General features: G+C 49.1%; 58 protein-coding genes and 1 pseudogene (1 of these 59 running past the window's edge). 45 read left to right on the top strand and 14 right to left on the bottom strand.

The window, feature by feature from the left end:
* The 3 genes in view from pepP to IDAT_RS08650 are tightly spaced (each overlapping or abutting the next) and all read left to right on the top strand, a layout consistent with a single transcriptional unit that may run on beyond the window.
* Positions 1-459 carry the 3' end of a Xaa-Pro aminopeptidase gene (pepP, locus tag IDAT_RS08660; RefSeq protein WP_034732865.1) on the top strand. The gene continues 849 nt to the left of window position 1, outside the view, so only the last 459 of its 1,308 coding nucleotides appear in the window; its start codon lies beyond the left edge, outside the window; it ends in the stop codon at positions 457-459.
* The gene (ubiH, locus tag IDAT_RS08655) at positions 441-1,643 is read left to right on the top strand and encodes a 2-octaprenyl-6-methoxyphenyl hydroxylase (protein WP_034732864.1); all 1,203 of its coding nucleotides are present in this window, start codon (positions 441-443) and stop codon (positions 1,641-1,643) included. The genes pepP and ubiH overlap by 19 nt, the downstream gene beginning before the upstream one ends.
* Positions 1,643-2,779 carry a UbiH/UbiF/VisC/COQ6 family ubiquinone biosynthesis hydroxylase gene (locus IDAT_RS08650; RefSeq protein ID WP_034732862.1) on the top strand — a complete coding sequence of 379 codons (1,137 nt, stop codon included), beginning with the start codon at positions 1,643-1,645 and terminating at the stop codon, positions 2,777-2,779. Before ubiH ends, IDAT_RS08650 begins: the two co-directional genes overlap by 1 nt.
* Here the strand turns inward: IDAT_RS08650 and IDAT_RS08645 are convergent.
* Positions 2,760-3,620, bottom strand: a complete 861-nt coding sequence (locus IDAT_RS08645; RefSeq protein ID WP_034732860.1) for a LysR family transcriptional regulator — start codon at positions 3,618-3,620, stop codon at positions 2,760-2,762. The genes IDAT_RS08650 and IDAT_RS08645 overlap by 20 nt on opposite strands.
* Positions 3,621-3,772: 152 nt before the next feature.
* Between IDAT_RS08645 and gcvT the strand changes: the two genes are divergently transcribed.
* From gcvT to gcvP, 3 genes are read left to right on the top strand one after another with little or no spacing between them, the layout of a single operon-like run.
* Positions 3,773-4,849, top strand: a complete 1,077-nt coding sequence (gene gcvT, locus IDAT_RS08640) for a glycine cleavage system aminomethyltransferase GcvT (RefSeq protein ID WP_034732858.1) — start codon at positions 3,773-3,775, stop codon at positions 4,847-4,849.
* Between the two features lie 30 nt (positions 4,850-4,879).
* Positions 4,880-5,269, top strand: a complete 390-nt coding sequence (gcvH, locus tag IDAT_RS08635; RefSeq protein ID WP_034732855.1) for a glycine cleavage system protein GcvH — start codon at positions 4,880-4,882, stop codon at positions 5,267-5,269.
* Between the two features lie 32 nt (positions 5,270-5,301).
* Positions 5,302-8,187 (top strand): aminomethyl-transferring glycine dehydrogenase, encoded by a 2,886-nt coding sequence (gene gcvP, locus IDAT_RS08630; protein WP_034732853.1) that lies wholly within the window; start codon positions 5,302-5,304, stop codon positions 8,185-8,187.
* A 134-nt stretch (positions 8,188-8,321) separates the two neighbouring features.
* On the opposite strand, the gene IDAT_RS13375 is transcribed toward gcvP, so the two are convergent.
* Positions 8,322-8,489: a hypothetical protein gene (locus IDAT_RS13375; protein WP_169740491.1), complete on the bottom strand. Its 168-nt coding sequence runs from the start codon at positions 8,487-8,489 to the stop codon at positions 8,322-8,324.
* 70 nt (positions 8,490-8,559) lie between these two features.
* Entirely contained in the window at positions 8,560-9,273 is a 714-nt protein-coding gene (locus IDAT_RS08625) for a zeta toxin family protein (RefSeq protein WP_034732851.1), read from the bottom strand.
* A 207-nt stretch (positions 9,274-9,480) separates the two neighbouring features.
* On the opposite strand from IDAT_RS08625, the gene IDAT_RS08620 reads away from it, so the two are divergent.
* The 4 genes from IDAT_RS08620 to IDAT_RS08605 all read left to right on the top strand — a co-directional run bounded on the left by IDAT_RS08620 (position 9,481) and on the right by IDAT_RS08605 (position 11,735).
* Positions 9,481-9,798, top strand: a complete 318-nt coding sequence (locus IDAT_RS08620) for a DUF2845 domain-containing protein (protein WP_034732849.1) — start codon at positions 9,481-9,483, stop codon at positions 9,796-9,798.
* A gap of 123 nt (positions 9,799-9,921) precedes the next feature.
* Positions 9,922-10,224, top strand: a complete 303-nt coding sequence (locus tag IDAT_RS08615) for a hypothetical protein (RefSeq protein WP_034732847.1) — start codon at positions 9,922-9,924, stop codon at positions 10,222-10,224.
* 100 nt (positions 10,225-10,324) lie between these two features.
* A complete protein-coding gene (locus tag IDAT_RS08610; protein WP_034732845.1) occupies positions 10,325-10,891 on the top strand; it encodes a hypothetical protein in 567 nt (188 codons plus the stop codon).
* An 88-nt stretch (positions 10,892-10,979) separates the two neighbouring features.
* Positions 10,980-11,735, top strand: a complete 756-nt coding sequence (locus tag IDAT_RS08605; protein ID WP_034732843.1) for an abortive infection family protein — start codon at positions 10,980-10,982, stop codon at positions 11,733-11,735.
* A gap of 193 nt (positions 11,736-11,928) precedes the next feature.
* Here the strand turns inward: IDAT_RS08605 and IDAT_RS08600 are convergent, their stop codons facing one another.
* The gene (locus IDAT_RS08600) at positions 11,929-12,345 is read right to left on the bottom strand and encodes a hypothetical protein (RefSeq protein ID WP_034732840.1); all 417 of its coding nucleotides are present in this window, start codon (positions 12,343-12,345) and stop codon (positions 11,929-11,931) included.
* Between the two features lie 148 nt (positions 12,346-12,493).
* Between IDAT_RS08600 and IDAT_RS08595 the strand changes: the two genes are divergently transcribed.
* The 10 genes from IDAT_RS08595 to IDAT_RS08550 all read left to right on the top strand — a co-directional run bounded on the left by IDAT_RS08595 (position 12,494) and on the right by IDAT_RS08550 (position 23,809).
* Positions 12,494-12,901, top strand: coding sequence for a type IV pilin protein (locus IDAT_RS08595; RefSeq protein WP_211250593.1), 408 nt, complete (start codon positions 12,494-12,496; stop codon positions 12,899-12,901).
* The gene (locus tag IDAT_RS08590; protein WP_034732837.1) at positions 12,895-13,377 is read left to right on the top strand and encodes a pilus assembly FimT family protein; all 483 of its coding nucleotides are present in this window, start codon (positions 12,895-12,897) and stop codon (positions 13,375-13,377) included. The genes IDAT_RS08595 and IDAT_RS08590 overlap by 7 nt, the downstream gene beginning before the upstream one ends.
* On the top strand, positions 13,364-13,795 hold the full coding sequence (locus IDAT_RS08585) for a prepilin-type N-terminal cleavage/methylation domain-containing protein (RefSeq protein ID WP_034732836.1): 432 nt from the start codon (positions 13,364-13,366) through the stop codon (positions 13,793-13,795). Before IDAT_RS08590 ends, IDAT_RS08585 begins: the two co-directional genes overlap by 14 nt.
* Positions 13,796-14,530: a hypothetical protein gene (locus IDAT_RS08580; protein ID WP_034732834.1), complete on the top strand. Its 735-nt coding sequence runs from the start codon at positions 13,796-13,798 to the stop codon at positions 14,528-14,530.
* Complete coding sequence (locus IDAT_RS08575) at positions 14,527-16,566, top strand: DUF4097 family beta strand repeat-containing protein (RefSeq protein ID WP_156099504.1); 2,040 nt, start codon at positions 14,527-14,529, stop codon at positions 16,564-16,566. Before IDAT_RS08580 ends, IDAT_RS08575 begins: the two co-directional genes overlap by 4 nt.
* The gene (locus IDAT_RS08570) at positions 16,567-17,772 is read left to right on the top strand and encodes an NRAMP family divalent metal transporter (RefSeq protein WP_034732831.1); all 1,206 of its coding nucleotides are present in this window, start codon (positions 16,567-16,569) and stop codon (positions 17,770-17,772) included.
* A 97-nt stretch (positions 17,773-17,869) separates the two neighbouring features.
* Positions 17,870-19,405, top strand: a complete 1,536-nt coding sequence (locus IDAT_RS08565) for a S10 family peptidase (protein WP_034732830.1) — start codon at positions 17,870-17,872, stop codon at positions 19,403-19,405.
* 18 nt (positions 19,406-19,423) lie between these two features.
* A complete protein-coding gene (locus IDAT_RS13165; protein WP_034732829.1) occupies positions 19,424-19,585 on the top strand; it encodes a YqaE/Pmp3 family membrane protein in 162 nt (53 codons plus the stop codon).
* Between the two features lie 16 nt (positions 19,586-19,601).
* A complete protein-coding gene (locus IDAT_RS08555) occupies positions 19,602-22,787 on the top strand; it encodes an amidohydrolase family protein (RefSeq protein ID WP_034732828.1) in 3,186 nt (1,061 codons plus the stop codon).
* 86 nt (positions 22,788-22,873) lie between these two features.
* The gene (locus IDAT_RS08550; RefSeq protein ID WP_034732826.1) at positions 22,874-23,809 is read left to right on the top strand and encodes a LysR family transcriptional regulator; all 936 of its coding nucleotides are present in this window, start codon (positions 22,874-22,876) and stop codon (positions 23,807-23,809) included.
* Between the two features lie 3 nt (positions 23,810-23,812).
* On the opposite strand, the gene nhaD is transcribed toward IDAT_RS08550, so the two are convergent.
* The 5 genes from nhaD to IDAT_RS08525 form a co-directional block, all read right to left on the bottom strand.
* A complete protein-coding gene (gene nhaD / locus IDAT_RS08545) occupies positions 23,813-25,252 on the bottom strand; it encodes a sodium:proton antiporter NhaD (RefSeq protein ID WP_051986671.1) in 1,440 nt (479 codons plus the stop codon).
* A gap of 144 nt (positions 25,253-25,396) precedes the next feature.
* Positions 25,397-26,203: an SDR family oxidoreductase gene (locus IDAT_RS08540; protein ID WP_034732823.1), complete on the bottom strand. Its 807-nt coding sequence runs from the start codon at positions 26,201-26,203 to the stop codon at positions 25,397-25,399.
* Between the two features lie 15 nt (positions 26,204-26,218).
* Entirely contained in the window at positions 26,219-28,357 is a 2,139-nt protein-coding gene (locus tag IDAT_RS08535) for a diguanylate cyclase (RefSeq protein WP_034732820.1), read from the bottom strand.
* A 67-nt stretch (positions 28,358-28,424) separates the two neighbouring features.
* On the bottom strand, positions 28,425-30,785 hold the full coding sequence (locus tag IDAT_RS08530; RefSeq protein ID WP_034732819.1) for a penicillin acylase family protein: 2,361 nt from the start codon (positions 30,783-30,785) through the stop codon (positions 28,425-28,427).
* A 17-nt stretch (positions 30,786-30,802) separates the two neighbouring features.
* Entirely contained in the window at positions 30,803-31,189 is a 387-nt protein-coding gene (locus IDAT_RS08525) for a hypothetical protein (RefSeq protein WP_034732817.1), read from the bottom strand.
* Between the two features lie 148 nt (positions 31,190-31,337).
* On the opposite strand from IDAT_RS08525, the gene IDAT_RS08520 reads away from it, so the two are divergent.
* Both IDAT_RS08520 and IDAT_RS08515 read left to right on the top strand, forming a co-directional pair.
* Complete coding sequence (locus IDAT_RS08520; protein ID WP_034732815.1) at positions 31,338-31,763, top strand: hypothetical protein; 426 nt, start codon at positions 31,338-31,340, stop codon at positions 31,761-31,763.
* A gap of 70 nt (positions 31,764-31,833) precedes the next feature.
* A complete protein-coding gene (locus tag IDAT_RS08515; RefSeq protein ID WP_034732814.1) occupies positions 31,834-32,487 on the top strand; it encodes a LiaF domain-containing protein in 654 nt (217 codons plus the stop codon).
* Positions 32,488-32,840: 353 nt separating this feature from the next.
* Here IDAT_RS08515 and IDAT_RS08510 read toward each other — a convergent pair whose 3' ends face one another.
* The gene (locus tag IDAT_RS08510) at positions 32,841-33,041 is read right to left on the bottom strand and encodes a hypothetical protein (protein ID WP_006956255.1); all 201 of its coding nucleotides are present in this window, start codon (positions 33,039-33,041) and stop codon (positions 32,841-32,843) included.
* A gap of 75 nt (positions 33,042-33,116) precedes the next feature.
* Here IDAT_RS08510 and IDAT_RS08505 point away from each other — a divergent pair, with 75 nt between their 5' ends.
* The 9 genes from IDAT_RS08505 to IDAT_RS08465 all read left to right on the top strand — a co-directional run bounded on the left by IDAT_RS08505 (position 33,117) and on the right by IDAT_RS08465 (position 39,748).
* Positions 33,117-33,461, top strand: coding sequence for a hypothetical protein (locus IDAT_RS08505; protein ID WP_034732811.1), 345 nt, complete (start codon positions 33,117-33,119; stop codon positions 33,459-33,461).
* A gap of 66 nt (positions 33,462-33,527) precedes the next feature.
* Complete coding sequence (locus tag IDAT_RS08500) at positions 33,528-34,019, top strand: DUF411 domain-containing protein (RefSeq protein WP_034732809.1); 492 nt, start codon at positions 33,528-33,530, stop codon at positions 34,017-34,019.
* 2 nt (positions 34,020-34,021) lie between these two features.
* Entirely contained in the window at positions 34,022-34,240 is a 219-nt protein-coding gene (tatA, locus tag IDAT_RS08495) for a twin-arginine translocase TatA/TatE family subunit (RefSeq protein WP_011234486.1), read from the top strand.
* Entirely contained in the window at positions 34,230-35,987 is a 1,758-nt protein-coding gene (locus IDAT_RS08490) for a copper resistance system multicopper oxidase (RefSeq protein WP_034732807.1), read from the top strand. The genes tatA and IDAT_RS08490 overlap by 11 nt, the downstream gene beginning before the upstream one ends.
* An 11-nt stretch (positions 35,988-35,998) precedes the next feature.
* Positions 35,999-36,742 carry a copper resistance protein B gene (locus IDAT_RS08485; protein ID WP_034732806.1) on the top strand — a complete coding sequence of 248 codons (744 nt, stop codon included), beginning with the start codon at positions 35,999-36,001 and terminating at the stop codon, positions 36,740-36,742.
* Between the two features lie 26 nt (positions 36,743-36,768).
* A complete protein-coding gene (locus tag IDAT_RS08480; RefSeq protein ID WP_011234483.1) occupies positions 36,769-37,119 on the top strand; it encodes a copper resistance CopC family protein in 351 nt (116 codons plus the stop codon).
* A complete protein-coding gene (locus IDAT_RS08475; RefSeq protein ID WP_034732803.1) occupies positions 37,119-37,964 on the top strand; it encodes a copper resistance D family protein in 846 nt (281 codons plus the stop codon). The genes IDAT_RS08480 and IDAT_RS08475 overlap by 1 nt, the downstream gene beginning before the upstream one ends.
* Before the next feature lie 17 nt (positions 37,965-37,981).
* Positions 37,982-38,416, top strand: coding sequence for a YybH family protein (locus tag IDAT_RS08470; protein ID WP_006956244.1), 435 nt, complete (start codon positions 37,982-37,984; stop codon positions 38,414-38,416).
* A gap of 21 nt (positions 38,417-38,437) precedes the next feature.
* A complete protein-coding gene (locus IDAT_RS08465; RefSeq protein WP_034732799.1) occupies positions 38,438-39,748 on the top strand; it encodes an APC family permease in 1,311 nt (436 codons plus the stop codon).
* A 26-nt stretch (positions 39,749-39,774) separates the two neighbouring features.
* On the opposite strand, the gene IDAT_RS08460 is transcribed toward IDAT_RS08465, so the two are convergent.
* From IDAT_RS08460 to IDAT_RS08445, 4 genes and pseudogenes are all read right to left on the bottom strand, one after another.
* Complete coding sequence (locus IDAT_RS08460; protein ID WP_034732797.1) at positions 39,775-40,521, bottom strand: MauE/DoxX family redox-associated membrane protein; 747 nt, start codon at positions 40,519-40,521, stop codon at positions 39,775-39,777.
* A 328-nt stretch (positions 40,522-40,849) separates the two neighbouring features.
* Positions 40,850-41,914: pseudogene (locus tag IDAT_RS08455) on the bottom strand (ISL3-like element ISPpu12 family transposase); the annotation flags it as partial.
* A 46-nt stretch (positions 41,915-41,960) separates the two neighbouring features.
* Positions 41,961-42,473, bottom strand: a complete 513-nt coding sequence (gene lspA, locus IDAT_RS08450) for a signal peptidase II (protein ID WP_003821921.1) — start codon at positions 42,471-42,473, stop codon at positions 41,961-41,963.
* Between the two features lie 3 nt (positions 42,474-42,476).
* The gene (locus IDAT_RS08445) at positions 42,477-43,373 is read right to left on the bottom strand and encodes a cation efflux transmembrane domain-containing protein (protein ID WP_004364974.1); all 897 of its coding nucleotides are present in this window, start codon (positions 43,371-43,373) and stop codon (positions 42,477-42,479) included.
* A 95-nt stretch (positions 43,374-43,468) separates the two neighbouring features.
* Between IDAT_RS08445 and cadR the strand changes: the two genes are divergently transcribed.
* The 14 genes from cadR (at position 43,469) to IDAT_RS13570 (ending at position 57,074) form a co-directional block, all read left to right on the top strand.
* On the top strand, positions 43,469-43,876 hold the full coding sequence (gene cadR, locus IDAT_RS08440) for a Cd(II)/Pb(II)-responsive transcriptional regulator (RefSeq protein ID WP_004364961.1): 408 nt from the start codon (positions 43,469-43,471) through the stop codon (positions 43,874-43,876).
* Positions 43,877-44,004: 128 nt separating this feature from the next.
* Positions 44,005-44,715 carry an FAD-binding oxidoreductase gene (locus IDAT_RS08435; protein ID WP_280113585.1) on the top strand — a complete coding sequence of 237 codons (711 nt, stop codon included), beginning with the start codon at positions 44,005-44,007 and terminating at the stop codon, positions 44,713-44,715.
* A 660-nt stretch (positions 44,716-45,375) separates the two neighbouring features.
* Entirely contained in the window at positions 45,376-46,665 is a 1,290-nt protein-coding gene (locus tag IDAT_RS08430) for a TolC family protein (RefSeq protein ID WP_244441625.1), read from the top strand.
* A gap of 1 nt (position 46,666) precedes the next feature.
* A complete protein-coding gene (locus IDAT_RS08425) occupies positions 46,667-48,193 on the top strand; it encodes an efflux RND transporter periplasmic adaptor subunit (RefSeq protein ID WP_034732789.1) in 1,527 nt (508 codons plus the stop codon).
* Positions 48,186-51,308 carry an efflux RND transporter permease subunit gene (locus tag IDAT_RS08420; RefSeq protein WP_034732788.1) on the top strand — a complete coding sequence of 1,041 codons (3,123 nt, stop codon included), beginning with the start codon at positions 48,186-48,188 and terminating at the stop codon, positions 51,306-51,308. Before IDAT_RS08425 ends, IDAT_RS08420 begins: the two co-directional genes overlap by 8 nt.
* A gap of 567 nt (positions 51,309-51,875) precedes the next feature.
* On the top strand, positions 51,876-52,121 hold the full coding sequence (locus IDAT_RS08410; protein WP_244441624.1) for a P-II family nitrogen regulator: 246 nt from the start codon (positions 51,876-51,878) through the stop codon (positions 52,119-52,121).
* A 151-nt stretch (positions 52,122-52,272) separates the two neighbouring features.
* Complete coding sequence (locus IDAT_RS08405; protein ID WP_034732784.1) at positions 52,273-52,644, top strand: cation transporter; 372 nt, start codon at positions 52,273-52,275, stop codon at positions 52,642-52,644.
* A 27-nt stretch (positions 52,645-52,671) separates the two neighbouring features.
* The gene (locus IDAT_RS08400) at positions 52,672-53,130 is read left to right on the top strand and encodes a hypothetical protein (RefSeq protein ID WP_011234470.1); all 459 of its coding nucleotides are present in this window, start codon (positions 52,672-52,674) and stop codon (positions 53,128-53,130) included.
* Between the two features lie 79 nt (positions 53,131-53,209).
* On the top strand, positions 53,210-55,471 hold the full coding sequence (locus IDAT_RS08395; protein ID WP_034732781.1) for a heavy metal translocating P-type ATPase: 2,262 nt from the start codon (positions 53,210-53,212) through the stop codon (positions 55,469-55,471).
* A gap of 37 nt (positions 55,472-55,508) precedes the next feature.
* Entirely contained in the window at positions 55,509-55,862 is a 354-nt protein-coding gene (locus IDAT_RS08390; protein ID WP_034732779.1) for a cupredoxin domain-containing protein, read from the top strand.
* A gap of 214 nt (positions 55,863-56,076) precedes the next feature.
* The gene (locus tag IDAT_RS13510; protein ID WP_244441623.1) at positions 56,077-56,265 is read left to right on the top strand and encodes a hypothetical protein; all 189 of its coding nucleotides are present in this window, start codon (positions 56,077-56,079) and stop codon (positions 56,263-56,265) included.
* Positions 56,246-56,518 carry a hypothetical protein gene (locus tag IDAT_RS13505; RefSeq protein ID WP_244441622.1) on the top strand — a complete coding sequence of 91 codons (273 nt, stop codon included), beginning with the start codon at positions 56,246-56,248 and terminating at the stop codon, positions 56,516-56,518. The genes IDAT_RS13510 and IDAT_RS13505 overlap by 20 nt, the downstream gene beginning before the upstream one ends.
* Before the next feature lie 103 nt (positions 56,519-56,621).
* Complete coding sequence (locus IDAT_RS08380; protein WP_034732776.1) at positions 56,622-56,888, top strand: DUF5676 family membrane protein; 267 nt, start codon at positions 56,622-56,624, stop codon at positions 56,886-56,888.
* Between the two features lie 45 nt (positions 56,889-56,933).
* On the top strand, positions 56,934-57,074 hold the full coding sequence (locus IDAT_RS13570; protein WP_153849795.1) for a cupredoxin domain-containing protein: 141 nt from the start codon (positions 56,934-56,936) through the stop codon (positions 57,072-57,074).
* Positions 57,075-57,233 lie beyond the last annotated feature (159 nt).

Here is a 57,233-nt window from a genome sequence, read left to right as displayed (position 1 = left end):
CAATTATATGAAGCAGTATTGCGTGCGCAACAGGCGGCATTTGCGGTCATTAAGCCCGGTGCGACCTTACAGCAAGCCCATGAAGCGGCGGCGCGCTCGATTACTGAAAGCTTAGTGGCGCTGGGTATTCTCAGCGGCGACGTTGAAGAGCATTGGCAAGCGCAAAGCTACCGCAGCTATTTTATTCATGGGCTGGGCCATTGGCTTGGTCTTGACGTACACGACGTAGCAGATGAGCTGCAAAATTATAAGGCGATTCCGTTTGCGCCAGGCATGGTCATCACTGTTGAACCGGGCATTTATATTCCCGCCGACGACCTTGAGGTGGCCGAACAGTGGCGCGGTATGGGCATTCGCATAGAAGATGACGTCATCATCACCGCTGATGGCTTTGAAAACATGACCGCAGCGGCACCGAAAACTGTAGAAGAGATCGAAGCGTGGATGCAACAGCAGTAACTCAGACCATTGTGATTGCTGGGGGTGGCCTGGTAGGCTCGCTGACGGCGTTATTGGTGGCTCGGCAACGTCCTGATTTACAGCTGATGGTGGTGGAACCGACACCAGCCGGTCCAGTGCCGGACAAGCGCACTATTGCTTTAGCGGCAGCCACCGTCGAATTGCTCGAGCGCGAAGGCTTGTGGTCGGCAGTGGCTGAAGCTGCCGAAGGCATTCAACACATTCATGTGAGTGACAAAGGCTATTGTGGTGTCACCCGCTTACACGCCGAACAAGAAGGGGTGCCGGCGCTTGGCCAAGTGGTACCAGCAGCGCAACTGAATCGGGCGTTGTTCGATGCGCTGGCGCAAATGCCGAACGTAGAATGGCGCGCAGAACATCAAGTCAGCGATTTTAGTTACAGCGCTGACCATGTCACTGTTGAGCTGCAAGGGCCGCAACACACCGAGTCGGTGAGCGCTTGCTTACTTATCGGTGCCGATGGCCAGCGCTCGCTTGTGCGCGAACGTGCAGGCATTGCGCAACAAACCACCGACTATGGCCAAAGCGGCATTATCGCCACCCTAGAGCTCGCCGAAGATCTCAACGGTTGGGCTTATGAACGTTTCACTGACACCGGCCCTGTTGCCTTGTTGCCGTTACCAAACCGCACTGCCTCGTTGGTATGGAGTGTCGAAACTGAACACGCTGACGCGATCATGGCCCTGCCAGAAGCCGAGTTTGTGCGCCGCGTGCAACAGGTGTTTGGCTATCGCGCCGGACGTTTTACTGGGGTTAGTGGCCGCATCGCCTATCCGTTACAGTTGCATTTAGCGGAGCGCAGCGTCGCCCATCGCACGGTGATTATCGGCAATGCGTCTCATACGTTGCACCCGATTGCGGGGCAGGGCTTTAACCTAGGCGTGCGCGATGCCATATGCTTAAGCCAGCAACTAGCACAGAGCACAGATCCCGGCAGTTACACCACGCTCGCTGACTATTGGCAGCTGCGTGCGGCGGACTATCAACAAATTATCGGATTGACCGATGGCCTGGTGCGCGGCTTCTCAAATCACTATTGGCCACTGACTAAATTCCGCAACTTAGCTTTGCTAGGTCTTGATGCTTTGCCGCCACTGCGCCATGCGTTTGCCGCGCGCACCATGGGCTTGGCGATGACTCGCAACTGGCAAGGAGGCAACTAATGCAGCATTTTATTGTGGTTGGCGGCGGTATGATCGGATTGACAGCGGCGCTTGGGTTACGTCAGCAAGGCCATCGCGTGACCCTGCTTGAGCAGGGCGCAGCACCGACCTACACCGACACTCTTGAGCTGCGCGTTAGCGCCATTGCGCATTCGAGCCGCCGCTTGTTGCAGCAGCTCGGGGTCTGGCAAACGCTACCGAGCCATCGTTTGGGGCCGTATCAGGCGATGGAAGTATGGGACCATGATAGTTTCGGTCGTATCGCCTTTCATGCCAGCGAAGCCAACGCCACCGACCTAGGGGCGATTGTCGAGAATCGCGTGTTGGAACAACATTTATGGCAGCGTGCGGCAGCCGCAGGCGTTGAGTTGCATGAAAACGCCAGCGTCAGTGCGCAGCAAGTAACCGCCGAGCGGGTTTGGGTCGAAGCCAACGGCCAACGCTTTGATGGCGATTATCTGCTGGCCGCCGACGGCGGTCGTTCGCCGTTGCGCCAAGCTGCTGGCTTACCGCTGACCTTTTGGGATTATCAACAACGCGGTTGTGTGGCGGTCATTGAGTGTAGCGAACCCCATGGCGGCTGTGCCCGTCAGGTGTTTCTACCCAGTGGGCCAGTGGCCTGGTTGCCGCTCGCAGATCCGCATCAGGTTTCGTTGGTGTGGTCGGCCGATACCGCCGTCGCCGCAGAACTTGAAGCCCTTGACGACAGCGCTTTCGCCAAGCAACTGCAACGCGTCAGCGACCAGTGCCTCGGGCAGCTAAAAGTGGTGTCCAAACGTGCATCTTTCCCGCTGCGCATGCAATACACCCAGCGTTGGCTGCAACACCGCTTGTTAGTGCTCGGCGACGCCGCCCACACCATTCATCCGCTGGCTGGGCAGGGCGCAAACTTGGGCTTTGGCGATGTCAGCGACTTGCTTAAAGTGACCGCCGAAGACTTTACCCAGCGCGAGCTCCGCGAGTGGGAACGCACGCGCAAATTGGCGGCGGTCGAAATGATTAGTGCCATGGAAGCCTTCAAACGCGGTTTTGGCACTGCACACCCATTGGCAAAACTCGTTCGCGGCATTGGCCTGAAATTCGCCAATAGCTTCGGCCCACTGAAACGCCAGCTGATTAAATCCGCTCTTGGATAAACTGCGCCAGTTGCTGGGCTGCTGAATTATCGGTGGCCCGCATCGCCAGCATTACGCCCACTTCGCCGAGTTCTGGTAGCGACACATTGTTAGGTCCGCGTTGTAAGCGCTCCAAATGATTCGGCACTGTGCTTTGCGCCAGTACCGTCAGACCCAAGCTACTCTCAATTGCTGCGGTTAAACCGCTAAAGTCGCTATTGGTGTAGGTAATGCGCGATGCAATGCCCGCATCACGCAACGCACGCAAGGCGCGGCGTCGATAAATGCAGCCGTCAGGTGCAACCACCAAAGGCAAGGGCTCAGGCAGTAAGTAACTCTCCTGATTGCCGACCCACACCAAAGGCTCTTGGCGCAGCTCTAACCATTGCTCGGCGGGCATGCGGGCGGCGTTCGCGGCCTCGGTCAAGGCAATAATAACGTCGAAGGCATCCGCTTGCTGAATCAGTTGCTTACTCAGCCCCGAGGTAACCTCGAGCGCGACATTGGGATAACTTTGCGCGAACTGCCCAAGTACTTGCGGCAGCAATTTACTGGCAAACTCACTGGTGATACCCAAGCGCACGCGACCACTGAGAGTTGGTTCGGTCAGCCTCGCAATAATTTGGTCGTTGAGACTAAGCATGGCGCGGGCGGTGTCGAGTAACTCGGTGCCTGCGGTCGTGAGCTGAATGCGGCCACCACTGCGGGCGTATAAACTGACGCCAAGCTGCTCTTCGAGGCGCTGCAGTTGCAGGCTGATCGCCGGTTGTGAACGACCTAGTTGTTGCCCTGCTGCAGTAAAGCTCTGCAGCTCGTAGACACTAACAAACGCCCGTAAGGCATCCAGAGGGAGCTGTTGCACCGGAATTCCTCGCAAAATTATTTGAATTTACAATAGCGCACGAAACTTTATTAACAATGCAAATAATAGCATAAGGAATATTAATTTGTTGCTAGCGCGTCGGGGCTTTATAATTGCGGGCACTTTTTACTCCGCAACAGGACGATGAAGCTATGGCAAATCGCACTCCTCTGTACGACGCGCACGTGAAAGCTGGCGCAAAAATGGTCGACTTTCATGGTTGGGACATGCCGCTCAACTACGGTTCGCAAATCGAAGAACACAACGCAGTACGCAATGACTCTGGCGTGTTCGACGTATCGCACATGACAATCGTTGATGTTGCGGGTCTTGATGCGAAAGCTTTCTTACGTAAGTTACTCGCCAATGACGTTGCGAAACTCAGCATTCCTGGCAAAGCACAATACAGCAGCATGTTGAACGAAAAGGGCGGCGTTATCGACGACCTGATCGTGTATTTCTTCAGCGACACATCGTATCGCTTAGTCGTTAACTCAGCGACGCGTGAACGTGACGTTGAATGGATCCAAAGCGTTGCACGTAACTTCCAAGTAGATATCACCGAGCAACCGACGCTTGCCATGGTTGCCCTGCAAGGTCCAAAAGCCGCAGCTAAGCTGAAACTTATTTTAGGCGACGACTTTGCCGCAGTAGATGGCATGAAGCCATTTATGTCAGCACAAGTCGGCGACTTATTTATCGCGACCACCGGTTACACCGGCGAAGCAGGTTACGAGATCGTATTGCCGGCTGCCAACGTAGAAAAACTTTGGGACGACCTCCTCAACGTGGGCGTCCAACCATGTGGCTTAGGCGCCCGTGATACCTTGCGCTTAGAAGCAGGTATGAACCTTTACGGACAAGACATGGACGAAGGCATTACGCCACTCGAAGCCAACATGGGCTGGAGTGTCGCGTTCGAACCCGAAGACCGTGCCTTTATTGGCCGTGAAGCACTCGAGAAGCAAAAAGCCGAAGGCCACGACAAGCTCGTCGGCTTAGTGATGCGCGAAAAAGGCGTCTTACGCCATGGACAAAAAGTCGTGGTTGAAGGCGGCGAAGGCGTCATCACTTCTGGTACTTTTTCGCCGACCCTTGGCTTCTCGATTGCTATGGCACGCGTGCCGTCGACCGTAGGCGAAACCGCCGAAGTGGAAATGCGCAAGAAATTCGTTACAGTTAGCGTGGTGAAGCCAAGCTTCGTCCGCAATGGCAAAGCACTCGTTTAATTACAGAACAACCTAGTTGAGGAACGCAAAATGAGCACTATTCCAAAGGAATTAAAGTACGCATCAACCCACGAGTGGGTGCGCAACGACGGTGACGGCGTATTTACCGTAGGTATTACTGAGCACGCGCAAGATTTGTTAGGCGACATGGTGTTCGTGGAATTGCCAGAAGTTGGCGATACCGTTGCTGCTGGCGACGACGTGGCGGTGTGTGAATCGGTAAAAGCAGCATCTGACATCTACGCGCCAATCGCTGGTGAAGTTTTGGAAGTCAACGAAGACCTCGAAGACGCTCCTGAAACGGTTAACAACGACCCGTACGGTGATGGTTGGTTGTTCAAAATTAAAGCTGAAGACCCAAGCGAAGTAGAAAGCCTACTCGACGCAGAAGGTTATCAAGCAGTTATCGACGAAGATTAATTTGGCCACCCGGATAAAGGGACACGAAGTAAATGACCACAGCTACGCTTAAGCAGTTAGAGAATCATGGTGAGTTCATCAGTCGTCACATCGGTCCAAGTGCCGATGAGCAAGCAGAAATGCTGGCGGAACTAGGTGTTGATTCACTAGAAGCATTGACCAAGGACACGGTACCGGGCGCGATCCGTCGCGACCCATTTTTGCAAGTTGGTGAACCGTTGTCAGAAGTCGAGGCGCTAGCCAAGCTGAAGACCATCGCCAGCAAGAACAAAGTACTGACCTCGTTCATTGGCATGGGCTACTACGACACGCTCGTACCGAACGTGATTTTACGCAACGTGCTCGAAAATCCGGGTTGGTATACGGCCTACACGCCGTATCAGCCAGAAATCGCCCAAGGTCGTTTGGAAGCCATTTTGAACTTCCAACAAATGACCATGGACTTAACGGGCCTCGATTTAGCCAGCGCTTCGTTACTCGACGAAGCCACCGCTGCAGCTGAAGCGATGGCGATGGCGAAGCGCGTCTCGAAGAGCAAATCGAACGCTTACTTCGTTGCCGATAACGTCTATCCGCAAACCTTAGACGTATTGCAAACCCGCGCCGAAATGTTTGGCTTTGAAGTGATCGTGGGCCCTGCGCACGAAGCCACCAACCACGACGTGTTCGGTGCCTTGCTGCAATACCCTGACCGTTACGGTCAATTGCACAACCTTGAGCAACTGATTGCTGACTTGCAAGCCGAGAAAGCAGTGGTTGCAGTGGCCGCTGACATCATGAGCTTAGTGCTGTTGAAAGCACCAGGCGAAATGGGTGCCGACATGGTGCTAGGTTCAGCGCAGCGCTTCGGCGTACCTATGGGTTACGGCGGTCCACACGCAGCATTTTTCGCTACCCGCGACAAATACAAGCGCTCACTGCCAGGTCGTATCATCGGTGTTTCCAAAGACAGCCGCGGCAACATGGCGTTGCGCATGGCCATGCAAACCCGCGAGCAGCATATCCGTCGTGAGAAAGCCAACTCGAACATCTGTACCGCACAGGTGTTGTTGGCCAACATGGCATCGTTCTACGCGGTGTACCACGGTCCACAGGGCTTGCGCACCATCGCTGAGCGCATCCACCGTTTGACCGACATCGTCGCTCTAGGCCTGCGCGACAAAGGCGTTGAAATCACCAATTCACAGTGGTTCGATACCTTAACCTTCAAACTCGACGGCAACGCAGAAAGCATTCTGGCCAGCGCAGTCGAGCAGGGCATGAACCTGCGTTACGACGGCGACAACCAGTTCGGCGTCAGTCTTGACGAAGCCAAAACCCGCGCGGACGTTGAGCGCCTGTTTGTGGCTTTGTTCGGTGCCGACCACGGGCTCGACGTTGACGCACTCGATGCGCGCGTCAATGGCGGCGAAGTGACCTCAATTCCAGCAGAATTGCAGCGTCAAAGCGCTATTTTGACCCACGAAGTGTTCAACACGCATCACTCAGAAACCGAGATGCTGCGTTACATCAAAAAGCTGGAGAACAAAGACCTCAGCTTGAACCACAGCATGATCTCGCTCGGCTCTTGTACCATGAAGCTGAACGCCACCGCAGAAATGATTCCGGTGACCTGGCCAGAGTTTGGTCAGCTGCACCCGTTCTGCCCGCAAGATCAAGCAGCCGGTTACTACGAACTGCTCAGCACCTTGTCAACTTGGTTGATTGACATCACTGGCTACGATGCCATGTCGATGCAGCCAAACTCAGGTGCACAAGGCGAATACGCAGGCTTGTTGGCGATTCAGAAGTATCACCACAGCCGTGGCGACACGCACCGTGATATCTGCTTGATCCCTAGCTCAGCGCACGGCACCAACCCAGCGTCAGCGCAAATGATGGGCATGAAAGTGGTGGTGGTCGACTGCGACAAAAACGGTAACGTCGACCTCGAAGACCTCAAAGCCAAAGCTGCAGAAGCAGGCGACAACTTGTCGTGCATCATGGTCACCTACCCGTCGACCCACGGCGTGTACGAAGAAGGCATCCGCACTATTTGTGACGTGGTGCACGAGCACGGCGGTCAGGTCTACCTTGACGGTGCCAACATGAACGCGCAGGTCGGCGTGACCTCACCAGGTTACGTAGGCGCAGACGTATCGCACTTGAACCTGCACAAAACCTTCTGCATTCCACACGGTGGTGGCGGTCCTGGTATGGGCCCAATCGGCGTGAAGAAACACTTGGCGCCATTCTTGCCAAACCACAAAGTCGTACCGATTCAGGGCACTGGCCTTGAGAACGGTGCGGTTTCAGCGGCACCTTTCGGTAGCGCAAGCATTTTGCCAATCTCGTGGATGTACATCGTGATGATGGGCTCACGTGGCCTCCGCGAAGCGACTGAAGTAGCGATTTTGAACGCCAACTACATCGCTAAGAAATTGAGCGGGCACTACCCGATCTTGTACAAAGGCCGCAACGACCGCGTCGCGCACGAGTGCATCATCGATTTGCGCCAGTTGAAAGACGCCGCTGACGTGGCCGAAATCGACATCGCCAAGCGCCTACAAGACTACGGCTTCCACTCACCGACCATGAGCTTCCCAGTTGCGGGCACCTTAATGGTCGAGCCAACCGAGTCAGAGTCGAAAGTCGAACTAGACCGCTTTATCGAAGCCATGATCTCGATTCGCGACGAAGTGAAGAAAGTCGAGCAGGGCGAATGGCCGCAAGACAACAACCCGTTGCACAACGCGCCACACACCTTGGCTGACATCACGGACGCTTCTTGGGATCGTCCATACGACCGCATGACCGCCGTCTACCCAGTGCCAGCCGTAGCCGCCAACAAGTTCTGGCCATCGGTCAACCGCATCGACGACGTGTACGGCGACCGTAACCTAATGTGCAGCTGCCCAGCGGTGGAAGATTATCGCTAACGGCTGCTGCTAGTTAGTTTCGTATGATGCCGAATGCCCTCCGCTTGGAGGGCATTTTTGTTTGTGGCAATAAAAAAGCCCCGAACTTTGAAAGGTTGGGGCTTTTTCGACAAATAGTTTACGAAGGATAGTGGCTAGCTGTTCGCCGCCTTTTTCTGACGCTCAACAACGGCATTTTGCTCTGCAATAGCACGGTCAATCACGCGTGCGTAAACGCGTTTTTTCTCACGCGATTTAGCGTTGTGCACGAAGTTCGATAGGTTCGAACTTTCTGTCGCTTTCTTTTTGAATAGTCCAAGCATTGTTGGTTACCTTACTATTTCTATGCTCTAACCCATCTTTGTACAGGTCTACTGTACCGTCAAGGGAGCGTTATTCTATCAGCTCTAAAAGCTGTTGGCGAGTGTACCGCTCTGTAATGTAGCGTTCTATCTCGTCAACGTTGTCATGGTAGAAGCGGGTGTGCCCCTTATTGTTTTTTACCAATAAATCTACCTGTATTCGACTGCCAAACTCACCTTTTAGTTCATTTACGACTGTTTGCGCACCTAAAAATTGGTCAACGAACACAGAAGGTTCAATTCTGCGACCTTCTTCTTTTTCACGTGCTTGAACAAACTCCCAAGCAAATTCAGGTTTCTGATAAACAAACATTATCAGGACATGCCTGCTTTTTTGCAACGAACGCTCGATGTTTCGATGCGCAATATCATAATTAGACAAGGTTCCATCTAGCAAAAACGACTGACCGTTTCTAAACGCGAAATCCAAGGTCCGTTCAACAATTAAAGAAACCGCCGACTGAAACAAATATGAATTACTACCTTGATACGCATCGAAATAGTGTCTGAGATCGTCAGGATCTAATCGTATGACGTTGCTCGCACCAATCTCTTCTAAAAATAGTTTGGACGCTTCGGTTTTTCCTGCTCCAGGAGAACCTGCCATAAAAACCGAAACAGGCTTTTTCTCAGCCGGAAACCGAAGCTTATCAGTGAGAGTTCGAGCAATTTGCGTTCGGTTCGTTTTCGCGAACATAACCGCCTGCGCAGCTATCTGTTCTTCATCTGGTGAGAGCTTTATCATCAGTTTGTCCTAAAAGATGTGCTTTGAGTGTGGCACTGACTTTTCTGCAGGTAAAGCCTTACTTCGTAGCATTCGACGTTGGACGCATTTTTGCCTGTGCTGCTTAGTCTGGTTTGCAGACAATGACTACTATGACTTTTGTGTAATTGCGCACATGTGATTCGGACGTTAACTTTATGTTTTTAAGTCTTGCATGGAGTGTTGGTTATGAAGTGGCTTTTAATCGTTGCTGTCAGCGTTCTGGTTCTTTATTCACCAACAGCAGAGAGCTGTTCATTTCGGATTAAAGGCGGCGACTTGATTCGCTGTGGCATGACCAAAATCGAAGTTATGGACAAAATCGGCAACCCCGATATGCGCGATCGCCAATCGATTGGCATCAACACCGGGTTTGGTCGTGGTGGCCGCACCGCCGAAGCATGGTCTTATGTTGTACGTGGTGACATCGGCGGCGAATATTACCTAACGGTGATTTTTTCCGGCAATAAAGTTGTGGAGATTGAGTCGCGGCAGGCACGGCGATAAGGGCTGCTTTGAGCGAAGAGCAGACATTGGACTTTCTGAACTGACAAGGTAATCTAGCTTCCAAGGAATCTGGCTTTGCACGGTAGATATAATAAGCTGTTATGTGTAAATTAGGAGAAAACTATGGATTGGGTTTGGACTTGGAGTGGTGAATCTTTTGGCTATTTTGATGGCGAAGATTTATGGACATATGATGGTCGCCACGTAGGAAAACGAAATGGCGATGAAATATATGGGAGCAAGGGACAATATCTAGGCGAGGTAATGAACGGGAATAGGCTAATCACCAACAATGCTAAGAGTTCATACCGAAGTTACTCATTCAGCCCATATGTTAATCGCGCAGGATACGCACGCTATGCAAATTATGCTGGTTATGCAATGTATGCAGGCCACAGTGATTTCCCGAACCCTGATGCATTGTAAACACACAGAAAGCGGCTTAAACATCCTAAACTACGTGTGCAGGCCCCAGCACTGAGTGCTTCGCTGTTTAGCCATGCCTTACAATCATTTAGGAGGGTAAGTGCTACCTGAAGATAAAATGCCAGAAGCTGAAGTTACTCTGCGTCTTGCTATTTCACTAATAGAAAGTGACCATGTCGTGGGTGACATCCAAGCGGCTATAGATGGGGCTCAGGTTAAGACAGGAAGCACCATTCACTTTCCGATTGTTGAATTTTTAAATGCACATGGATGGGAGAGTACAGAACAACGGGAGCAATGGCAGGCGAAATATTCCAATAAAAAATATTCTGCTTCAATTATTATTCACTCCAGCTCTGGCGAGGGTGATCTCGTTGCAGATCTTAAATCGGGTCAAAGGCTGCGGGTTGAATCGAAGAAAGGGCCACTTAAGCGCAGTAAGTCTTCCCAAGAATACCCTCTTATTAGGGAAGCAATTGGGCAGCTTATCACCGTCGAACATGCCGAAGAATCTGATGTCCTTGCTGTAGCGGTACCGAAATCCGAAAAATTTGATGCTCTTGCTGAACAGTGGCGAATCCGGCCTTTAATGAAAAGTACAGGGTTGCATATAATCACTGTTGGACGTGATAACTCTATATCTGGGTTAAGTGATGTCGGTATATAGCAAGGCACCCGTTCGGACGCGAACTACGCTAGGCTTCTTTTGCGCCGCACAGCTGAAACGTCATATATTTTCATAGGAATTTTTTACTTTGAATGGACTAGAGCATCTCGAAAATCAACTAGATAAAATTGAATATCTTCAGAATTTACTGGTTGCTAGAGCTACAGGCGGTGATGCAGATGACGGACACTATCAAATCATCAGACAGCAAATATTAACCTCCCCAGTTGTTTCGGAAATGATGCCTCGATGGTTAAAGACAAACAGAAATTTGTCCCAGTTCTGGGAGTTTATAAAAGCAAAATATCCTAGTTACGCAGAGCGTAGGCGCTTTATATGGGATGCTTTTAATCCTATATTAGAATTTGTCGAAAGTGGTCTAGAACACCCAGCAAAGAAGACAATTGATGAAGTTCTAAGTAATTTCGATTCTGAGAGTATTCATTTCGCATGGGCAAAGGCTCTTGAAAGAAGAGTTTCAGATCCTGAGGGTGCAATTACTATCTCAAGGTCAATGCTGGAAAGTGTTTGTAAGCACATTCTGGATGATAAAAGAGTCAGCTACAACTCTTCTTCAATTGAATTGTCAGAACTGTATAAACTGACGGCTAAAGAATTAAATCTTGCTCCCGAACAACATACTGAACAAGTATTCAAACAGATTCTTGGGGGATGCTCCGGTATTGTTAATGGTCTAGGAACACTTCGAAATAAACTAGGCGACGCTCACGGACAAGGTAAGTTGCCAGTAAAACCGCAAGCTCGACATGCAGAGTTGGCTGTGAATCTAGCCGGTTCAATGGCGTTATTCCTTATTTCGACGTATTCAAGTACCAAAATATAACAATATGCTGTAGCCGTTCGCTGGGACGCAAACATATGGGCTGCGTCACGTCGTTCTAAATTTTAGCTCATATGTTATCGCCCCTTATTGGAGTGTTATCACCGTCCGCAATTGGCACAAAGCAGCCAAAACCAACACGCGCCTGTAGCGACAACCTCACTAGCACCATCAACGACAAGAGGAGTCTGAAAGCTCAAACGTTCGTCAGTTTTACACCCAATGTCATGGGCGGAAAAACATGTCGTATGATAAGTTTGCGCCCATTCAGTAAAACGAGTTCAATTTGGTTAGTGGTGCCTTCTAGCAAATAATCAATCTGAGTCACTTGTTCGATTCGCGCGGGTAACTCGGGTATCTCGAACATCTCGGATAACGTTGTAGCTGTTGTTTCCGAGAGCATTAGCCCCAGCGCTGGGTAGCGTCTTGGTAACTCCACCTCGGTTGGCGTAATCGACAAAGTTGTGTTATCCGCGAATGCTAATTGCAACTCATAGCAAATTAGAAAGCCTTTGTTCGTATCATCCTGCCATGCGGGATGAATCTTCTCGTGACTTTCAGCAAGTCTCAGCGCTGTGAGATATTTTCCGCGTAAATGTGTTACATCAGTCATGGCTTCTCCTAACCACCGAAACATTATCTTACATCCCTGTGAGCATCGTTATATTGACAATGTGTTACATCTCGTCAAATATTGTAACAAATAAGAACGATTCTTATCTTTAAGCACTGCCTAAACAACTGACCTGCCGGAGGTCATTTTGCGCATACGTCATGGTTTTACGCTAGTTGAACTGATGATTGTATTGGTCATTGTCGCTATTTTGGCGGCGGTGGCGGTACCTAATTACAACGATTACGTTGAGCGTAGCTATGTAAATACCGCAAGCTCTGATTTGGTGACGCTGAGTTTGGCGTTGTCGAATCGTTTTCAGCGCGAGCTGACCTATCCTGCGGTGACCACGGATAGCACCAGCGAAACTGTAGCTGAGGTGAATGGCTGGGCGCCTGCTGAGAATGACTACTTTTCCTACACCATGACTTCGACGACTACAGGCTACACGCTGACGGCAACGGGCAGCGGCCGCTTAGATGGTTGTGTGTTGACGCTGCAAGACGATAACACGCGCACTATTGCTGGTGAGTGCGGAGGGATGGACGAATGGTAAGAGCGCGCCAACAAGGCCTGTCACTGGTCGAAATCCTCGTTGTGCTGGCGATTATTGCATTGCTGGGCTTGGTGGCGGTGCCCTTTACGTCAACGTGGATCGACGAGTCGCGGGTAGCCGAGGGCACCTCGATTGTGAAACGCGTGGTGAGTAAGGCGCAAGCGACGGCGCTGCGCAACCCTGAAGGCGTGATTGGTAGTGAGCCGGCGGCGGGTATAAAACGTGTTGGCGAGTTGCTGTTGGTGTGCAGTGGCGACCCTAGCTTGAGCGTGTGCAGCGACGGTGGTAGCGCTATGGTGTGGCGCGAAGAAATCCCCGATGGTGTCAGCATTACCTTAGCTGGCAATCCGATTACAACCCTCGATGTCAGTAATCAAGGGCGTTTACTTGATGGTTTTGGTCGTGTGCGTTCCTATGCATACGCGGTTTCTCGTGGTGGAGTGACAGATAATGATGCCGACAATGTCCTCTATTAAACCGATGCCGAAAACGCCAGCGGCGCGCATTCAACAGGGCTTGACCCTGATTGAGTCGCTTATTGCGGCGCTGCTACTGGCGATTTTATTTCTAGGGCTGGCGTATGTGTTGTCGCGTGGCATTGTCAGCCATCGCTACACTGTGGTGCAGAGTTTAGCGCTGCAAGAAGTGCGTGAGAACTTGCAACAGCAGGGCATTTACGACATCTGCGTTGATGGAGAAACAGCGGCCGCGCTGACCAGCTTGCCGAACAACGTGAACGTCGCAGTGAGCTGCACGACCAGCGATGTCACGGTGGATTTACCGGGGCTGGAACGTACGCTGGAAACGCATGAACTGAGCTTAGCGACTGCCGAAAACAGCACCACTGAGAGTTTGTTTGGTGGTAATGGCAGCGTCCTGTTTGCGGAGAATTAAATGATGAATCAGCAGCAGCGACAGTCAGGGGTTTCACTTATCAGTTTGCTGATCGGTTTGCTGATCGCCTCTATCGTGGTGGTCGCGATGATGACGGTGTATCAAACCAGTGTTCGCACCATGGTGAAATCTGCTGAGAGCGCGCGCTTACAAAGCGAGAGCTTATCGACGCTACTGACGTCGCATCTGAGCTTGCAGGGCGCGGGCTACGGCATGCCCATCGATGATTTGCTCGACAACCCGGACATGGCGATTGATTTCTCGGCGGCGCAGTTTAATGGCTCCGGCCGCTTAGTGACCGGCGGCCCCGGTATTGCTTTGGTGTGGCGCTATGGCGTCGATACCAATAACGATTTTGAGGTGGATAACTTTCGCTGCGAAGGTTTGTACGTAAGTGCCGACGTAGGTGTGGTACAGCTGGTTAGCAATAGTTCATGCAGCACTGCGCGGCGCGTTAGTTGGCCAAGTATTCCGTGGCTGCAAGTGCCGCTTGCTACGCCGTCACAGCTCACCAATTTAGACGGTGAAGACGCCGAAATTAATAACTTTTTTGTCAACCTCGAAGACCGCGATCCGCCGTGCTCACCCTTTGGCATGAGCGATAATGCATCGGTGCAGGGGGTGTTGGGTCGCCGTGCTGTTGAAGTGGGTTACCAACGCTTGGTAAATGGCAGCCCACAAACCGTATCAAGCACCACTTGTTTGGTGAATTTGGTGCCGGAGGGAGTGCTATGATGCAACGTCAACAGGGTGCCGCAACGGTACTCATCCTCTTGCTGGTAGGGCTAGCTGTGGTGGCCTCGGTGTTAATTGGCCTGCGCCAAATTTCAACGGCACAAGATAAAGCCGTAGCGCTGCATGCGCAAAGCCAAGCGCAAATGAAAGCCTGGCGCGGCGCAGAATTGCTTTATCGCTATTTTCAACAAATAGCGGTGACTGAAGGCGCCACTTGGGATGCCATCGAGGCCGATTTACTCAATGCGATTAGCACCACTAACGCCTCCGAAGGCGACATTCTCAATGGCGACCCGGCTGCCTTTATTCGCGCCGTAGCAACACCCGATCCGGCAATCGATGAGCATTATGTCACCGTCGATGTGGTCGCAACGTCAGGTGCCGGTGGTCCTGCGCAAGCGACCTCAACTTTACGCTTGGTCTATCTACTTGCTAGCGTCGGCGGCACACCGGGTGGGGCGCCAGCACTACCTGCGGTGATCAACTTCAATCGTAATCTCGAGTTGCGCGGCAATATCGACGTTATCGCACCAGAAGACGAACCCTATGTCATCAACGTGCGCGGCGACTTAACCACGCGCGGCAATAGTATTAGCGGTATTGATACCATTAATGCCGACGGCTCGATTGAAATTGGCAGTGGCTCGCGCTTTAACAAACTTAATGCCAACGGTGATATCAAGCTGACGGGCAGTGTCTCGGGTGAGCAAAATCTTTCGGCATTGGGCGATATCTGCTTAACGGGTGGCGCCTCGGCGAACGGCGAAGTCAAAGCCAACGGTAGTGTGACCGGCAGTGGTGGTGTGCAATTTGGTAATATCACCGCCTTGGGTGAAAGCGATAATCTATTGCACACCTTGCTGTGCTCACCGATTAACGTTGATTATCAGGGCGACAAGTACGCCGTTGATTTAATGGGCAACTCCTCGGCGCAGTCGGTCAAAGCGGGCGCCAGCGTCAAGCTGAACTCAGGCACTATTGGTAGCTTGCAAGCCGAGGGCGATTTGGTCACCACCAATTGGGGCGGCAACGTACAAGGCTCGATCGGTGGCACCTTCCACAATGGTGGCAATCCTGCCAACGATGCCCGCATCAACATTCAACCGGGGCTCGACATCGGCGTCGAGCCACTTGACCCCATTATCATCGAAACTGGGGCGTTTAACGCCTACCAATATGAATCCGAAGCGAACTACATCTTCCGCTATTTGAATAATCAGCTGCGGGTTGAAGTGAAAAACGTCAGCGGCATTCCTGATGGTCTCTATTATTTAGGCGACAATACCAGTGTCAACGGACCCAAGCGCGACCGCCTGTGTGTTCAGGGCAACTGTAACGGCGATTCTTACCCGTTCTGTGTCGGTTTCTCAGACTGGAACGGCTGCTTCAGCTACAACCGCCAACAAGAACGCCTCGACATTAATGGTCGCGGCATGGCGCCCGGTGTGGTCATGATTGAAGGTAACCTGAAGATTGGTAACGGCACCTACTTTAATACCTTTATCATTACCGGCAACGTCGAAACTGCGGGTCAGCATAAAAACTATGCACCAAACTACGCTGGTTACGATGGCGAAATTGACAACGTGACCTACGCGCCGCGCGGCATTTGCGCCAATGCTTATGTTGAGCATCACCCGCAGCAGTTCTGTAAAGCGGACGGCAGCTTTGATGCCGAAGCGTCGAACGGCATCGGCAATTACACCTACATGGTCGGCAGCGAGGTGAGTGGCAATTACAACGGCGGCAACATAGATTTTGGTGCATCAACCGAAAATTTTGGTAATGTACTGGCAGGTAACGAATTCAATAGCGCCGGCAGTTCCACCATTTACGGCTTTATCAGTGCGTTGGCACAAGGCGATGAAACGTTTAACCGCATGGGCGGCAGCACCACCATTGATGTTGAAGGGCTTCCACCTACCTTTGATCCGTTTGGCGGCGGTACGGGCCCGGGCAATGGTAATGGAGGCAACGGTTCAACCGGTGGCGCAGTGCTTGATCGCGTGGTTCTCCTTTGGTCAAGGTATCTCTAAGTGACATCCAGCAGTACCCGATTACAAACGCTTGGTCCCGGAATTATTCTTGCAGCGGCAGCAGTGGGCGCATCGCATCTCGTCGCTTCTACCCAAGCTGGGGCATTATTTGGCTGGCAATTGTGGTGGGTGATCCTGCTGGTCAATGTGCTCAAGTATCCGTTTTTTCGCTTCGGCGTCACCTACACGCTCACCCATAATGAAAGCTTAGTAAGTGGTTACTATCGTAAGCACAAGCTGTATTTGTGGGCGTTCACGCTGCTCAATCTGATTGCCGCGGTGGTGAATACCGCTGGGGTGCTATTGCTTACTGCAAGCCTGTTGCAACTGTTTGTGCCGCAACTGAGCTTGGCGCTGTTGTGTTGGCTGATTCTGTTCGCCTGTTTGTTGGTGTTGCTCGGCGGGCAATATCGCAGCTTAGATGCGATCTCGAAATGGATCATGGTGAGTCTCTCGCTCGCGACCGTAGTTGCCGTGGTTATCGCCTGGCAAAACCATGTGCCGCCGCCGGCAGAGTTTGTGCCACCGTCACCTTGGCAGTTGGCGTCGTTGGCGTTCTTGGTAGCGATGATGGGATGGATGCCGGTACCGATTGAGCTTTCCGCGATTAACTCGCTGTGGCTGCGCAGTAAACAAAAACTCACGGCGCTGACCCTGCGCGATGGCTTGTTCGATTTCAATTTAGGCTATTGGTCGACGGCGGTGCTAGCGCTATTGTTTTTAGCGCTCGGCGCACTGGTGCAATTTGGTGCGCCGCAACCGATAGCTATGGCCGGCACGCGTTTTGCCGAGCAGTTTGTGTCGATGTACGCCGCCACCATCGGCGAGTGGTCACAGTATTTGGTTGGTGCTATCGCCTTCTTATGTATGTTTGGCACCACCTTGGCCGTGCTCGACGGCTATGCGCGCACCTTGCGCGAAAGTCATCGGATTCTGGCAAAGCGCAAAACCAGCCTGCGCTGGTGGGTCATCGGCCAGTCCATTGCCGGTATGTTAGTGATCCTTTACTTTCAATCGGCGCTCGGGCCAATGCTCAGTTTTGCCATGACACTGGCTTTTATCACCACGCCCTTTTTTGCCTGGCTCAACTATATGTTGGTGCGGCGTCAAAACTTGAGTAAAGCCTTACATGCATGGGCGTGGCTGGGGCTACTTTACCTTGCCGGCTTCACCTTGGTTTACCTGTATTGGTTAGCCACGCGCTGATTATCTGCAATTCCATGACGTTGATCTCACTGCGCTTGTTCTTTGGGCTGACTTCCCCTTAAATGGAAGCACACTAAAAACAACGAGGTGAGATCCAATGAACTTCTTTTCCCAAGCACTTGGTGCAACTTGTGTTGCTGCCGCGCTGCTTATCGCACCAGCAAGCGTTGCGCTGGACGACCATGCGCTGCCGACGGCAACAATTGCTGCGGACGACGTGGTGGTAACTGAACATCGCGCCACCATTAATGGCGAGCGCTTCGAATACACCGCAACCACAGGCACGCAACCGGTCTTCAACGATGAAGGCGAGGCCACTGCGGCACTGTTTTTCACCTATTACGAACGCAAAGACGTGAAGAACCGTGAGAACCGCCCGTTGGTGATTTCGTTCAACGGCGGCCCAGGTTCAGCATCCGTGTGGATGCACATTGCCTACACCGGACCAAAGTCATTGCGCGTCGATGATGAAGGCTTCCCGATCATGCCTTATGGTGTGAAAGACAATCCGCATTCGATTCTCGATGTCGCTGATATCGTTTTCGTCAACCCGGTGAACACCGGTTATTCACGGGTACTGCCAAACGACAAAGGCGAAATGCCGTCGCGTGAGCAACAGCAAAAAATGTTCTTTGGCGTCAATGCGGACGTGCAATATCTGGCCGATTGGGTCAATACCTTTGTCACTCGCCACGAGCGCTGGCGATCACCGAAATACCTGATTGGCGAAAGCTACGGTACCACACGAGTCTCTGGCCTAGCACTAGAGCTACAGAACCGTCAGTGGATGTACCTAAATGGCGTGATTTTGGTTTCGCCAACCGACATCGGTATCGATCGCCAAGGCCCAGTAAAAGCGGCTAACCGCTTACCGTATTTCGCGGCGGCAGCTTGGTATCACGATGCGTTGCCTGCTGATCTGCAAGCAAAAGACTTGCTTGAAGTACTGGAAGAAGTCGAAGCTTACACCCTTGATACGTACCTTCCAGCCCTTGCCAAAGGGGCCATGTTACCAGACGACGAGCGTGACCAAGTAGCTGCACAAGTTGCACGTTACTCTGGACTGTCAGAGCAGGTGGTACAGCGCTCTAATCTTGACATCAGCACGTCGTTCTTCTGGAAAGAGTTGTTACGTGACCGTGGCCAAACCGTAGGTCGTTTGGATTCGCGTTATCTTGGGATTGACCGTAACGATGTGGGTGACAGCCCTGATTACAACTCTGAACTGACGTCGTGGTTGCACTCGTTCACGCCAGCCATTAACTACTACTTGCGTGAAGAGCTCGGTTACCAAACCGACGTTAAATACAACATGTTTGGCCCGGTGCATCCGTGGGACCGCAGTGGTGACAACACCGGTGAAAATTTACGCCAAGCCATGGCGCAAAATCCATACTTGAATGTGTTGATTCAATCGGGTTATTACGACGGTGCCACCAATTACTTTGACGCCAAATACACCGGCTGGCATATTGACCCAAGCAGAAAAATGGCTGACCGCATCGGTTTTAAAGGCTATCGTAGTGGTCACATGATGTATTTGCGTGCCGAAGATCTGAAATTAGCCAATGACGATTTGCGTGAATTCATCAAAGCAACTGTTCCAGCTGAAGGTGAAGCTGCGAAATACTAAACAACAAGGAGATAACCCATGGCTGATTTAATTCGTATTTTGATTGCGATTTTACTGCCGCCACTTGGTGTGTTTTTACAAGTGGGTATTGGTAAGCACTTTTGGATCAATATCATCCTGACCATTCTCGGCTATATTCCGGGTATTGTGCATGCAGTCTGGGTTATCGCTAAAAAATAATAATTAAGGTGTGATTATGAAACATCTCTCTACGCTGGCCCTTGCGGTCAGCGTCGCTCTCTCATTACCCGCGCATGCGCAAGACGCGGCACAAGATGACGTCAAATGGGACGTGCAAAATCCACAAGGTGAATTCAAGGACATTCAAATCAAGGTCAACGAAGGCACTTGGATGAATGTTGACTTGAGTCCTGACGGCAAAACTATCGTGTTTGATTTGCTCGGCGACATTTATCGTATGCCAGCCAGCGGCGGCGATGCTGAATTGATTGCCGGTGGCATTGCTTGGCAAATGCAGCCTGTGTTCTCACCCGACGGTAAGTACATCGCTTACACCTCAGACGTTGATGGCGGTGACAACATTTGGGTAATGGAAGCCGACGGTTCCAACAAACGCGCGGTCACCAATGAAACCTTCCGCTTGTTGAATAGCCCCGCGTGGAGTCCAGACGGTCAGTTCTTGGTGGCGCGTAAGCACTTTACTGCGCAGCGCTCACTCGGCGCCGGTGAAGTGTGGATGTATCATGTCAACGGCGGTACTGGTGTGCAGTTGACTGCGCGCCCGAACGACCAAAAAGATTTGGGTGAACCGGCCTTTTCACCAGACGGCCGTTATATCTATTTCTCACAAGACGATACCCCAGGTAAAACTTTCCACTACAGCAAAGACTCGCTGGAAGGCATCTACACTATCAAGCGCTATGACCGCGAAACGGGTGATATCGACGTGATCCTCAGTGGCGCAGGTGGTGCAATTCGCCCAACGCCATCACCGGACGGCAAATATCTGGCCTACATCAAGCGCGAAGACTTCAACAGCGTGTTGTACCTCTACGATTTGACCTCGGGCGAACAGACCCGCTTGTACAGCAAGCTCGATCGCGACATGCAAGAAACTTGGGCGATCCATGGCGTCTATCCGACTATGGATTGGACCCCTGATAGCAAGCAAATGGTGTTTTGGGCTGACGGTAAAATCATGAAGCTTGACGTTGCTTCGCGGGAAGTTCGCGTAGTGCCGTTTAGCGTTGAAACTACCAAGAAAGTACAAACTGCGTTGCACTTCAAACAAAACATTGAAGCCGATCAGTTCAAAGTACGCATGCTACGCGGTGTACAGGTTGCGCCGAATGGCGAGCAGGTGGTCTACGAAGCGCTAGGCAAGCTTTATCAGCGCAGCCTGCCGAATGGCACGCCGGAGCGCTTAACCGAACGTGACGGCGCCTGGGAGCTTTATGCGACCTATTCCCGTGATGGTCGTTACCTCGCGTACGTGACTTGGGATGACGTCGAGCAAGGTCAGTTGATTGTCCGTGATTTGCGCACTGGCAGCGAGCGTGTGTTGCCAACTGGCAAAGGTAAATTTATTGAGCCGGTCTTTAGCCCAGATGGCAAGTCAGTGGTGTATCGCAAGGTGCGTGGTGGTTATATCACGCCAGATACCTATGGCCTAAACCCAGGCGTGTATCACTTGAGCTTGAGTGACGGTGCCGAACCGCGCTTGATTAGCGAGAATGGCTATCAACCGCAGTTTGGCGCGCGCAACGATCGGGTGTACCTGATGGATTCGCGTGGCTCGCAGCAATTGTTGTCAGTTGATTTGACCACCAAAGAGCAGCGTACGCTATACACTTCAGAACACGCCACTGAGTACCGAGTGTCGCCTGACGGTAAACACTTAGCCTTTGCCGAGCGTTTCAAAGTATTCGTGACGCCACTGGTCGAGCGCGGTGCGGCGATTAACATCAGCCCCAGTGATAAGCAGTTCCCAGTCGAGCAATTGTCAGTGCGCGCCGGTGAAAATATTTCGTGGACAGCGGATGGTAAGAACCTTTATTGGTCGCTCGGTCCAGAACTTTATCATGCATCGGTCGCAGGTTTGTTTGCGATTGATAAGGGCGATGAAGCCTTTGCCAAAGTCGATAGCGGGCTGGATATCAGCTTCGACGCCGATGTTGCAAACCACCAGCAAACTGTTGCTTTTGTCGGCGCTAAAGTCATTACCATGAACGGCGATGAAGTGATTGAGAATGGCGTCGTGGTGGTCGAGGGCAACACCATTGTTGCGGTCGGTAGCGCTGACGAAGTGAGCGTGCCAGATGGTGCCTATGTGGTCGATGCCAGCGGCAAAACCGTAATGCCAGGTCTGTTTGACGGGCACGCGCATGGTCCTGCTGGTGAGTACGAGATCATTCCAGAACACAACTGGAAGGCTTATGCCAACCTTGCGTTTGGCGTGACCTCGATTCATGATCCATCGAACGACACCACCGAAATCTTCACTGCCAGCGAAATGCAAAAGGCCGGCTTGATCGATGCGCCACGGACCTTTTCAACCGGTACCATTTTGTACGGTGCCAATGGTCCAGGTTATACCTCGCACATTGATAACCTTGACGATGCCAAGTTCCACTTGGAGCGCTTGAAGAAAGTCGGTGCGTTCTCGGTGAAGAGTTACAACCAACCGCGTCGTAACCAGCGTCAGCAAGTCATCCAAGCAGGCCGTGAGCTGGAAATGATGGTGGTACCGGAAGGCGGCTCGCTGTTGCAGCATAACCTGACCATGGTCGCCGACGGGCATACTACAGTTGAACACTCGATTCCGGTGGCGGAAATCTACAACGATATCGAGCAGTTCTGGCAGCAAACCGACGTGTACTACACGCCAACACTGGGCGTCGCGTACGGCGGTATCTGGGGTGAGAACTATTGGTATGCCGAAACTGACGTATGGCAGCACCCGAAACTGAGTAAGTTTGTGCCGCAAGACGCCTTAGTCGGTAAGGCAATGCGTCGTGAAAAAGCACCGCATCACCACTACAACCACATTAATAACGCCTCGGTAGCAAAGCGTTTAACAGATGCTGGCGTTCATGTGGTGGCGGGTGCACACGGTCAGCGTGAAGGTTTAGCGCAGCATTGGGAGATCTGGATGATGGCGCAAGGTGGCATGACGCCACTGGAAGCACTGGCGACCGCAACTATTAATCCAGCCAAAGAGTTCGGTATGGACCATGCACTGGGGTCGCTTGAGGCTGGTAAGTTGGCTGACATTATTGTGATTGACGGTAACCCGTTGGCGGATATTCGCGTTACGGATCGCGTCACCCATACCATGGTGAATGGCCGTCTATACAACGCCGAAACCATGGATCAGTTGGTACCGGAGCAAGTTGAACGGCCAACCTTCTTCTGGGAATAGACTAAGGTCGTAGCAATTACGGCTGCAAGTTTTACAGAAGCTAGCTATAATCCCGCTATATTCGTATAGCGGGATTTATTTTTTCTATGAATAACATCAAAGATATTGATTTAAACCTTCTTGTTTATCTCGACGTGTTATTACGTGAGCGCAATGTCACTAAAGCTGCGGCGCAATTGAATATTACCCAGCCAGCCATGAGTAACGGCTTGAAGCGTTTGCGGAGCTTGTTGAACGATCCGATTTTAGTCCGTACCAGCGAAGGCATGATCCCAACGGAAACCGCCAAACGCATGCAAGAGCCCGTGCGACAGATCCTGTATTCAGTCGAAGAAATGGTACAACCGGCCCGCGAGTTTGATCCCGCCACTACCGACCGGGTGTTCCGCATTATGGCATCAGACTATGCCGCCTCGACGTTGATGCCGCGCCTGTTACCAAGCCTGCAAGCGCAAGCGCCAAAGGTGACGCTAGACATCATGACGCCAAGTGACATCAGTTTTCACGACGTTGAAAATGGCAAGGTGGATTTGGCCATCAACCGCTTCGAGAAGCTACCGCAGTCGTTTCATCAAAAAGCCCTGTGGGAAGATGATTTCTCGTGCTTGATGCGCCGTGACCACCCGCTATTGCAGGATTACACCTTAGCGAATTACCTCAAAGCTGAGCATGTGTGGGTCAGTAAAACTGGTTTTGGCGTAGGCGTGGGCATGGATCCTCACGATGTACAAAAGCTTGGCTGGGTCGACGAAGCGCTCGGTAAGCTTGGCTACAAGCGCGATATTCGCGTATTTACCCGCAACTACCATGTTGCCATGCATTTGGCGCGCCAAGGGCTGATTGCAACGTTGCCGACGCGAGCGGCCAAACTTTATGAAGGTGACGATGAGTTGGTCTTAAAAGCGCCGCCGTTTGCCATTGAGCAGCTGGATCTGACCATGATTTGGAGCCCATTACTGCAGCATGATGCCGGTCACCGCTGGTTCCGACAACTGGTTGCCGAAACCGCGGAACATCCCTAAGGCTTAGTGGTTGAACACCTCAAACAAGTGGCTGTTCAACCAAATATGCACGACAATACTGGCCGCATAGCCCACCGCGATGGCGGGGGCCCATTTCAAGTGACTGGCAAAGGTGTAGTAGCCACGCGCTTGACCCATAAGGGCAACGCCCGCCGCCGAGCCAATCGACAACAAGCTACCACCAGTACCAGCGGTTAAGGTAATCAGCAACCATTGTCCATGGGACATATCAGGTTGCATCGACAACACCGCGAACATCACTGGAATGTTATCAATCACCGCTGACATAAGTCCCAAACTGACGTTGGCAAAGGTTGGTGACCATTGGTTATACAGGGTGTCAGACAGCAGGTGCAGATAGCCCATAAAGCCAAGACCACCCACGCAAATAACGATACCGTAGAAGAACAACAAGGTGTCCCACTCGGCGCGTTGCACACGGCTAAACACATCGAATGGCACTACGCTACCAAGGCGTTTGAGGCGTTCCATGTCACCGGCACGTTCTGCCATAGCGCGTTTGCGCGCAAGCGAGCCTGGTAAGGTCATGCGCAAGAAGTAACCAAAAAACTGCAGGTAACCCAGACCCATCATCATGCCCAGTACCGGCGGTAAGTGCAGGAACATATGGCAGGCAACGGCAGTGGCGATGGTGAGTAAGAACAGCGTGGTGATGCGCAGCGCACCACGTTTCAGTTCAACTTCTTCATAGACCGCTGCAGGCTTTTTGTTCTCAATAAAGAAATTCATGATCACTGCAGGGATCAGGTAATTTACCAGCGACGGAATAAACAGCACGAAGAACTCTTGGAATTCAACCATACCGGCCTGCCACACCATCAGCGTAGTGATGTCACCAAATGGGCTGAAAGCACCGCCAGCGTTCGCTGCGATAACGATACTGACACACGACATGCCAATGAACTTTTTGTCGCCATCAGCAACTTTCATCACCACCGCGCACATCAATAGGGCAGTGGTCAAGTTGTCGGCAACCGGCGAAATAAAGAACGCGAGAAAACCAGAGAGCCAGAACAACTGGCGATAAGTGAAGCCTTTTTTCACCATCCAAGCGCGCAAGGCATCAAACAACCGACGTTCTTCTAGAGCGTTGATATAGGTCATCGCCACGAGCAGAAACAGCATCAGCTCGGCGAATTCGAGCAAGTTATGGCGGAATGCTTGTTCGGCAACGCCTGGCAAACCTTGGTCAACGTAGACCCAACCGATCATCATCCAGATGAGGCCCGCGGCTACCAGCACCGGTTTAGATTTACGCATATGCAAACGTTCTTCGGCCATCACCAACATGTAGGCGATAGTGAAGATGATGATAGCGACGATACCGACCGTAGCGGTGGTTAGATCAAGAGGTCCAGCGGCGGCAAATGCCGCAGGGCTGACAAGCAGGCCAGAGAGGGCAACGAGAAGCAGCTTCCACATGTGTCTATTCCTTGCACACAAAGGGTTGGGGAGAAATTCGCGCGAATACTAGCACAAATTTCTAGCCTTTCCCTGTGTCCTTTGGAATTTGCTTTGGTTCTTTCGGGTTAGTCCCTAGTAGGTACCCTCAGAACTGGTTTAACGTTATGATTTATCGTTCTTTTTAATGTTCTTATGCAAAAAGCTGCGATACCAGTTACGCGGTAAGAAGCGCTTTAAATACCATGCAATGCGGCCCTGCTTATGTGGAAGTGTATAGAATTGTTTACGTTCGATGCTGCGCATGATGCTTTTAGCGATGTCGCTCGCGTTGAGTTTGCTACTCGCCATTAATTTATCGAGTTTTTTATCCATACCATCGACGGTTGAACGCATGCTATCGCCCAAGTTGGTGCGGAAAAACGATGGGCACACCACGGTAACCTGAATATTGTCCGCGGTCAGTTCGTTTTGCAGCGTTTCTGACAGGCTAACCACTGCCGCCTTGGTGGCGTTGTACGAACTCATGTTGGGTACATCGAGTAAGCCTGCCATCGATGCAACATTCACAATGTGCCCTTTTTGCTGGCGCTGGAGCAGTGGTAAAAATGCCTTGCAACCGCGCACCACGCCGAGCAGGTTGATGTCGATAATCCATTGCCAGTCACTGAGGGTGGTATCGCTCAGTTTACCGACTTGCGCGACGCCGGCATTGTTGACGACCACATCTACGCCTTGCCATTGCGCATCAAGCTGTTTGGCAACCTCTTCGAGATCGCTGATACGCGTAACATCGGCGGTGAGAAATAGGCTTGCCGGCTGTAAGCGTTGCAAGCTGCCAATCACAGCTTCACCGCGCTCGGTATCTCGGTCGACAATACAGACTTTCCAGCCTGCTTTTGCCGCGACTTGTGCGAGGGCGAAGCCAAGTCCACTGGCACCGCCGGTAATGACAATTCGTTGGGGTTGCATCAATTCAAATCCTGTTTATAGCGTGGTCATGGAGATGCGGCTGCGACCGTCATCTTTGCTCTGATAAAGCAATTTGTCCGCTTGCGCGACCAAGCGGCGGAAACTACTGCCACTGTATTCACGACGTATTTCGACAATACCCATACTCATGGTCATCGGGATCACTTGCCCATTGACTTGGCAGTGGGTCGCCAGATCATGCTGGAAGCCTTCAACGACTTTGCGCACGTCTGCACAATCGCTCATAAACACAGCGAACTCTTCCCCACCGTACCGGCCGACCAGGTCGCCGCGGCGCTCAAAGTGTTCGCGCAGCAGTTGTCCTACGGCACGGATACATTCGTCACCGATGGGGTGACCCATGGTGTCGTTAATGCGCTTGAAGTAATCGATGTCCATCAGCATGAGAGCAATGGGTCGACGTGTCGCCATAGCCTCGTGATATCGTTGCTCGGCTAAGTCATCAAAAGTGCGGCGGTTGAGCAGTTCAGTAAGACCGTCTTCGCGCGCGAGCTTTTGCAGTTTGGCGTTGAGCTTTTCTAAATCTGCGGTTTTTTCTTCCACCTGGTGCTGCAATTGCTTATTAAAATTCAGCATGATTTTACGTGCGGCAATCAGGTTTTCGGCAATGGTCGTCACTTCGCGAGTCATGTCGTTGCGCTCAATGACCAACGGCAGTTCGGTATTGTTTCTTAAGTGTTCGGCCAGGTGAATGAGCGGACGATTAATGTCTTGTGCGAAACGCCGCGTCACAAACGCAAATAGTCCCGTGATTAACAGCAGAAAAATGAATAAGTCGATGAGATTTTCAAGAAACAGTTCGGTCAGTTGTTGCGGATCTGAAAATACATAAATATTCCAGCCAAAAGTATTGAGTCGCTGTGTGTAGAGTGCATCGCGCTCATTGAGCTGCATCAGAGGTAAATTCTGGGTGTAAAGATTAGTGCGATTAGTCGGCACAAACGTGGCAAGCGAGGGTAAATTTAAATTGTCGCTGGCAAAAATAATTTGGTCGTCGTTGTCGGTTACTACCACGTTTTCAAAACTGGGGTTAATGCCGGTTCGACGCACCAAATTATGCAACTCAGGAATGTTGAGTGAGCCCTCAACAATGCCCATGAATTCGCCGTCAACAATCAGCGGTTCACTGATGGCAATGATCGGCATAGTGCCAAACCCGCGTCCGCGGAATGCACTTGAAACATAACCCTCACTGGTGTTTTTGGGGACCTGGAAATAACTTCGGTCATCCACATTAGGGATGCTCTGATTGCGCGACAAAATCGCAGTAAATTGAGAGGTAGGTACACCATGCAAAATCCGCCCTTCTGCATCGGTGATGAGCATGGTGGTAAAAGCCGGGAAACTCAGTTGGGCCTGTTCAAGTAGCGCGATTCGTTCGGCGTAACTATCGACACGAAGCATAGAATCACGCAGATTGCGCACCGCTATGACATGGCCGTGGACAAAATCTTCTGTAACCTGTCTCAGGTTGTTCGCCTTCGAGCCGATATCCGTGACAATCTGGCGTTCAGTTTGCTGTGCTGAGCGCAAGGTATAGAGCATCGAAAAGCACAGTGAGCTGACGATGATACACAGAAAACTGAGATAAAAGATGCGGCCGCTAAGCGTATCAGACACCTGTTTCATTACCGAAACACGCCAAGTACGCGGAATCAGTTGATACAACAAGATCGCCAGCGCGGTATACAGCAAGCCATTAAGCAACAGCTTGGCGAGGATCAGAATCAAGAAGTCCTGTGGCACATCGATGATCGTGGGTAGATACAAATAAGTGAGCGGTCCACCAAATGCCACCCAGTAAATGAGATCGGCCAGTAAGATGGGGACGTTGCGCTTGTACAGCAGGTAAATCGCGATGACCTCAGCGGTCATGGTGACTAAAAAGAAAATATTGTCGGTGTACAGATAAATCGCGCTCGAGGCAATCAGTACGCTAATGAGCGCAGTAAAAAGTCCACGACTAAACAGGGCCAACATAACAAACAGTTGCCCCATTAAAATCGTCACTGAGCCATACAGCTCAAAGGCCAGAAAGTAATTGCAAAGTGCTGCTACAGAGCCGAACCCTACGCCCCACGCAAAGTTGGTGAGGCGACTATCATACGGATTTGAATCGTAGCTCTCGTTCACGGCTCTATCTCTTTAACGACGTTAAGTTTTCCTCGAGATTACCACAATTTATCTACAAAGCGATGCGTTACTTGGTCGATTTTGCAACGACGCGCAGCTCGCTTTGCATCACGGCAAGAATCTCTGCACGTTCAAAGATGATGTTGCGCCACTGCTTATTCGCAAATAACTCGGTTTGTTCAACGTAGGCAGGGTCTTGCGGATTTTCACTTTGACCGTAATTTAATAGCGCCTCAGCGCGTGGACCTTGCGGCGTGAACTCCACCGCTAAGATAAAACTGCTGCCGCCGGTAATGGGGTAGCCCTTATCGGTCAGCGATGACCATCGCGTTAGCCGCTCACCAGCAAAGTAGGGCCCTATGGTATCTGTGCCGCGCATATCGACCATGTTAATGACGCCATCTTGATGCCGCCCACCATGTACCGCAACCGGTTGCTCTCCGCTATAAGCAATTTGCTGCTCGCCAAGCGTGGCGTCAAGCGCAATCTTCTGTGCTCCAAGTAGTTGTGCGGCATCCAGCAACGCCTGCATCGCCAGTTCGGCATCGGCAATTCCGGTCGGCGTTGTCAGTGGTGCACCACTATCGAAGACGACTGCGTAGGGTTCAACCTTGGCTTCAGCGCTGAGCGCTAAATACGCGCTTAACCATTCGCGGAATAGCACGGCACCGGGACTACGCAAATCAAAGGTGCCGGTAAACTGTGCTAATGCAGCACAAGCTTCGTCGGGCACTTTCGCGTCGTCAACACACAAGTTGGTAAGGTCAGTGTAGAACGCTTGATAGGCGCGCGTGGCATTGTGAAATAGCGCTTGTTGTACCTCGGCTAAATCAAAGCGTTGGTCGGCACCACGAAACGCGGGATTGGTTAAGTACTCTAGGTTTTGTTGAGTGCGCAAACTGACTGCGGTTTCATACGGACCGTAAGCAGGTGAAAGCTTTGACTGACGTTCGCTAGCATGAGCAAGCCAGTAGCTGTCGTTCGCGTTGAACACATAATCATCGCGCAAGAGCTGCGGACGCTGGTCGAACGGTACGCTATTCGGCACCACGACATCATCACTTGCTTGCCACCTAAATACGGGGTTGCTGCCATCGAGCAACAATAGGCCGCGCTCGTCATAGAGTTGGCGAACTTCGGGGCTCTGTTGATACATTTTTTGCCACGTCGCTTGCGCTTCGGCACTTAGATGACCGACGGTCGAGTTATCAAGATAGACAGCTTTGCCTTCGCGCCCAGTGGCGATGGTATTCACCCACGGCATGGCGTTCCAGCGTTCGTGGGCTGCAATAAAACTATCGATGGAGTCGGCACGCCCCATATCCCACCATTGCTCGAGCATGGCAAAGTTGTCGTAATTGACGTCATTGATGGCGAAGGCCGTAGTCGCCGTCCAAGTGAGACCGGGCATACTAACGACTGGACCGTATTCACTCCACCATAGGGTATGTTCATGGTTCGCTAGCGCACCATCCTCGCCTTTTACCCTCAGACTAACTTTGCGCGCTTCAAGTTGCTGCACCTCACCGCCGACACGATATAGTGTTGGGTCGATGCCATCGAGCTGCAGTTGATACAACGCTAACCGGTAGCTGTCTGACACCGTGTGAGACCAACCCAGGTGCTGGTTGAAACCAATGGCAACGCCCGGAACACCGATCAGATGCACTCCGTAAATATCCAGTTCGCCGGGAATGGTTAAGTGTTTTTCCCAAAACCGGTTACTGCCAAACCACGGATAATGCGGATTGCCAAGCAAAATGCCGCCGTCGTGTTCGGTAAGTTCGTTACCTAACGCCCATGCATTCGAGCCTAAATCACTGCGGGTAACAGCGGCTTCAGCTTCGGCCAGCAAATCGTCTGCGATGTCGATTTGGGCGATATCTTGATTCGGCGGTGCAGCATTGGCAATTGCCGCGGCCAAGTAAGGCAGGGTAGTGGTAATGTAATAGCCACGAGCGTAAATATCTTGCGCGGTCACTGGTTGCACCCATGCAGCATCTTGGCACCAACTGCCGGCACCAGGGTTTTCTTGCAGGTAGTGATTGAAGCCAGCGGCATAGCCGGTCATGTTGGCTTGTATTTCTGGGCGTAATTGCGTGAACGCAGCACTGGCACGACCATGAATATCGAGCCCACGCACCACCGCATCATTAATGACGAAGCGTTGACGCGGGCCTTCACCTAAATACTCTGCTAACTCGCCACGTGCCGCGATGCGCATGTACGAAATCGTGCAAATTTGGTCTTTTGCTGCCGCGTACCCTTCACCAAACCCCAAGCTACCGTAGTCCTTCGCTTCGATATGCGGCACTCCGAACTCGGTGTACCGAATCACTGCTTCATAGTCGTCATTCTCGGCAGTAGTGGTCGTGTTATTACAGCCCGCCAGCAAAAGCAGCGGTATCGCAAGACTCAAATAGCGCATGATGTTCCTTTATTATTTTAGTTATCGCAGTCTTTGTTTGCATCGGTACAGGTGATTGCGGTTTTCGGTTTCCTCGGCTTTCTCATGACCGCCTTAGCACCTCCACCTGGCACCTTAGTTTGCGTAGCTTCACTTTGTGAAACTGTAATGTCGATACCGGGAATAGGGTCGCCTTGAGCCTGGGTCGCGACATCACCGTAGCCATCGCCGTCAGCATCGGTTGGTGCAACGCTACTTTGCGGACCTTTTTGCTCCCGTTCAATTTTTTCGACCGCAATTTCGATGCTATCACCGACTTTTTTTGCCGTCGCTTCTGGTTTTTTATCTTGTGGAGGTTCAGCAGCATAACTGACTGAACCTGCGATTAAAATAACGATACATCCAATTGTATTCAGCGTTTTCATAATGGCTTCCTCAGCACTTAGTTAACCCTTAAGGTTTAGCCTGAAGCCGACAGATTCGCAACTATAGTCTATAGTTTTCGCGCTAGGCAGGATGCCTACGTCGTAACGGAAGGACAATGAATGCAGGTAACTTCAGGAGAACATTACCATGCACAAGTTACTTTTAATCGGTAGCTTGCTCCTTTGTTGTTGCGCAGTTCCCGCCGTCGTGGCGTATGATCATGAGGATGAAAGTTACATACTTCTTATTAATCACTACAACGTAGCTCCGGAGCACATCAACGAGTTTATGGCTGGCGGAGAAGCGTGGAAGAAATGCTATCTTGAGAACGGTGGCACCGAAACGTGGACGATTTGGCGCCGCATACAAGGCGAAGGCATCACTTTTACCTTCACTAAACCCTTTGCCAATTGGCAAGACTTTTTTGCCGGTGAAGAAGCTGTGGGCGAGGAACGTAGCAAACAGTTACAAAATGACTTCATCAATTCAGTGGATGAAATGTGGAGTTATTTATATGCTCAATTACCTGACCTGAGCCACTTACCTGCAAGTAGCGGCACAGCACAGGAGTAACCAAGAGGCGAGATCACAAATAAACTGCAATAACAGTGATCTCGCTTCTCTACTGCTTACGGGGGAGAGCATGGCAGTTAAATTAGAAGACCGACCGATTGAGCAAGTTCGCGAAGAATGTATTGATAAACTCATCGTAAATTACAGTCATGCGATTATTTCGCAAGCAGCGTTTGAACGCCGCCTCGACGAAATGATGGCCGCGACCGAGCATCAAGTACTACTCGACCTCGTCGCGGACTTACCGAAGGAAGCTGACAAGCAATATGCCGAAGACAAACAATCGACCTTTGCACCATCTGCCACCAGTGCAGAAGCTACCGAAGACAAAATTGTCAGCATTCTCAGTTCCAACAGCCGCAAAGGGCCATGGCTCGTACCCAAGAAACTGATCATTATTGATGTCTTAGGTTCGGTTGAGCTCGATTTTTCGCAAGCAACCTTCGCCGACACCCAAGTTGAAATCGAAGTGAAAAGCTTCTTGGGCTCGGTCAGTATTGCAGTGCCCGAAGACGTTGCTGTGGTTTCACGCGTCACTAATATTTTGGCGTCCAGCGAAGAACACGCGCCGCCACAGCCGCAGCACGCGCGCTATACCATTGTCGTCACCGGCATGTCGCTGATAGGCTCCGTCGACGTATCCGTGAAGCGCAGCATGCGCGAACGCTGGGTCGAATTCGCCAACAGCATGCGCGAAGCCTTCGGCCTCGAACGCCGCACTTAACTTTCACCGCTGCCACAACGAAAAAAGCCCCGCACGTGAGTGCGAGGCCTTCCGACTAATGGTGCCGGAGGCGGAATCGATAAGATCTAATAACTTATTGTTTTATAGTGGATAAAAAATATTAAGATTCAAGCGTGTTACTTACCTTGTTACTAAAACTTCAGCTTTAGTTTTTTGATTGAAAGCTTTTTCACAAATGAATCTTTTAACTTTTTGGCTATGCCCAATACTCGCTTAACACGTTGAACATAGCTATAGTGGTCTGCAACTTGTGAACGTGTAGTGGCAAATAAATTCGTGCTTCTGATTAGAGATGAAAAGCTATACTTGTTGCTTTGGTTAAAGTGAATTAGCTATTTATCAACATTTTTCCATGGGCCGAACGCTATAAAGTAAAGAAGAATGATATTTGCGATAGGGATAACAATCAGAAGACCCAATGGACCAGGGTAGCCAACTCGTTGGCAGATACGCCATGCGGGAACAATAAAAATAGCTCCCACAATCAGCATCCATAGAAAGCCCATACCTGCGAACATTTCGTGATTCATCATTATCTGCTCCTTATTTGACATGCGTAAAAATGACGTTAGACTAAAGTTTATTGAATTGCAAAAAGCAGGGTGCTCGTGCTAATTCGAATTCTGTTATTAATGACAGTGCTATTGGTGTCGATGTCGTTTTCGCAAACGGCAGAAGCTCACGCATGTCATGATAACAGCCAAATGCAGCACAGCATGATGTACGAAGCCGACACAAACGATTGCGAGCATGAGACGCAAAAGCACAACTCGTGCTGTGCTGACATGACCATTCGGCATTGCTCCGGCGGCTCGGTTTTATTTGTCGGACAGTCTTCTTCGGTTAATGCCGCTGCAGTTAACCTCTCTGCCAAAGTCGATGCGCCCATCGACACCTCAATTCGTGCTAAACACGCGTCTAAATTATTCCGTCCCCCAATAATTACCGCTTAATAAGTTACTAGAAATTTAACACACGCTCGGCGTGTTTCCTTAAAACTTATTAATCGGTGAATAATTATGTCTATCAAACGCAATATCGCTGTTTTGGCGATGCTGTTTTCCGTGTCTGTATCTGCAACCGATGTAGAAGAGCAGCAACTAACCGTTCTAAAAGATCCCAACTGCGGTTGCTGTGAAAAGTGGTTACAAGCTTTACCGGATAGCTTTAGTGTGTCCGTACAACATCCGAACAACTTGACCCAACGAAAACGTGATGCCGGTATTAGTGCCGAGGTCCAATCCTGTCATACCGCTATTTCTAGTAATGGCTATGTCTTTGAGGGGCACGTTCCTCCTACATTGGTTTCTCATTATTTAGCTGGGAAAAAGTCAGCCAATGGCATTGGATTAACTGTTCCTGGCATGCCGGTAGGGTCTGTTGGTATGGAAATGGGTACTCGGTTTCAACCGTATACGGTCTATGAAATCAAAGAGGACGGTTCAATTACACCTTATAAGCAGATAGCAAGTTTAGAGCAGCAGCAAGCACTCTCAAATGGAGGGCTTTAGCTATGGGATTTGGCGGCATGAGTATGGTTCAGTTAGGAGTTTTACTGGTTATTGTCATTCTTCTTTTTGGTAGCAAAAAGCTACGAACCCTGGGATCCGATCTTGGTAGTGCGATAAAAGGGTTTAAATCATCGATTACTGATGAACCGTCTGATAGGGAAAAGGACATTCAACGTCATCAAAATTTAACCTCAGAAGAGGAGCGTCATCATGAACAATGAGTTTAATAAAGGGCGTCGAAAATTCATTAAATCTGCATTTACTGTGGCGTCCGCGTTAGCAATTGCCAAAGTAGCCCCAACATGGGCAACACCTCAAGGGCGTAAATTTAAAGATCAAGTTTTGACGAAAGATGAAATTGATTTAACCATCGCGAAGTCTCCTTTGTTAGTAGGGAATAAGGTTGGCACACCTATAACGATTAACGGTCAAATGCCTGGTCCTCTAATTCGTTTGAAAGAAGGTCAACGAGCCAAGCTAAATGTGACCAATAGACTATCTGAAGACACGTCAATCCACTGGCATGGGATTATTTTGCCTGAAAATATGGATGGCGTACCCGGGGTTTCATTTGAAGGTATAAAGCCGGGGCGAACTTATAAGTATCGCTACGACGTTGAGCAAAATGGCACTTATTGGTATCACAGCCACTCGGGTTTACAGGAGCAACTGGGGCACTTAGGTCCGCTGATTATCGACCCAAAAGACGGAGATATAGGCGCTGATCGTGAACACACAATTATTCTAAGTGACTGGACATTCGAAGATCCAAATGACGTTTTTCGTAATTTGAAAGTAGCGGAAGGCTACTATAACTACCAAAAGCGTACGATATTTGAGACGTTCGAGGACGTGCGCCAGCATGGGTTAGAGAAAACCTGGAAGCAAAGAGAAATGTGGGGACAAATGCGGATGAGTCCTCGCGATATCGCTGATGTGACAGGGAGTACATACACCTACCTGATGAATGGTCGCGATTCAGCAATGAACTGGTCAGCATTATTTAAACCAGGTGAGAAAGTGCGACTTCGTATTATCAACGGCTCTGCGATGAGCTATTTCGATGTACGTATTCCTGGTCTAGAGATGACTGTAGTGGCGGCAGATGGTCAACCGGTGAAGCCTGTGTCTATTGATGAGTTTCGTATCGGAGTGGCTGAAACCTATGATGTCATTGTTCAGCCAAAGCATAACAAGGCTTATACGATTTTTGCGGAGAGCTTTGACCGTAGTGGCTATGTCAGAGGCACATTAACACCAGAAATTGGCCTTGAAGCAGAAGTTCCTGAGTTACGCGCGGTGCCTGAACGTGGTATGGCCGCGATGGGAATGGGGGCCATGGCGATGTCAGGAAATAAGGAAGAGAAAGGTATGATGAATATGAGCGGCACAGACGGTCATATGAATCATGAAATGATGCATAAAAAAGAGCTTCCTGTGGAAAACATTAAAATTGAGCACAGTGAAGGTGGTCACGGAGCTGCTGCCGCCATGATAGCTATGAATCCGACCAGTCGTCTCCATGAACCGGGCATAGGTTTGGATAATGTTGACCATAGAGTCTTAGTGTATAGCGATCTTATTGGGGCCCAAGAATGGCCAGATAAGCGGGAACCAGAGCGCCAGATTGAACTGCATTTGACCGGTAATATGGAACGGTATATGTGGTCGTTTGACGGGAAGAAATACACCGAAGTTGACGGCCCTGTGCAGTTCCGTCACGGCGAGCGCTTAAGGTTGGTGATGGTTAATGACACCATGATGGATCATCCAATCCACTTACACGGTATGTGGATGGAACTTGAAAATGGACAGTATCCTCGTCCTCGTAAGCACACCATTAGTTTAAAACCAAGCGAGAAAGTATCACTACTGATATCCGCTGATGCACCTGGAAGCTGGGCATTTCATTGTCATCTGCTTTATCACATGAAAGCGGGCATGTTTCGTGTGGTAAATGTGGCATAAGGAGGAAGGCTATGTACGCTAAATCATTGTTGTTCACTACAGCACTTCTACCCGCAGTGGCAATGGCGGGACATGCAGAGGAAGGCTGGCCAGAGCCCGTTAAAGAATATTACACCGGGCAGGTATTATTTGACCGGCTGGAATTAACGCGAACAGACGAGGAAGAGAACGTTGCCGTTTGGGACATGATGGCTTGGTACGGTGGTGATTATCATCGGTTTGTCTTCAAAAGTGAGGGGGAAAATATTCAAGATGACGGAGAGTCCACTGACTTGGAAAGTGCTGAGTTGTTATACGGCTACCTGATGTCTCCGTTTTGGTCGTTTCAGGCCGGTGTTGGTACGCGAGGCTCCTTATCGTCCGATGCCTCTATGGAAAATTATGCCGTTGTTAGCTTCATGGGGCTGGCTCCGTATTGGTTTGAAATGGACAACTCGTTGATGGTGAACGAAGAAGGCGATGTCCAGTTTGTCAGCGAAACTGAATATGAGTGGCAGTTAACGCAAACATCGTACTTACAGCCTCGCATTGAGTTTACAGCCAACCTAACAGATTCAGACAAATATGAACGGCAAAGTGGCTTGAGCAACTTGCGCGTGGGGTTGCGTTATCGTCACGAAATCAGTCGTGAGTTTGCACCCTACATTGGTGTTTATTGGAACGGCGCGTTAGGCAACACGGCAGATGAAATGAAACGAATGGGTGAGGACACCACAGAAACAGGCGTGGTCCTTGGGGCCAGAGTTTGGTTTTAATTGATAATAAACAAAGAGGAAACAACATGAAAAACATACTTAAGTTAGCCTTCGGTACCACGTTATTTTTTAGTGCATGGGCCAGCGCTCACGTCGGCCTAACATCCAGTAGCCCGGAGGACGGTGCGACTTTGTCCGAGTCACCAACGGAAATTACGATGAATTTTTCCGGTGATGTTCGTCTGGCTAAAATTATGCTGCACTCAGATGACGGAAAAATGCATCCGCTGGACTTTTCGATGAGCATGACTCCCAAAGCAGCGTACGAAATTGCTGTTAAAAACAATTTGGCGTCAGGTGGTTATACGGTTTATTGGACGGCAATGGGTGGGGACAGTCATAAAATATCGGGTGATTTTAGCTTTGAGGTGAAATGATGACCCTTTGGAGTGTGGCCAGCGTTTTAACGTTGGCCTTTATATTCTGGCTTAACGCGGTGATGACCGCCTCGCCTTATATCGTTTATTTGTCCGGTTTAAAAAAGCAGTCTGAACGAAAGAATAGCCTTGTTGCGTTGCTTCTATTACTGGCAAGCCTTCTGTATTTTTTTCTGAAAGTCGGTAGTTTTGCTGCTGAAGGCTTTGCCGGCATGATTGACACGACCTACATGCAGTTTATATGGACCGGCCCTGTTGGGTTGTTCATGCAACTTCAGATAGCGGTTGCTATTGCTTGGATTGTTTACTCCGTTGTTAAGCTAAAACGTATAAAGTGGGTGCTATATGTTGTCGCCATTGGACTCATGGGATGGAGCTTTTTAAGTATTGGTCACGGCAGTGACGCCGTCTGGTGGGGAAAGCTAGCGCTTTTAACACACTTGTTAGTCGCTTGGGTTTGGTTCGGCAGTCTTAACTCATTGCGAAAGCTGGCAACGTCGGTACCGCTTGCTAAAGCGAAAGCCATTATGGAGCGTTTTGGTGTGCATATGTCTGCAGCGGTTCCAATACTCCTTATTGCGGGCTTGGTTATGTATCGTAGTGCAACAGGGCGATGGATGCCAGAGCTGCCGCTTACGTCGTATGACACGGTACTACTAGCGAAACTTGTGTTTGTGGCGCTGATTCTCCTTGTTGCCGCATTGCATAAATTAAAGTTCGTACCGCAATTAAATGATAACGCGGCCGCCAAGCGACTCAAAAACTCCATAACGGCGGAAATGGTATTGGCTGTCACTATTTTTACCCTGGCCTCTGCGCTAAGCAGCGCGTTTTCCCCTAGTTAATGTTAGGAATAATAAGAATGAAATTATTCATGAGTGTTTTTATGGTTTCGGTGCTGTTTATTTCAGCGCCTAGTAGTGCCGAGGAAGTATCTGAACCGACAGTTGTGCTTGATAGGTTTCGAACGGCTTTGACTGAAGGTGACACGGAAGTCGTTAAAGATGTGCTTTCCAATGATGTGTTTATCTTTGAAGGTGGTGGTGTTGAACGATCCTTGGCCGAGTACAGTGCTCATCACCTTAAGTCAGATATTAAGTTTAGCCAGGCGGTTCCTTCACAGTTGCTTGAAAGGACAGTACAAGAAGCCGATGGCCTTGCTGTGATCACTTCTCGGTATAGCGTTTCCGGGGAGTATAACGGGCGTGAGGTTGATTTAACGATGAATGAAACCGTAACCGTATCAAATACGACTGAGTCTGGCTGGAAAATTATCCGGATCCATTGGTCCAACTGAGTTCAATCACAGGAGCTGATTATGGCAGAACACGATCATGAACACGGACATCAGGATTATCAGAAAAGCAGCCTGAGTCTTTGGGGGGCGGTGTCGCTGGGGACTGGTGTGATGATTGGCGCTGGTATTTTTGCACTGACCGGACAAGTTGCTCAGCTGGCAAGAGAGTGGTTTGTCCTGGCGTTTGTGTGCGGCGGTATCATTGCCGGCTTTAGCGCTTACTCTTACGTTAAGTTGGCGAAAGCCTATCCGTCAGCGGGCGGTATTGCGATGTTCCTCAGTAAAGCTTATGGAAAAGGAAGTGTGACGGCGATATTCGCACTCTTGATGTACTTTTCTATGGTGATTAATGAAAGTTTAGTCGCTCGGACATTTGCGTCTTATACCAGCCAGTTAATTTCTTTTGAAGCGCAGTGGCTTATCCCTTTGTTGGCGGTGGGTTTGCTGGTCTTTGCGTTTTTTATCAATATTTTGAGTAATCAGTTTATTCAAACGTTCTCGTTTTTTATGGCCTTTGTTAAGACTTTAGGGTTGGTCATTTTAGCGGCTGGTGGTTTGTGGGCCTCAGGCATTCAGTTTGAATCGATATCGGCTATTCCAGAAGAAGCTACGGGTGGCGGTATTTTAGCGGGGATTGCTTTAAGCATACTTGCGTACAAAGGGTTTACAACAATAACCAATAGTGGCGGTGAAATTGTTGAGCCTAAGAGAAATGTCGGGCGTGCCATTATTATTTCGCTGATTATCTGCGCGTTAATATACGTTCTGGTCACTCTGGCGGTTGGCTCGAGCCTGTCCATAGATGAGATTGTGAAAGCGAAAGACTACGCGCTTGCTGAAGCAGCCAGACCCGTCTACGGTGAAACTGGACTCTGGGTGACGGTTGCGTTTGCAATTGTAGCAACGGTATCAGGAGTGATTGCCAGCGCGTTTGCCGTTTCAAGAATGTTAGCCATGTTGACCAATATGAAGCTTGTTCCACACAGTCATTTTGGCATGCCAGGTTCCATTCAGAAGCATACGCTGGTTTACACCATTGTTATGGCTATGATCTTAGCGGCATTCTTCGATTTGAGTCGAATTGCGTCACTAGGCGCTATTTTTTATATCGTGATGGACATTGCGATCCACTGGGGCGTATTACGGCATCTAAGGCAAAAGGTGAATGCCAATATTTACATACTTGTCAGCGCAATCACGCTAGACGTCATCGTTTTAGTCGCTTTTATATGGGTGAAATGGACGAGCGATCCGCTGGTGATTTGGGCGTCTCTCATCGGTATGGTATTGATTGCCGCTGGTGAGATTTTGTTTTTACGTAAAAAGCGTTAAGAAAAAGAGCGCTATGCGCTCTTTTTCTAGTTCATTGTAAAAAACATCCAGACAGCCATAGCGACCATCATGAGGTTTTCAGTGAGCGAAATGAAGCCTAACGGCACATTACTGGAGCCACCGACACAGGCACATTTTAGCTCGCGTTTGTCGACATAAACGGCTTTAAACACCGATATAGAGCCTACGATGCCGATGAATAATGCGACGGGTATGGATATGACATGGGCGAATTCGGCTGCCATTAACAGACCCGCCAAGCCTTCGGCATAGGGATAAATACGGCCATAAGGCACCCATTTTTTGGCGAGAAGATCGTAATTGAGAAACATGGTAGAGAATTTCTCTACGTCCTGGAGTTTGAGCAAGGCCAGAACCACCATAGAGAAACTGATGAACCACTCGATGGTTTGTACGGTAAATACGCGACCAAAAGACAACCACGACGTGGCTACAGAGAGGAGTGCCGTCATAATAAATAATGCAATAACGGGCCGGTAACTGGTTGCGTCAGGGTCAGGAAGAGGCTTTCCAAGAAAGGCTCGAACCTCCTCGTACCCACCGATACGTTTATCACCAATAAACACTTGTGGAGTGGTATCGACGTCGTGCTTTTTCTTGAATTTGTCGGTTTCTTCTCGGCTTTCCAACAGGTTGTCGTCCACATCGTAACCGTTGGCTTTAAGTAAGTGCCTGGTTTTTAAACCAAAAGGGCATTGGTGGTCAGGTGTCGACATTCTGTAAAGCGTGGCTTTTTGAGTTGATTGACTCATAGTGACGTCTCCTTACTTAAAAATGGTACATCTATATACGCATTATAGTCGCTGGAGGATTAGCATCTCTAATTGTGAGATTAAAAATTCATAAAAATTGAAAATATATTTTAAATTTTGAAAAACTGGACAACTTTTTTTGATGGCTTTTTAACCGTTTATAAGAGCTGATTTTAAAAGAGTTAGGATATTTAAGGGGGGTAAAAGTTGAATATACAAGCTCTACAAGCGCTGCTATTAAAGAGCTTTGTATACAACTTTAGTTTTTTTGGGTATACGGATTTAATGGTTGATGGGGCACCTTCACCCCATCAATCTGATACCACCCTCAGATGGTTGATAGATCGACTCCGTAGTTGAGTTCCTCTGCGAAGTCCGGCAGTCCGTAACCGATGGTTTTCTTGTAGAAAGGAGAGACCTTCGCAGTCGGTGCCTTCTTCTTGTGCTTCGTGGTGTAGAGCATTCGTGCCCGCATCACCTCGAAGGAGTAACCGCGCCCTTCACGGTTCTTGTCCTTGGCCAGTCGGTTGATGGACTCCGTGTAAGCGTTGGTGACGGGCATGTCCGTCTCGAAGTAGGTCATGGTCTCTTCGCGCCAGTTTTCCACTGCCCTGACCAAATCGCTCCAGACTTCCTTTTGGCCCTTCGGGATGGTGGCTATCCACTCGTCCAGGGCGGCTTCTGCCTGGAGCCGTGTGGTGGCGTCCCAGATGCCGTAGAAGCGCTCCTTGTGCTCGTAGGCGGCCAGCAGTTGCGGGAACGCGCCTGTCCAGGTCTCCATGATGAGGCGCTCCCGGTCTGAGACTTCGTGAGCGCGTTTCAGCAGGATTTTCCGGTCTCCCTTGAGAGTCCGGCTCTGGGACGGTTTCAGCTCCTTTCTGAGGCCCTTGCGCACTCTCTCTAGGGCATCGTTGGCCATGCGAACCACATGGAACTTATCGACCACGATACGGGCCTGGGGCAGCACAGCCTTGACCGCTGCCCGGTAGGGGTTCCACATGTCCATGCTGACGATCTCGACCTTCTGCCGGTCTTTCAGCTTCATCAGGTAGTTGGTCACCACGTCCTGGCGGCGGGTGGCCAGAAGGTCGAGCAGGGTTCGCTCCTCAATGTTGGTCAGAATGCAGCGGTAGCGCTTGTTCAGGTATAGCTCGTCAATGCCCAGGATGCGGGGCGTCTCGAAGCGGTGCCAGCGCCCCAGGAACTCGGCGCGGGCGTTGAAGATGTCGCGCACCGTCTTCTCGTCCAGGCCGGTCTGTGCCGCCACAAAGGTGTAGGGGTGGTTGAAGGATTCCTTCTCCACGTACTCATGCAGCCTCAGTGTCATACGGAATCCGTCCACCATCTCCGGTAGCTGGGGCCTGAATGTTGTCTTGCAGGCCCGGCAGGTGAAGGATGTTGTCGGGAAGTTCGGTCATGGTGTTGTATAGGCGTAGGTGTCAGTCAGATCCATCCGACTCGGCATTGGTGTTTGCTTTTTTACCCAACAAGCTGCTGGAAACGAAAAGTAAGGCACCGAGGACAATTGCAATATCAGCCAGGTTGAAGGCCGGCCAATGCCAGTCTCGCCAATAGAAATCAAAGGAATCCACAACATAGCCGCGAAAGACCCGGTCAATCAGGTTGCCCATGGCGCCACCGAGGATAAGACTGTAAGCGATGGCTTCTCCTTTATGACGATTTTCAAGGATCAGCTTGATCAGAAAAATCGAGACCACTACCGCGATTCCGATAAAAAAGTAGCGCTGCCAGCCTCCACCATTCGCAAAAAGACTGAATGCGGCACCGGTGTTCCATAGGTGCACCCAGTTAAAGAACGGGGTCACCGAAACATACTCGCCATAGGCCATTGATTGCTGCACCAGCCACTTTACAGCCTGATCAGACGCTGCCAGCAGGCCCGATATGGACAATAGGGCATACGGCGAGAGCTTTTTGCCAATAATGAGCATTACTTAACCCTTCAACGCCAAAATGCGTCTGGCACCGTTAAGTACAATGCCCCCCGCGATGGTGCCGATAATCAGATCCGGATAATTGGAACCGGTCCACGCGACCAGGGCGCCGGCGGTGATGACCCCCAGGTTGATCACCACGTCGTTGGCCGAGAATATCCAGCTTGCCTTCATGTGCGCCCCGCCTTCCCGATGTTTGGATATGAGCAGCAGACAACTGGTATTGGCAATCAATGCGACGAATGCGATAGCCATCATCACCAGCGATTCAGGCTCACTACCGAATACAAAGCGTCTCACCACCTCTACGAGCACGCCCACAGCCAAGATCAGTTGCAGTACACCAGCAAGATGCGCGGCACGTACCTGCATTTTCACGCTATGTCCAACCGCATAAAGGGCAAGCCCGTACACCGCCGCATCGGCAAAATTGTCCAGGGATTCTCCAATCAGGCCGGTGGACCGGGCGATCAGACCGGCAGTCATTTCCACCACGAACAGAAGTGCATTGATGCCGAGCAACCAGCGCAGGGTCCCGGATTCTTGCTTAGCAGAAGCTGCCGAAAACTCGGCGGCCTTGATGGTCTCTGGATTTGCAGCGACGGTTTCCTGAAGCGAGGCGCCTAGCCCCAAGGTCTTCAGTTTCGAGGTGACGGGCTCGACCTCGCCGTCATGCACGACCTTCAGCCGGCGGTTCGACAAGTCGAAGGACAGCGCCCGAATCTCCTCAAAGCCGTTCAGGGCTAGGCGAATCATTCGTTCTTCTGATGGACAGTCCATCTTCGGCACGGCATAAACACTGACCCATCTCCCTGGCGCCTCGGAGGAGGCCTGTATATCGGTATCCGCTGCGGACGTTGCATCTCCGCCACAGGCGCCACCACAGGATTTGCTCATGATACGACTCCACTTGAACAATGTTGTGGTACCATTTTAAACTATAAAGCTACTATAAGGTCAATAGAGTAAAGAATCCGTTGGGGAGGAGGCTGATGCGCATTGGTCAGTTGGCGCAGTTGGTAGGGGTCGAAACACAGACGATCCGCTTCTATGAACAGCAGGGCTTGTTGCCGCCGCCTGATCGGCAGGACAACGGTTACCGTGTCTATACCGAGAAGCATGGTGAGGGGCTGGCCTTCATCCGTCGCTGCAGAATCCTGGGCCTGTCACTGGCTGAGATTCACGAACTACAGAGCTATCAGGACGACCCTCATCAGCCTTGTACCGCCGTCAACGCCTTGCTCGATGATCACATCTCTCATGTGCGGTCGCAGATAACCGCTCTGCAAGCGCTTGAGAAACAACTCGTTTCACTGAGAGCGAGTTGCAACGATGACCGGGAAGTTGAGGCGTGTGGGGTTCTTGCTGGAATTAGCGAAGGAAACATGCACCAGCAGTAGGTGAAGCATCAACCAGATAATCCGATGAGATGCCGGTCTGTCTCACTCTCATGCAAAGGTAAGATCAACCATTTAATCCGCTTACCCCAAATTATGAAGTAAAGTTACATAATGAGGGGGTTAGTGATATAGCTTTAACACTCGATTCAAAGCGTCAACTGACTCCATCCATTATGGAGCTTACCTTTGTGAGTTCAGAGCCCGTTAATTATGAAGCCGGGCAGTTTATGCAGTTTCGTATTCCACACTTAAACGAAATATTGTCACGACATTACTCTGTTGCTACGCGGCCTCACCCGACTCGATTTGTGTTTAACATAAGGCAGCTGCCATCGCCAAGCGAAGGGGTACCGCCGGGGGTGGGATCAAATTACTTATGTAATTTAAAAGCTGGCGCTCGTGTCGATGCCGTTGGGCCATTTGGAGACTTCCAACTGGCAAAGCAAAACTCTCATACACAAGTCTTCATCGGGGGCGGCGCGGGTATTGCACCGTTGAGAGCGTTAATACAAAGTGAATTAGCAGCAGGCTCTCCTCGTCGCTGTATCTTTTTTTACGGCGCACGATATGAAAAAGAGCTCTGTTATAGGGATGAGTTCGAAAGAGATGAGCGGTTAAATTATATACCGGTACTTTCAGAGGTTGCTAAATCAGATGAGTGGGCCGGGCACACTGGCTTTGTGCACGAAACCGCAATGAAATGGTTGGCAGATGAAAACAAAAACACATTGGACGTTTACGTGTGTGGTCCTCCACCAATGCTGAAAGCAACGTTAAAGTCTCTTGCTGACTTTGGCGTTCCGCGAGAACAAGTAAGGTTCGATGACTTTGGTATTTAGAGCTTGAAAGCGCCTGAGTTAGCAATAAATCTGGGTGGTGATGTAGAAGTCGTATCACCATCTGGGTTGACTACCTCGTTATGGGTACTTCCTTTAATTGATTGATCTTTATCAGCCAAAAGAGATACAATGCAAGCATGTTTTTATAGTGAAGCTTCGCATGTATCGTTTAATCATTGTCCTACTGCTATTAGCAGTAACAACAATGTCATTTTCACAAACTATTAGTACGGAAAAGGCATGTATGCACGATCCTACTGAGCAAGTTTGCGATCTTGCAGATTGCGAAGTGTCACATTCTCTTACCGATAACTGTTGCTCTGATTCAATGATGCGTCATTGTTACAGCCCGTCAATTACTGTCGTTTATTCTGAGCAATCCACCGTTCCGCCTATTGAGAAGCTGGTTTTTAACGCTTCCTCATTCTTAGATACGAATATTAAAGAAAAGCACTCTCTCTCGCTATTTCGGCCCCCAATCTACTCTTAAAAAGTACTAAATTTCTCGCTCCTGGCGCGTTTATCGTCCAGGTAAAAGCACAGCTATAAGCTTTGGTTCGGTCATTGTCGTTACGACGTCGTTCGTCGTCCTCGTTACGGTCCGACTCATAACTTGGTCTGTGTTTAATTTAAAAATTCACAGTTTTTGAGAGTAACAATATGAAACTTTTAAGAAGAATGGCTTATTTAAGTGTTCTGACTGTAGTGGTGCCAAATGTCGTTAATGCACAAGAGCCGCTTTTGAATTTGCAAGAAGCAGTGAGTATCGCTGTACAAGAAGATCCTTGGTTAACGGCAAGTAAGCAAACCCAAGAAGCATTCGCGAGTGAAGCAATAGCCTCTTCCAGTTTGCCTGACCCTCAAATATCGCTCACGGCTGCCAGTTTCCCGGTTGACAGTTTTAGTTCAAGACAGGAAGGAATGACCCAGTTAGTCGTCGGTGTTTCACAAACATTTCCCAGAGGAGACACATTATCGTTGTCTCGTAAGCAGAAAAACCAATTAGCTCAAAAACAACCGTTTTTAAGAGCGGATCGTATTGCAAAGGTCAAAACAACGGTCACGAAGTTGTGGTTAGATGTTTTTTTCTCTCAGCAAAGTATTCGCTTGATTGAATCGGATAGAGCGCTTTTTGAACAGTTAGTGTCGACGGCTAAGGCGAGTTATACCAGTACCGAGGGAAAAGCACGGCAGCAAGATGTTATTAGAGCCCAACTTGAGCTTACACGCCTGGATGATAGGTTGACGTCACTGCGACAAAAAGAGGAGCAACTTCAAAGCGAATTGTCGGAATGGATAGGTGTTATAGCGAAATCAAGGTTACCGGATGACCTTCCGAGTCTTACGCTGAAGAAGACATTGCTATCACCTTCGACAATACCGAATCAAGCCTTGTACGAATTGATAAAAGAACACCCGGTTTTGCAAGCGACCGATCAAGACATTTTGGCGTCGGAGACGTCTGTCGAGCTCGCTCAGCAAGGTTATAAACCGCAATGGTCAGCCAATCTGAAATATGGCCATAGAAACGACGATCCAAGCGGCAATGACCGTGCCGACTTGTTTTCAGCCGGAGTTACGTTCGATATACCACTGTTTACTGATAACAAGCAGGATGAACAGGTGCGTTCGGCAAAGTATAAAACTGAAGCAAAAAGAACTGAAAAACTGCTGATTGCCAGACAGTTAATAGCCAATTTACGCAATACCTTTGTACAACTGAATCGTTTGAATGAACGCGCTGCTCTTTATCGTGAAGAGCTACTTCCACAAATGTCCGCCCAGTCTGAAGCTGCATTGACAGCTTACAACAATGATGATGGCGACTTTGCAGAGGCGGTGCGTTCACAGATTGCTGAAGTCAACGCAAAAATTGATGCATTAGCAATCGCCATCAACCGCCAAAAATTGATTGCCGAAGCAAACTACTTATTACTTTCAGGAGTGTAAAATGAAAACAGTCACCAAATCTCTTATAAGTTTAGCTGTAGGCTTTGCAGTTGGCGCTGGCGCTATTGGCTATGTAATGCAATCGACTGAAGTGTCTGATCGTTCATCGGGCAATGCAGAAAAAGAGCCGTTATATTGGGTGGCTCCGATGGATCCCAATTATCGTCGAGACAAACCAGGAAAGTCTCCAATGGGGATGGACCTTATTCCTTACTATGGCGATGATGCAGAAGAGAGTTCACCTGGTACGGTGAGAATTGATCCCGACGTTATTAATAACCTTGGGGTTACAACTGCAACCGTCACGTCCTCGAGACTCAACCTAGATATCGAAACAGTTGGCTATGTTCAGTTTGATGAGGACCGAGTATTAACAGTAAGTCCTCGTGTTGAAGGCTGGATTGAGAAGCTTTTCGTAAAAGCGGTTGGTAACTCGGTTAAAGCCGGCGAGCCTTTATACAGTATTTACTCTCCTGAAATGGTTAATGCGCAAGAGGAGCTTGTATTGGCCTCGCAAAGAGGTAATCAGGTGCTAATTGATGCCGCTGAAGAACGCTTAAGAGCTCTGCAAGTCTCTGAATCTGAGATTAAGAAGTTAAAAGAAACTCGTAAAATTCAGAAAACAATCACGGTAAAAGCAAAGCAGTCCGGGGTATTGGATAGACTGACTGTGCGTGAAGGTGCGTTTGTAACGCCGAGTATGAATTTAATGACCATTGCTCAACTGGATAAAATTTGGGTTATTGCAGAAGTCTTTGAGCGGCAATTGAACCAGGTTGAGGTCGGCAATGACGTTCAAATGAACCTTGAGTATGCTCCAGGTAAAGAGTGGCAAGGAAAGGTTGATTATGTCTATCCGTCACTTAACCCTAAAACTCGGACGGGACAAGTTCGAATTCACTTCGACAACCCAGATGGTTTTTTAAAACCGGGCATGTTTGCGAATCTTAACATTAAGGCTGGTTTAGGCGACAAAAACTTAATCATCCCTAAAGAAGCGCTTATCCGAATGGGTGATTCGAACCGAGTTGTCCTGGCACTGGGTGATGGGAAATTTAAATCAGTTAATGTTGATGTTGGGCGGTTAGGGAGCTCGCGAGTTGAAATTTTATCGGGTCTCATGGCAGGTGATGACATCGTTACTTCAGCTCAGTTTTTGATTGATTCTGAGTCCAGTAAGTCCTCTGACTTTAAGCGCATGCAACATGACACGCATGTTGATAACGAGAGCCATGGCAGCATGTCAAGTGACACAGCAGCTCAAGCTGTCTGGGTTGAAGCAACCGTTAAAAATGTTATGCCTCAGCACTCGATGGTTACGCTGGAGCACGGTGAGATTTCTGAATGGGACTGGCCTGCAATGACGATGGACTTCGATGTTGCTTCGGATGTTGAACTTTCTCAGCTTAGCACGGGGTTATCCTTGCATGCGGAAATAACGCAAGTCGGGAAGCAACAGTACCAGCTCACATCGATTCATATTCCTGAGCAAAAACAAGTGACAGAGCAGGAGCATAACCATGATTAAGTCAGTCATTCGATGGTCAGTGAGTAACCGTTTTTTCGTTCTTCTGGCGACATTAATCCTCGTGGGTGTTGGTGCTTTTGCGGTTAAGAATACGCCCGTAGACGCACTGCCGGACTTGTCGGATGTCCAGGTGATCATTAAAACCAGCTATCCGGGTCAAGCGCCGCAGGTGGTAGAAGATCAAGTAACCTATCCATTAACAACCGCTATGCTGTCTGTCCCCGGCGCTAAAACCGTCCGTGGATATTCGTTTTTCAGCGACTCCTATGTGTATATCATTTTTGACGAAGATACAGACGCTTACTGGGCGCGTTCGCGAGTACTGGAATATTTGTCTCAGGTTGCTCCGAAACTGCCTTCTAATGCAAGACCGCAATTAGGCCCTGATGCAACAGGGGTTGGTTGGGTGTATTTGTATGCCTTGGTTGATCGCACGGGTAACCACAATTTGAGTGAGTTACGCAGTATGCAGGATTGGTTTTTAAAGTATGAACTGCAAACGGTCGAGGGGGTTTCGGAAGTTGCCGCCCTCGGCGGGATGGTAAAGCAGTACCAGGTGAAAGTGGATCCGGAGAAGCTGCGCGCATTCAATATTCCTCTTGCTCACATACAAAATGCTATCCAGCGAGGCAATCGGGAAGTGGGGGCGTCGGTGGTTGAAATGGCGGAAGCTGAGTATATGGTCCGGGCCTCAGGCTATATTGATAGTGTGTCAGACTTAGAGAGTATCCCGCTTGGCGTTGATGAAAATGGCACGCCATTATTGCTTAAAGACGTTGCTGATGTGGGTGTGGGCCCCCAAATGAGACGCGGTATCGCCGAACTCAACGGTGAGGGAGAAACCGTGGGTGGTATTGTGGTAATGCGTTTCGGAGAAAATGCCCAAAAAACGATTGAGGGCGTTAAACAAAAGTTGGAAGAATTAAAGTCTGGGCTACCAGAAGGTGTCGATATAGTCACTGTCTATGATCGTTCGGGGCTTATCTCGGATGCCGTGGAAAGTCTCTGGAAAAGTGTAATAGAAGAACTCGCTATTGTCGCGTTTATCTGTGTGATATTTCTCTTCCATGTCCGCTCCTCGCTGGTTGCCGTTATCAGCTTGCCTTTGGGTATTTTAACCGCGTTTATTGTCATGTATTGGCAAGGAATTAACGCGAATATTATGTCACTTGGAGGGATCGCAATCGCTATTGGCGCTATGCTCGATGGTGCCATCGTCATGATTGAAAATATGCATAAGCATATGGAAAAAACGCCACTGACAGCAGAGAACCGCTGGCGGGTGGTTGCCGACTCTGCTTCAGAGGTGGGCCCTGCTCTTTTCTTTAGCTTGCTCATTATTACCGTCAGCTTTATGCCGGTATTTACCTTAGAAGCCCAGGAAGGGCGGATGTTTTCTCCGCTTGCTTTCACGAAAACTTACGCAATGGCAGCCAGTGCAGCCTTAGCGGTTACCGTTATCCCCGTGTTGATGGGATATTTTATCAGAGGAAAGGTAACACCTGAGGGGAAAAACCCGCTTAATCGGTTATTGATCGCCGGGTATAAACCGCTTTTAAAAGGCATTTTGAAATACCCCAAGACAGCAGTTGTCGGAGCGCTTGTTATCCTGGCCGTTGGTGTCTGGCCGATTGACAAAATTGGTAGTGAATTTATTCCAGATTTGGATGAGGGCGATTTGATGTATATGCCCACTACCTATCCCGGATTATCAATTGGTAAAGCAAGGGAGCTGTTGCAGCAAACCGACAAGCTCATAAAAACAGTACCAGAAGTGAAGACGGTTTTTGGCAAAATTGGCCGAGCGGATACCGCAACTGACCCGGCACCCCTAACGATGGTTGAAACCTTTATTCAACTGAAACCGAAAGATCAGTGGCGAGACGGGATGACCACTGAGAAGCTGAAAAAAGAACTGGATGCGCTTGTAAAGTTTCCGGGGCTGACCAATGCGTGGGTATACCCCATTAAAACTCGCATTGATATGTTATCGACAGGTATAAAAACGCCGGTAGGTATAAAAGTTGCCGGAGCTGATCTTAATGAAATTCAGAAGATCGGTCAGCAGCTTGAAGCAATACTTGAAGATGTCGATGGTACGGCTTCTGTTTATTCAGAACGTGTGGCAGGTGGGCGCTATGTCAAAGTTGACATAAAAAGAGAGCAAGCTGCACGTTACGGTTTGAACATTGAGGATGTTCAACAGGTTGTTGCCACGGCTATTGGTGGAATGAATGTTTCAGAGACCATTGAAGGGCTTGAACGTTACCCAATAAACTTGCGCTACCCTCAAGATTACCGTGATTCGCCGGAAGAATTAAAGAAGCTACCTTTAGTTACGCCAAACGGGCAGCGTATTAGTTTGGCGGATGTGGCTGATGTCTACGTTGAACTTGGACCGCCGGCAATTAAAAGCGAAAACGCAAGACTTAATGGCTGGACTTTTGTCGACATTGAGGGCGTTGATATCGGCACTTATGTTGAAAAAGCAATGAAGGTTGTAGAACAAGAACTCGAGTTGCCAGCAGGGTATTCAGTTACCTGGTCCGGGCAGTACGAATATATGGAAAGGGCAAAGGAAAAACTGACTTATGTGATTCCGTTAACGCTCGCGATTATTATCGTTCTTTTATATATGAACTTTCGAAACGTTACAGAAATAGCCATTATATTGGGAACTTTGCCTCTCGCATTGGTGGGGTCAATCTGGCTAATGTATCTTTTAGATTATAATTTCTCAGTTGCTGTAGCGGTTGGTTTTATAGCTCTAGCAGGTGTCACTGTAGAAATAGGAATACTAATGCTGACTTACCTAAACCAGTCCTATAATGAATATGAAAAAAGTCAGTTAGAGCATGGTAAAGCATTAACGAAAGAGGGTCTCTCTCTTGCTGTAATGGAAGGGGCAGGACTTCGTGTTCGCCCCGTCATGATGACGGCCGTTTCTACAATTGCTGGTTTATTGCCTATAATGTTTAGTACAGGGACTGGGGCTGAGGTGGTTAGTAGAATAGCCGCGCCAATGGTTGGAGGAATGATCAGCGCTGTTATCTTAACCTTGCTCGTATTACCTGCTGTTTACTATTTGTGGCGAAAGAAAGACGTTAAGGTTTGATGATACCTTACTCTGTAAATATCACCTGCGCACCTTTGATCTCGATCAATGATGTGCAGGTGGTAGTATGCTAATTTATAGCATGGCAATAGGAGCGCACATATGTTTCAAGCAAAATTTTTAGTTGTGCTTATGTTAGGAATAGTGATACAGCTATCCTTCCCAGCCGCTCCTGCTTATAACAATGCTTCCAATGTACAGCACGAAAAAAGTGTTAGCCATATGGATGTTAGCAACGAAAGCAAAGATAACTTTCATTGCGATGAAAGTGAGCAATCTATCATTGACGACTGCTATTGCTGCGTAGTTGATAAATGCTCTATGGATGAAGAGTGTAACTCTGCGAACTCACCTCTAGTATTTATTCAATTCGACACTTCGATAAACTCTCCTAGCAACTTGCCACATCCCGTGTCTTATAAAGGTGATGTGAAGCAAATACTCTTCGATATTTACTACCCTCCGAAATAGCACTACTAAATTACAACTCTAGATTTTCTCGAAATTTAAGTAACTAGACTAAACACAGTCCATAAGCTATATGTTTTAGGGCTTTTAGGGGGGTATATGAACCTATCTAAAATTACCTCTATTTTTGATCAACTTCGACAAGACTCAGTGGAAGAGGCTCTCATCGGCCGTGGCGTTAGCGGCTTTACGCTGTTTCCTGTGCGAGGACGGGGTTACTACTTCGATAGCTATAACGATGATCACTTAGTTGATCACGTACAGCTTGAAGTTTATGTGAACAGTGATGATGCGCGTGATGTTGCCCTCTTGGTAGTTGAAGCGGCCCATACTTGGGGTATCTAACGAGGGATTATTTTCTATCTCGCCAATCGATGAATTGTTCTGGGTTCACGATAAACGAGCAGCCACTAATAAAGAGCTTTCGTTACAAAGTTAACACCGAGCAAATGTTGCCTGAAACGTATTGGTAGTTTTAATTAACAGGACAGTATTGATGTCAAATAACGATCATAGAGCCGGAGTGCGGGAAATTAACTTAGTCAATCGCACATTAAAGCTAAACACTGAGAGTGTGAAAAAAGTTCGCGAAGCGATTAACGAAATCGATAGCTTGGTTGGTCTCGATAGCGTTGCCTATGACTCTGAGCGTAACTTGTTATTGGTAGCTTATGATGCCTCTAAAGTGGATCTCAATGTTATAGAGGAAAAGCTCAGGAAGTTTGGTGTTGAAATAAATAGTGGGTGGTGGACTCATCTGAAAGAAGAGTACTACAAGTTTATTGACCAAAATATTAAAGATAATTCGGAACATACACCGTGGAGTTGTCACAGAAGTCCGCCAGTTAACAAAAGCAAACGAAAGTAACGATTAATTATAGGTAAGGAGTAAAAAATGCAAATAGAAACAATCAAAGATGTGCTGAGTTGGACCGTTGATTTCCACAAAAACCTGAAGGAGTGTGTTACTCACTGCTCTAAACAAAACCAAGATGAACGAGCTCGGATGATTCTAAACTACGTGTCGGGTCATGAGGCTAGCTTAGAGCGAATGGTCGAAGGTTTTTTGAGTACAGCAAACCGAAATGCATTAGACACTTGGTGTTATGACTATATTGGGAAACATCCCATCGTTGAGCATGGACACTGTGATTCGCCTTTTAAAGAGTTAGATACTGATCACATTATGGAGAACATTGTAAACCATCATGAGCAAGTCATTGAGTTGTATGAACACCTATATTCCCGTGTTGATATAGACAGCGCAAAAGAGCTGTTAGAAACAGTAAAAAACGTTGAAGAAAATGAAATTAAACGAATGGTGCAAACTGCGAACCGATTTTCGGATATGTAGTGAGTGACGGTTTTATCGTTGGTACTTTACGGGAAATAGCTGTTGCTTGGCTTTTTTCCCATCAATAAGGAGCACTGGTATGGGTGTGAAAACTGAGGACGTTCGTAGTCGTTCCATTGAGGAACTCATTATCGAGGGAGCCGGTTGCGCGAGTTGTGTTGGCAAAATCGAGAGTGCACTAAAGTCTGTATCCGGTGTGGAAAATGCAGAGATGAACTTTGCGCAGCGAACAGTCAGTGTGACAGGAACAGCAAGTCCGAGCGCTTTAGTGAAAGCGGTAGAGAAGGTGGGGTATAGCGCTAAAGTAGCCACTTCCCAAAGTGGCGATGATGCGTTGGCAGAAAAAGAGCAAGCCGACTGGGCTTATTATAAGCGACTGATGCGTGAGATGACCGTCGCGCTGTCGTTAGGTGTACCCCTAATGATTTATAGCCTTTTTGGTGGTGAAATGACGGTGACCACTACCTCAGAACGTGTGACATGGTTAGTCGTAGGTATTCTAACGTTAGGTGTACTTTATTTCTCTGGCAAACATTTCTTTGTTGGTGCCTGGCAGTCCCTGAAAAATCATTCCGCTAATATGGATACGCTGATCGCGCTTGGTACTGGTACAGCCTGGTTGTATTCCATGGTGGTTGTAATCGTTCCACACCTAGTTCCGGAAATGGCGCGTCACGTTTACTTTGAAGCGACTGCGATGATTATCGGTTTGATCAATCTGGGGTTGGCACTTGAACTGAAAGCTCGTGGGCGCACGTCCGAAGCCATAAAACGTCTCATTGGTTTGCAAGCCAAAACAGCTAGGGTGATTCGTGACGATAAACAATTGGATATCGCCATCGAAGACGTACTCGAGGAGGACGTAGTACGTGTTCGTCCCGGAGAAAAAATCCCTGTTGATGGAAAAGTTATAGAGGGAAGTACCACCGTTGATGAATCTATGCTAACGGGTGAACCCATGCCCGTGGAAAAATCAGTTGGTGATGACGTTGTGGCGGGCACGATAAATAAAAGTGGTTCCTTTTTGTTTCAAGCGACAAGAGTCGGAAAAGATACAGCACTTGCTCAAATTATTAACATGGTGAAACGGGCGCAAAACTCTAAGCCCCCAATCGGTCGTCTTGCCGATATTATTTCAGCTTACTTTGTGCCAGTCGTTATGATTATCGCTGTTATCAGTGCTCTAGCTTGGCTTAACTTTGGGCCTGAGCCGGCACTGGCCTTTGCTGTGGTATCAGCGACCACTGTCTTGATTATTGCTTGCCCTTGCGCATTAGGCCTGGCGACGCCTATGTCGGTAATGGTGGGTGTAGGAAAAGCCGCAGAGGCAGGTGTGCTGATTCGCAATGGCGAAGCATTGCAAACAGCGTCGAAAGTATCGGCTATGATCCTGGATAAAACGGGCACCATTACACTTGGTTCTCCTAAAGTCACCGACGTATTAGTAGCGAGTGAGTACGATGAGCAAACAGTACTGCAACTTGCAGCCACACTTGAGTCTGGCTCTGAACATCCGCTGGCACAGGCGATAGTTGAATCAGCTCGGGAAAGAGGAATTGAAACAACTAAAGTCTCAAACTTCAATGCGATTGCTGGCCATGGCGTGGAGGCTAAAGTAGACGGGAAGTCCCTCCTTTTCGGTAATGAAAAGCTGTTGCGTGAACGTCAAGTTGAGCTCGGTAACTTTGTTGAAAAAGCCCAAGGCTTAGCTGCTGAAGCTAAGACGCCTATGTACTTTGCCGTTGATAATGAGTTAGCTGCAATTATTGCAGTTGCCGACCCGATAAAAGACGACTCCGTAGCCGCCATTAAACGTTTGCAAGATAACGGTGTGCGAGTAGTGATGCTTACTGGTGATAATCGCGCGACAGCAGAAGCAGTTGCTGAAAAAGTAGGAATTAAAGAATTTTTCGCTGAAGTTCTGCCGGAAGAAAAATCAAAAAAGGTTCAGGAGCTGCAGATGGAAGGCGAAATTGTTGGTATGACGGGAGACGGTATTAATGATGCGCCAGCGCTAGCTATTGCCAATGTAGGCTTCGCTATTGGCACTGGGACGGACGTTGCTATTGAAAGTGCCGATATTACATTGATGCGTGGGTCGTTACATGGGCTTGCCGATGCGATCGCGGTGAGCAAGGCCACGCTGCGCAATATTAAGCAAAACTTATTTGGTGCTTTTATTTACAACGTAGCGGGTATTCCTTTTGCCGCAGGCGTTCTGTACCCGTTTTTGGGAATGCTATTGAGCCCGGTTATTGCTGGTGCAGCAATGGCTTTTTCTTCTCTTACGGTAGTGAGTAACGCTAACCGGTTACGCTTTTTCAAAGCCAAGAAACATTAACGCACCTTCTAACACTGACGCATTCAGGAGAATAAACATGTTATTCATTAATATTGCTGGTATCACTTTGATCGCGCTGATCGTCTGGTGGTTTTGGCTTTACAAGCCCCAGCAGCTGAAGCTGGGAGAAGGTGATTTGGTGATTGCCGTCGAAAACGGTATCTACTCGCCTTCGAGAATAAAAATACCTGAAGGTAAACCGGTTGAACTTAAGTTCCTGCGGAAGGATCAATCGCCTTGTTCTGAAACTTTGCTCATTCCCAAGCTAGAAATAAGTGAAACGTTGCCTTCTAACAAATTAAAGCAAATTCAAATACCAGCGCTGGAACCCGGAGAGTACGACTTTCATTGCCAGATGCAAATGTATCGGGGAAAGCTAGTTGTCGGTTAAATGGCTTAAAACGTCCAGGTCACAATATGAGCTTTAAAAGTTTCCCGTTAGATTCGATGAAATTCAATTTCATCGAAGGCATTGAAGGATTCGGCAATAAATATCGCCGTTATATGAGGTCTACGTCAGCGTGGGCTCCAAGATTTAACGATAGTGAAACAAAGTAAAATTAATGAGACCAATACAATTTGGTCATAGTCAAGAGGGTAATAAAATGAAAAAAGTACTTTCAGCTTTAACTATCACAGCTTTAATGGCCTCTCCTGTCTTTGCTGAAAAACAGCACAAGCATGGTGATGATGAAGCAAATGAAATCAGCGAGATGATGAGCCATGAAAAAATGATGTCGATGCATGAACATATGCAAAAAAATGCGCGAAGTTATGAAAAAAGTAAAAGGTGAGCCTGATCCCGAGAAACGTAAAAAATTAATGCAAGAACATATGAAGTCAATGCAGACGGGAATGAAAATGATGAACCATGGGATGGACAAAGAGATGAGCGAGGGAAAGCACAAAAAGGGAAACAAAGCAGAGCAAACGGGCAAAGAAAATATGATGAATAAAATGAAAATGATGGAGCATAGAATGGATATGATGCAAATGATGATGGAGCAGATGATGGAACATCAGAGTGAAGAAAAAAAGGAAATGTAGTAGAGATTAAGTTCTCCGTTGGAAATGCCGCTACTTGCAGTGTGCAAGTAGCGGTACTTTTTCAATATATCTAATTTACAACGGTATTTTTAAGGAGGAAGTTATGAAACTTAATGCAAAGAAATTTGGCTTAGCAGCTGGCGGTGCTTTCGCAGTTTTATGGGGAGTTTGTAGCTTGCTAGTGCTTATTATGCCCTCTAGCATGATGGCTTTAACAGAAGGCATGGTTCACGGAAAACTCTCTGGTTTCGAGTGGCATGTGAGTTTTAGTGGATTTGTTACGGGATTATTCGGGTGGTCCTTGGGAGCTATGATTACTGGCTGGCTAATTGTAACGTTATATAATAAACAAATGAAAACGGCTAAATGAGATTGTTGTCAAACTGGAAGCCTTTAAATCTGTTGCTCTGAAACTTTGCTTATTCCTGATCTGGGGATCAGCGATACTTTACCGACCAATAAGTTAAAGTTGATCGAATTGCCAGTATTAAAGACCGGAGAATACGATTTTCATTGTCAGATGCAAAGGTATCTAGGAAAACTTATTGTCAAATAAGTGAGACAAATAAGAGCTAATATGAATGAGAAAAAAGTGCTTATAACAACTATTATCACTCCTGAACTAGCTTAACCTATCACCAACCAGCAGCTAAATCCGAAATATTGGTAACTGTCCAGTGAAGTTAAGCTAGGTTATCTCACCCAGCGCAGCAAG

The organism is Pseudidiomarina atlantica (assembly GCF_000753735.1).
GTDB lineage: Bacteria > Pseudomonadota > Gammaproteobacteria > Enterobacterales > Alteromonadaceae > Pseudidiomarina > Pseudidiomarina atlantica.
This window is presented reverse-complemented; position numbering and strand designations above follow the sequence as displayed.

What these genes read in the sequence shown, in the direction of transcription:
- gcvP (WP_034732853.1), top strand. Translation starts at nt 5,302, where the DNA reads ATGACCACAGCTACGCTTAAGCAGTTAGAGAATCATGGTGAGTTCATC.
- IDAT_RS13510 (WP_244441623.1), top strand. Translation starts at nt 56,077, where the DNA reads ATGAAAAAAGTACTTTCAGCTTTAACTATCACAGCTTTAATGGCCTCT.
- nhaD (WP_051986671.1), bottom strand. Translation starts at nt 25,252, where the DNA reads ATGTGGAAGCTGCTTCTCGTTGCCCTCTCTGGCCTGCTTGTCAGCCCT.
- IDAT_RS08650 (WP_034732862.1), top strand. Translation starts at nt 1,643, where the DNA reads ATGCAGCATTTTATTGTGGTTGGCGGCGGTATGATCGGATTGACAGCG.
- IDAT_RS08615 (WP_034732847.1), top strand. Translation starts at nt 9,922, where the DNA reads ATGGATTGGGTTTGGACTTGGAGTGGTGAATCTTTTGGCTATTTTGAT.
- gcvH (WP_034732855.1), top strand. Translation starts at nt 4,880, where the DNA reads ATGAGCACTATTCCAAAGGAATTAAAGTACGCATCAACCCACGAGTGG.
- IDAT_RS08445 (WP_004364974.1), bottom strand. Translation starts at nt 43,373, where the DNA reads ATGAGCAAATCCTGTGGTGGCGCCTGTGGCGGAGATGCAACGTCCGCA.
- IDAT_RS13505 (WP_244441622.1), top strand. Translation starts at nt 56,246, where the DNA reads ATGAAAAAAGTAAAAGGTGAGCCTGATCCCGAGAAACGTAAAAAATTA.
- IDAT_RS08500 (WP_034732809.1), top strand. Translation starts at nt 33,528, where the DNA reads ATGTCTATCAAACGCAATATCGCTGTTTTGGCGATGCTGTTTTCCGTG.
- IDAT_RS08515 (WP_034732814.1), top strand. Translation starts at nt 31,834, where the DNA reads ATGGCAGTTAAATTAGAAGACCGACCGATTGAGCAAGTTCGCGAAGAA.
- IDAT_RS08405 (WP_034732784.1), top strand. Translation starts at nt 52,273, where the DNA reads ATGTCAAATAACGATCATAGAGCCGGAGTGCGGGAAATTAACTTAGTC.
- IDAT_RS08390 (WP_034732779.1), top strand. Translation starts at nt 55,509, where the DNA reads ATGTTATTCATTAATATTGCTGGTATCACTTTGATCGCGCTGATCGTC.
- IDAT_RS08480 (WP_011234483.1), top strand. Translation starts at nt 36,769, where the DNA reads ATGAAAAACATACTTAAGTTAGCCTTCGGTACCACGTTATTTTTTAGT.
- IDAT_RS08410 (WP_244441624.1), top strand. Translation starts at nt 51,876, where the DNA reads ATGAACCTATCTAAAATTACCTCTATTTTTGATCAACTTCGACAAGAC.
- IDAT_RS08555 (WP_034732828.1), top strand. Translation starts at nt 19,602, where the DNA reads ATGAAACATCTCTCTACGCTGGCCCTTGCGGTCAGCGTCGCTCTCTCA.
- IDAT_RS08540 (WP_034732823.1), bottom strand. Translation starts at nt 26,203, where the DNA reads ATGCAACCCCAACGAATTGTCATTACCGGCGGTGCCAGTGGACTTGGC.
- IDAT_RS08525 (WP_034732817.1), bottom strand. Translation starts at nt 31,189, where the DNA reads ATGAAAACGCTGAATACAATTGGATGTATCGTTATTTTAATCGCAGGT.
- IDAT_RS08395 (WP_034732781.1), top strand. Translation starts at nt 53,210, where the DNA reads ATGGGTGTGAAAACTGAGGACGTTCGTAGTCGTTCCATTGAGGAACTC.
- tatA (WP_011234486.1), top strand. Translation starts at nt 34,022, where the DNA reads ATGGGATTTGGCGGCATGAGTATGGTTCAGTTAGGAGTTTTACTGGTT.
- IDAT_RS08475 (WP_034732803.1), top strand. Translation starts at nt 37,119, where the DNA reads ATGACCCTTTGGAGTGTGGCCAGCGTTTTAACGTTGGCCTTTATATTC.
- IDAT_RS13375 (WP_169740491.1), bottom strand. Translation starts at nt 8,489, where the DNA reads ATGCTTGGACTATTCAAAAAGAAAGCGACAGAAAGTTCGAACCTATCG.
- IDAT_RS08470 (WP_006956244.1), top strand. Translation starts at nt 37,982, where the DNA reads ATGAAATTATTCATGAGTGTTTTTATGGTTTCGGTGCTGTTTATTTCA.
- gcvT (WP_034732858.1), top strand. Translation starts at nt 3,773, where the DNA reads ATGGCAAATCGCACTCCTCTGTACGACGCGCACGTGAAAGCTGGCGCA.
- IDAT_RS13165 (WP_034732829.1), top strand. Translation starts at nt 19,424, where the DNA reads ATGGCTGATTTAATTCGTATTTTGATTGCGATTTTACTGCCGCCACTT.
- IDAT_RS08580 (WP_034732834.1), top strand. Translation starts at nt 13,796, where the DNA reads ATGATGAATCAGCAGCAGCGACAGTCAGGGGTTTCACTTATCAGTTTG.
- IDAT_RS08585 (WP_034732836.1), top strand. Translation starts at nt 13,364, where the DNA reads ATGTCCTCTATTAAACCGATGCCGAAAACGCCAGCGGCGCGCATTCAA.
- IDAT_RS08600 (WP_034732840.1), bottom strand. Translation starts at nt 12,345, where the DNA reads ATGACTGATGTAACACATTTACGCGGAAAATATCTCACAGCGCTGAGA.
- IDAT_RS08460 (WP_034732797.1), bottom strand. Translation starts at nt 40,521, where the DNA reads ATGAGTCAATCAACTCAAAAAGCCACGCTTTACAGAATGTCGACACCT.
- IDAT_RS08590 (WP_034732837.1), top strand. Translation starts at nt 12,895, where the DNA reads ATGGTAAGAGCGCGCCAACAAGGCCTGTCACTGGTCGAAATCCTCGTT.
- IDAT_RS08530 (WP_034732819.1), bottom strand. Translation starts at nt 30,785, where the DNA reads ATGCGCTATTTGAGTCTTGCGATACCGCTGCTTTTGCTGGCGGGCTGT.
- IDAT_RS08465 (WP_034732799.1), top strand. Translation starts at nt 38,438, where the DNA reads ATGGCAGAACACGATCATGAACACGGACATCAGGATTATCAGAAAAGC.
- IDAT_RS08620 (WP_034732849.1), top strand. Translation starts at nt 9,481, where the DNA reads ATGAAGTGGCTTTTAATCGTTGCTGTCAGCGTTCTGGTTCTTTATTCA.
- IDAT_RS08520 (WP_034732815.1), top strand. Translation starts at nt 31,338, where the DNA reads ATGCACAAGTTACTTTTAATCGGTAGCTTGCTCCTTTGTTGTTGCGCA.
- IDAT_RS08430 (WP_244441625.1), top strand. Translation starts at nt 45,376, where the DNA reads ATGAAACTTTTAAGAAGAATGGCTTATTTAAGTGTTCTGACTGTAGTG.
- IDAT_RS08510 (WP_006956255.1), bottom strand. Translation starts at nt 33,041, where the DNA reads ATGATGAATCACGAAATGTTCGCAGGTATGGGCTTTCTATGGATGCTG.
- lspA (WP_003821921.1), bottom strand. Translation starts at nt 42,473, where the DNA reads ATGCTCATTATTGGCAAAAAGCTCTCGCCGTATGCCCTATTGTCCATA.
- IDAT_RS08550 (WP_034732826.1), top strand. Translation starts at nt 22,874, where the DNA reads ATGAATAACATCAAAGATATTGATTTAAACCTTCTTGTTTATCTCGAC.
- IDAT_RS08400 (WP_011234470.1), top strand. Translation starts at nt 52,672, where the DNA reads ATGCAAATAGAAACAATCAAAGATGTGCTGAGTTGGACCGTTGATTTC.
- IDAT_RS08625 (WP_034732851.1), bottom strand. Translation starts at nt 9,273, where the DNA reads ATGATAAAGCTCTCACCAGATGAAGAACAGATAGCTGCGCAGGCGGTT.
- cadR (WP_004364961.1), top strand. Translation starts at nt 43,469, where the DNA reads ATGCGCATTGGTCAGTTGGCGCAGTTGGTAGGGGTCGAAACACAGACG.
- IDAT_RS08380 (WP_034732776.1), top strand. Translation starts at nt 56,622, where the DNA reads ATGAAACTTAATGCAAAGAAATTTGGCTTAGCAGCTGGCGGTGCTTTC.
- IDAT_RS08420 (WP_034732788.1), top strand. Translation starts at nt 48,186, where the DNA reads ATGATTAAGTCAGTCATTCGATGGTCAGTGAGTAACCGTTTTTTCGTT.
- IDAT_RS08425 (WP_034732789.1), top strand. Translation starts at nt 46,667, where the DNA reads ATGAAAACAGTCACCAAATCTCTTATAAGTTTAGCTGTAGGCTTTGCA.
- IDAT_RS08485 (WP_034732806.1), top strand. Translation starts at nt 35,999, where the DNA reads ATGTACGCTAAATCATTGTTGTTCACTACAGCACTTCTACCCGCAGTG.
- IDAT_RS08565 (WP_034732830.1), top strand. Translation starts at nt 17,870, where the DNA reads ATGAACTTCTTTTCCCAAGCACTTGGTGCAACTTGTGTTGCTGCCGCG.
- IDAT_RS08575 (WP_156099504.1), top strand. Translation starts at nt 14,527, where the DNA reads ATGATGCAACGTCAACAGGGTGCCGCAACGGTACTCATCCTCTTGCTG.
- IDAT_RS08490 (WP_034732807.1), top strand. Translation starts at nt 34,230, where the DNA reads ATGAACAATGAGTTTAATAAAGGGCGTCGAAAATTCATTAAATCTGCA.